Raw genomic sequence first — 55,455 nt, 5'->3', positions numbered from 1 at the left:
GCGGGGCGATATAGGCCCCCGCCACCGCGAGCAGCGATCCCGCCGCCGGCGCCCAGAAGAAGAAGAACAGATAGGTGGCCGCGATCGGCACCCGCTTGTCGAAGCTGGCGACCATCACCAGCAGGAATCCGATCTGGGTCAGCAGCATCGGCGCCGCGCTCACCGCCAGGCAGGCCATCAGCCCGCCGCCGATCACCAGCCGCGCGACATAGCCCTTCTCCCACCGCTGGCGGACGAGCATCGTCGCCGGCAGGGTGGCCAGGCCCAGCAGGACGCAGATCACGACGGCGTTCTTCCAAAGAAACATCGACCACCATCGCCCGAGGAAACGCGCTCCCTCATCTCGTCCTTCGCGCCCCAGGTAAAGAAGGAATGGCTTGATCCGGCCGCCATCTCACCCCAAATGACGCTCATGCTGATCGAAACCGAACCGACCCCCAATCCGGCGACGCTCAAATTCCTGCCCGGCCGCCCGGTGATGACCACGGGGACCCGCGATTTCGTCGATCCGGACGAGGCCTCGGCCTCCCCGCTCGCCGAGGCGCTGTTCTCGCTCGGCGACGTGACCGGCGTCTTCTTCGGCCGCGACTTCGTCTCGGTGACGGCGGCCGAGGGGGTTGAGTGGATCGGGCTCAAGCCGCAGGTGCTCGGCGTCCTGCTCGATCATTTCTCGTCCGAGGCGCCGTTGTTCACGGGCGGCAGCGCCGCCGAGATCGCGATCGACGACAGCGACTTCACCGATGACCCGGCCGACGCCGACATCGTCGCGCAGATCAAGGACCTGATCGATACGCGGGTGCGCCCGGCGGTGGCGCGCGACGGCGGCGACATCGTCTATCGTGGCTTCCAGCGCGGCACCGTCTACCTGTCGATGCAGGGGGCCTGTTCGGGCTGCCCGTCGTCGGCCGCGACGCTCAAGCAGGGCATCGAGACCCTGCTGAAGCATTATGTGCCCGAGGTGACCGAGGTCCGGGCCGCCTGATCGGCGGCGCGGGACAATCTAGAGGGGAATGGAAAGCATGGCCGAACCTTTGTCCGAGCAGGGTATGGACCTGCTCTTCCGTGAGGGGCGCTCGTATAACGGCTATCTCGACAAGCCGGTCGGCGAGGACCAGCTCCGCCGGATCTGGGACCTGATGAAGTTCGGCCCGACCTCCGCCAACCTGTTCCCGGCGCGGATCGTCTGGTGCGTCAGCCAGGAGGCCAAGGACAAGCTGGCCGGGCTCGCCTCGGGCACCAATGCGGCGAAGATCGTCAAGGCGCCGGTGACGGCGATCATCGGCATGGACATGGCCTTCTACGACCATGCCCCCCGCCTCTTCCCGGTGTCCGACGCCCGGTCCTGGTTCATGGACGCGGAGGGCGCGCCCAACGCGCCGCTGGTCCACGCGACGGCGATGCGCAACAGCTCGCTCCAGGGCGCCTATTTCATCTTCGCCGCCCGCGCGCTGGGCCTCGACACCGGCCCGATGTCGGGCTTCGACAATGACGCGGTCGACGCGGCCTTCTTCGCCGGCACCACCGTCAAGTCCAACTTCATCTCGACGATCGGCTATGGCGATCCCGCAACGATCTTCGAACGCCTGCCCCGCCCGGCGTTCGAGGAGTTCACCAGGATCGCCTGACCCGGAATGTCGCGCGCGCTCGTGATCGATACCGCCACCGCCGCCTGTTCGGTGGCGCTGATCGAAGACGGCGCGATCGTCGCCGAGGCGCATGACGTCGTCGGCCGGGGCCATGCCGAACGGCTGATGCCGATGATCGCCGCGCTGCCCGGCGGCGGCCGCGCCGACTCCATCCTGGTCGATTGCGGCCCGGGCAGCTTCACCGGCGTCCGCGTCGGCCTCGCCGCCGCCCGCGCGCTCGCGCTCGGCTGGGGCGTCCCGGTCCACGGCTATTCGTCGATGGCGGCGATCGCCGCGACCGCGGCGGCGGAGGGCGAGGCCGCGATCGGCGTCGCGCTGATCGGCGGCCATGGCGAGCTGTTCGTCCAGCGCTATGCGACCGCGCCGCTCGCGCCGTTGTCCGAGCTCGCCTCGCTCCCGCCCGCCGAGGCCGCCGCCGCGGTGCCCGACGGCCATGTCTTCGGATCGGGCGCCGACCAGCTCGTCGCCGCGCGCGGCAGCGGCGTCGCGCACGACCGGCTGCCGCGCGCGGCCGGGACCATCGCCCTGCCGCCCTCCCTCGCGCAGCTTCCCCCCAGCCCGATCTACGGCCGGGGCGCCGACGCGAAGCCCGCCGCATGAGCGGGCTGGTCATCGAGGAGGTCGGCTTCGACGGGATCGACGCGGTGATGGCCGTGATGAACCGGGCGTTCGATCCCCGCTATGGCGAAGCCTGGACCGAGCCCCAGCTGCTGTCGATGATGGCGCTGCCCGGCACCACGCTGACGCTGGCGCGGATCGGCGACGTCCCCGCCGGCTTCGCACTCAACCGGCTGATCGCCGACGAGGCCGAACTGCTGCTGCTCGCGGTCGCCCCCGAAAGCCGCCGCCTCGGCATCGCCACCGCGCTGATCGGGCGATCGCTGGACTTGTTGCGTCTCCGTAATGGAGTGCGTCTTCACCTTGAAGTCCGCCATAATAATCCGGCAATCGAACTATATAAAAAGGCCGGATTCGAGCCGATCGGCCGCCGTCCCGCTTATTACCGCGCGACAGACGGACAAATGCACGACGCTTTAACCTTATCTTGTCCCGCCTGAACTGGTTTGACCGATCATTTCTGGCAAAACGAGTTGCAATTCGGCCCGAATGGGCGCAGAGCGCCGAAATTGAGTGGGTACAGGGGTACTCAAAGACTAGCTTCGTGATATTTTTGAATAAGGATTGCACCATGTCGGACAATAATGGGCTCACCGAGACGTTGATTGCTTTGACCGCGGACATCGTTTCCGCGCATGTCAGCAACAATAGTGTCGCCGTTTCCGATCTTCCGCTGCTGATCCAGAACGTCCACAACGCCCTGGCGTCGCTCGGCGACGAAGTGGCGGAGCCGGAAGTGAAGCAGGAGCCCGCCGTCTCGATCCGCGCCTCGATCAAGCCCGACTACATCGTCTGCCTCGAAGACGGCAAGAAGCTGAAGATGCTCAAGCGCCACCTGATGACCCATTATCAGATGACCCCCGAGCAGTATCGCGCCAAGTGGAACCTGCCGGCCGACTATCCGATGGTCGCCCCCAACTATGCCGAGCAGCGCCGCTCGCTCGCCAAGAAGATCGGCCTCGGCACCAAGCGCCGGACCCGCTGATCGCGAAAACAGGACCGGGGAGCGGGAAAATCCCTCCCCGGCCGTTTCCGGTCGAACCCGATCTTCGCGGCCCTTGTTTTCGCATGTGCAATACGGCTAACAAGGCGGTCCTATGCCGGGCAAGATCGACATCGAACAGCTCTGCGCGGACAAGGGTCTGCGCATCACCGAACAGCGGCGCGTCATCGCCCGCGTTCTTTCCGACGCCGATGATCATCCCGACGTCGAGCTGCTCCACCAGCGCGCCGCCGCGATCGATCCGGGCATCTCGATCGCGACGGTCTATCGCACCGTCCGCCTGTTCGAGGATGCCGGCATCCTGGAGCGCCATGATTTCGGCGACGGCCGCGCCCGTTACGAGGCGGCGCCCGAAACCCATCACGATCATCTGATCAACGTCGAGACCGGCGAGGTGATCGAGTTCGTCGACGGCGAGCTCGAGGAGCTGCAGCGCCGCATCGCCGAGAAGCTGGGCTTCCGCCTGGTCGACCACCGGCTCGAACTCTACGGCGTTTCGGCCAACCGAACGAAATAATCCGTCGGTGCGCCGTTCGAGAGCGATCGCGCGCGTCGTCGTCGGGCTGTCCGTCCTCGCCTTCTGCCTGGCCGGCTATGCGTTGAGCTGGCCGCTGCGCAAGCGGATCGGCTGGGTCCGCTTCTTCCTGCAATGGTTCGGCGAGGCGATGGGCCTCGACGTGCGGATCGAGGGCCGGCCGCTCGGCCGCGACGTGCTCTACGTCGCCAACCATGTGAGCTGGCTCGACATATTGGCGCTCGGCGGGGCGACGCCGACCTGCTTCGTGTCCAAGGACGACGTCGGCGGCTGGCCGCTGGTCGGGATGCTCGCGCGCATCGGCGGCACGATCTTCATCGACCGCACCAGCCGCCGCGCCGCGCACGGCCAGGTCGACCAGCTCGGCCAGGCACTGCTCGACCACCATCCGGTCGCGCTGTTCCCGGAGGGGACGACCGGCGACGGCCGCTCGCTCTTCCCGTTCCGCCCGGCGCTGTTCGCCTCGGTCGCGCCGCCGCCGCCCGGCATCGCCGTCCAGCCGGTCGCGATCGACTATGACGCGGCGGCGAGCGAGATCTGCTGGACCGGCGACGAGGACCTCGGCCCCAATGCGGCCAAGGTTCTCGGCCGGCCGGGCCGGCTGCGCTGCACGATCCGCTTCCTCGAACCGCTGCCGCCGTCCGACGACCGCAAGGCGCTGGCGGCGCGGGCCCAGGCCGCCGTCGCCGCCGCGCTCGCCCTGCCCCTGAGCTGACGCGCATCTTTCGCATCGGCGCGGCTTCGGCTATGGGCCGCGGCATGTCGCGCCCCGCCCCCAAGAGCTTCCACGTCAAGTCGTTCGGCTGCCAGATGAACGTCTATGACGGCGCGCGCATGGCCGAGCTGCTCGAGGCGCAGGGCATGCACGCCGCCGACAGCGCCGACGCCGCCGACCTGGTCGTGCTCAACACCTGCCACATCCGCGAGAAGGCGGCCGAGAAGGTCTATTCGGACATCGGCCGGATCGTGAAGAAGGCCGCCGACGCCGAGGAGGGCCGGGCGCGGCCGATGATCGCCGTCGCCGGCTGCGTCGCCCAGGCCGAAGGGCCCGAGATTCCACGCCGCGCCCCCGCGGTCGACATCGTCGTCGGGCCGCAGGCCTATCACAACCTGCCCCAGCTCGTCGCCGACGCCGCCGAGGGCCGCCGCGCGCTCGACACCGACATGCCCGCCGCGTCGAAGTTCGACGCGCTGCCGAAGCGCCGCCGCCAGGGGCCGACCGCCTTCCTGACCGTGCAGGAGGGCTGCGACAAATTCTGCACCTATTGCGTCGTCCCCTATACGCGCGGGGCGGAAATCTCGCGGCCGTGGGGCGCGATCGTCGACGAGGCGAAGGCGCTGGTCGACGCCGGCGCGCGCGAGATCACCCTGCTCGGCCAGAACGTCAACGCCTGGACCGGCGAGGACGATCGCGGCCGGACGCAAGGCCTCGACGGGCTGATCCGCGCGCTCGACGCGCTGCCCGGCCTCGCCCGCATCCGCTACACCACCAGCCACCCCAACGACATGAGCGACGGCCTGATCGCCGCGCATGGCGAGGTGGCGAAGCTGATGCCCTTCCTCCATCTGCCGGTGCAGGCGGGATCGGATCGCATCCTCAAGGCGATGAACCGCAGCCACGACGCCGCCGGCTATCTGCGCCTGATCGAGCGGGTCCGCGCGGCGCGGCCCGACATCGCGGTCTCGGGCGACTTCATCGTCGGCTTCCCCGGCGAGACCGACGAGGATTTCGAGGCGACCCTCGCCATCGTCCGCGCGGTCGACCACGCCCAGGCGTTCAGCTTCAAATACAGCCCCCGCCCCGGCACCCCCGCCGCGTCGATGGACGGCCAGGTCGCACCGGCGGTGATGGACGAGCGGCTGCAACGACTCCAGGCGCTGCTCAACGAGCAGCAGCACCGCTTCAACCTGGCGACGGTCGGCAAGCGCTGCGAGGTGCTGATCGAACGCGACGGCAAGAAGCCCGGCCAGCGGATCGGCAAGTCGCCCTGGCTCCAGTCGGTGATCGTCGAGGACGGTCCCGCGATCGGCACGCTGGTCACGGTCGACATCGTCTCGGCCGGGCCCAACAGCCTGAGCGGCGCCCTGGTCGAACAAAAGGCCGCCTGAAAAATCCTCCCTATCGCGCAGCGATGGGGAGGGGGACCATGCGCAGCATGGTGGAGGGGTCACGGCGCGCGATAGCGCCGGCTGCGCCGTCGCCCCCTCCACCGCCTTCGGCGGTCCCCCTCCCCATGCGGAGCATGGGGAGGATCTGAAACAGCGTCACCCAACTGCCACATCGGCGGTGGATAAGTATGCCGGTCCACCGCTTTTGCTCTTCGCATGGGTCGAAATGCGCGTAGGATCGTTGACACCCGACGACACCCCGTCAGGGGGTCGATAAAGGAAAGGAAACCGCCGCTCCTTATGTCGCGCAAGCCCGTTCCCGCGCAGGCCGGAGATCGCGCCCGGCTAGAGATCCTCTTCGACAAACCCCAGCTCCTCGGCCGATTGTTCGGTGAGTTCGACCAGAATCTGGTGGCGATCGAAAACCGGCTGGGGGTCTATATAGCGGCCCGGGGGAACAAGCTGCAGATAGAGGGTGAGGCCGAGGCCGCGGGGCGCGCCCGCGAGGTGCTGACCGGGCTCTACAACCGGATCGTCCAGGGCCAGGACCTCGACACCGGCGCCGTCGAGGCGGTGATCGCGATGTCGGCCGAGCCGACGCTGGAGGGCATCATCCGCAACGACGTCTCCGATCCGCCCAAGGTGATGATCCGGACGCGCAAGAAGACGATCGTCCCGCGCTCCGCCACCCAGATCCGCTACATGGAGGCGCTCAACCGCTCCGACATCATCTTCGCGCTGGGCCCGGCGGGCACGGGCAAGACCTATCTGGCGGTGGCCCAGGCGGTGCAGCAGCTCATCCAGGGCACGGTCGACCGGCTGATCCTGTCGCGCCCGGCGGTCGAGGCGGGCGAGCGGCTCGGCTTCCTGCCCGGCGACATGAAGGAGAAGGTCGATCCCTATCTCCGCCCGCTCTACGACGCGCTCTACGACATGCTGCCGACCGAGCAGGTCGAGCGGCGCATCGCCAGCGGCGAGATCGAGATCGCGCCGATCGCCTTCATGCGCGGCCGCACGCTGAGCGACGCCTTCGTCATCCTCGACGAGGCGCAGAACACCACGCCCGCGCAGATGAAGATGTTCCTCACCCGCTTCGGCCAGAACAGCCGCATGGTGGTGTGCGGCGATCCGCGCCAGATCGACCTTCCCGACATCGGCAAGTCGGGCCTCGCCGACGCGGTCGGCCGGCTCGAAGGGATAGAGGGGATCGCGACGATCCGCTTCGGCGCCGCCGACGTCGTCCGCCACCCGATCGTCGGCCGCATCGTCGAGGCCTATGAAGGGCCCGACAATCCATGATCGAGGTCGCGGTGCAGGCGGAGCCCGACTGGGAGGACGGCACCGACTGGGAAAGGCTGGCGATCGAGGCGGTGACGGCGGCGATGCGGACGACGCCGCACGCCGCGATGCTCGATGCCGCCTATATGGCCGAGGTGTCGATCCGGCTGACCGACGACGACGAGGTCCACGCGCTCAACCGCCAATATCGCCAGAAGGACAAGCCCACCAACGTGCTGAGCTTCCCGATGGTGCAGGACGACCTGATCGAGGGGCTCGACAACAGCGACGACGGCGAGGTGCTGCTCGGCGACATCATCCTCGCGCGCGGGGTCTGCGTGCGCGAGGCGGCCGAGAAGGGTGTGCCGACCGCCGAGCATGCGACCCACCTGATCGTCCACGGCACGCTCCACCTGCTCGGCTACGACCATATCGAGGACGACGAGGCGGAGGCGATGGAGGACCTGGAGCGCGTCGCGCTCGCCACGCTCGGGATCGACGACCCCTACGCCATCACCGAGGACTGAACGCCGCCGCCGCTCAGCCTGCGGCGATGCGCGGCTTCAGCGTGTGGAGCGACGGCACGGGCGCGGCGCGCAGCCGGTCGGCGATCCGGTCGGCGGAGCGCATCGCCAGCGCGACGATCGTCAGCGTCGGGTTGGCCCAGCCCGAGGTCGGGAACAGCGAGCTGCCGGCGACATGGAGATTGTCGACGCCATGGACGCGCCCCTGCCCGTCGGTGACGCCGCGGCGCGGATCGTCGGCCATGCGGGTGGTGCCCATATGGTGATAGCCGCCGATCGGATGGGTGCTGATCAGCGGATCGGTGGTCCAGCGGCGCGGCTCCTCGGCCAGCCAGGCGGCGGGCTCGACCTTGCCGAGGCCGAGCCGCCGCAGCTCGCGGCCGAGCGCGCCGACCAGCCCCCGGACGCTGTCGACGTCGATCGCGCTGGTCCGCCAGTCGAGCTGCGCGCGCGGCATGCCGGTGGCGTCGAGCACGTCGCCCAGCTTCACCCGGCTGTCGGGATTGGGCGCCTGTTCGGCCCGCACCACCAGCGCCAGGTCGGTCAGGCCCAGCTTCTCCAGCGCCCAGGGGCGGGCCGGATCGACGATCTTCTGGAGGCTGTTCACGGTCCGCTTCATCATCTTCCACAGATGGCGGCCGCGCGCCGTCGGGGCGGTGTCGTGCTTGATCCGCTCATAGGCGGCGAGCAGCAGCGCCTGCCGCCCTTCCGCCGGCCGCCGGCCCGCGAGGGTCAGCGAGGTGTTGAGCAGCCCTTCGCGCGCCTGCAGCGCCGGCGCCGCGGCGATCAGCGGCGCGACCGATAGCGCGCCGACCCTGTGCCGGCCGAAGGCGCGCAGCAGCGCCCAGCTCGCGCCGCCGACCACCTTGCCGCCGCGCGCGTGCGGATGCTCCATGAAATAGCGGCCGACCTGGTCGTGGCCGTTGCCGAGCCCGCAGCGCATCACCGATCGCGAGGCGAGCAGCAGGCGCGGATTCTCGATCCCGCCGGCCGCCAGCACATAATGGCGCGCGGTGACGGCCAGCCGCCGGCCCGCCAGGTTGCGGACCAGCAGCCGCTCGACGCCCCGCGCCGAGCTCGCCGCCATGATCTCCCGCACCGTGGCGTGGGTGACGACGGTGCAGCGCGGATGATCGATCAGGTCGCGGCTGTTGGCATGGCTGAACCGGTCGAAGCGCTCGTCGAACAGCCAGGCCGGCGTCGCCAGCTCATGATCGGCGAAGGCGGGCAGCAGCGGATCGAGCGCCTCGGCGAGATCGGGCAGGACGCGCGGCAGGCCGAAGGCAGCGCGCGCCTCGGCATAATAGGGCGCGATCTCCGCATGGCCGAACGGCCAGCCCGAATGGGGAATCCAGGGACGGCGCTCGAAATCGATCGGGTCGAACTCGGCGCAGCGCCCGCCCCAGATCGCGGTGGTGCCGCCGAAGAAGCGCAGCCGCGCATCCTCCAGCGCATAATAGTCCTCGCCGACATTCTCGCCGGCGTTGAGCGCCGAGGGACCCGGCTCGTGATCGAAGCCGCCGCTTTCGAGCAGGATGACCGACAGCCCTTCCGCCAGCAGGCGGCGGCAGATGGTGATGCCGGCGGCGCCGGCGCCGATGACGGCGACGTCCGCGGCCATGCCGTCGGGCCCGCCATGATCGAGATCGATATGCATGGCGTCAGGCCCTTCCCGCCCGTCGACGGCCGGGAAGCGAAGGGAAAAGCACACACAACATCCTGCTAATACGCCCGAGAGGCGATCTTTATTCCTTCGCCCGGCGGGATTTTTTCCCCGGACGCCGCCCTTTCCTCCATATGCAAAGATGGGATTGCCCCCCGGTGCCCATTTCGGTTAGCGAATCAGCGCGAGAGAACGGCGCAAGAAAGACGATGCCCGACGACAGTAGTAGCAGCGCCGCGGACAGCGGCGGACGATGGTGGCGCGGACTGCGCTCGCTCTTTGCACCCGAGCAAGAGCCCAGTCTGCGCGACCAGATCGAGGAAGTCATCGAGGAGCATGAAGGCGATGGCGGCGAAGGGGACGACCTGTCCTCCGCCGAGCGCGAGATGCTCCGCAACATCCTGCATTTCGGCGAACGCACCGTCGGCGACATCGGCGTGCCGCGCGGCGACATCGTCGCGGTGCCCGAGGCGATCGGCTTCGACGAGCTGGTCGCCCGCTTCGCCGAGGCCGAGCACAGCCGCCTGCCCGTCTATGGCGAGGATCTCGACCACGTCACCGGCATGATCCACGTCAAGGACGTGTTCCGGATCATCGCGACCGGCGCGGCGCGGCCCGCGACGATCGCCGGGCTGATCCGCCAGCCGCGCTACGTGCCCTCGTCGATGCGGATCATCGACCTGCTCGCCGAGATGCGCGAGACGCGCACCCATCTGGCGATCGTCCTCAACGAATATAGCGGCACCGACGGGCTGGTGACGATCGAGGACCTGGTCGAGGAGATCGTCGGCGACATCGAGGACGAGCATGACGAGAAGGAAGCCGACCTGCTCGTGCCGCTCGACGACGCGATCTGGTCGGCCGACGCCCGCGCCGAACTGGAGGACGTCGCCCGGTTGATCGACCCCCGGCTCGCCGACATCGACGACGACGTCGAGACGTTGGGCGGCCTCGCCTCCGCGCTGGCGGGGCAGGTGCCGCAGGCGGGGCAGATCGTCGAGCATCCGAGCGGCTGGCGGCTCGAGATCACCGACGCCGACGAGCGCCGGGTGCGGCAGATGCTGCTCCACCCGCCGGCCGAAGCCCATGGTCGGGAAAGCTGAGCGATAATAAGGAACCTTTTCCGAGGCTTCCCGCTCTCACGACATGACGGCGGCCACCCGAATGCGCTATAGCGGCGGAACGAAGCCAGTCGGAGAGGTCCCGTGACGACCAAGAAGAAGCTGCTCATCGCCCTGCCCGTCGTCCTGATCGTCGCGGCGGTGACGGCGCTCTACCTGCTGGCGACGCGCGAGCGGGCCGAGATCGCCTTCGCCAAGGTGACCGGCCCCACGCCCGAGCTCAGCGAGCCCCGCGAGACGCTGCTGCCGACCCTCGCCGTCGCCAAGGCGGTCGGCTGGAAGGCCGGCGAGAAGCCGGTCGCCGCGAAGGGGCTGTCGGTCGCGGCCTTCGCCGAGGGGCTGACCCATCCGCGCTGGATCTACGTCCTGCCCAATGGCGACGTGCTGGTCAGCGAGAGCAACTCGCCGCCGCGCGACGCGGACAACGGCGGCGGCGGGATCACCGGCTTCGTGATGAACCGGGCGATGGCGCGGGCGGGGGCCGGCGTCGCCTCCCCCAACCGCATCATCCTGCTGCGCGACGCCGACGGCGACGGCAAGGCCGAGCTCAAGACGGTGCTGATCGCCGGGCTCAACTCGCCGAGCGGCATGGCCTGGGCCGACGGCCAGCTCTACATCGGCAACACCGACGCGGTCGTCCGCGTGCCCTTCACCCCGGGCCAGACCAGGATCGACGCCAAGCCGGTCGTCGTCGCCCGGCTGCCGGGCGGCTACAATCATTGGGCCCGCAACCTGCTGCTCGCGCCCGATGGCAAGTCGCTCTACGTCGCGGTCGGATCGGCCTCCAACATCGGCGAGCGCGGCATGGACCTGGAGGCGAAGCGCGCCGCGATCCTCCAGGTCGCGCTGCCCTCGGGCAAGGACCGGGTCTTCGCCTATGGCCTGCGCAACCCGAACGGCATGGCCTATGAGCCGACCACCGGCGACCTGTGGACCGTCGTCAACGAACGCGACATGCTCGGGTCGGACATGGTCCCCGACTATCTGACCGAGGTGCAGCTCGGCGGCTTCTACGGCTGGCCCTGGTATTATTGGGGCGGCGCCGTCGACAAGCGCGTGCCGGAGCCGGAGGACGACCTCCAATCCTATGTGATCCGCCCCGATTATGCGCTCGGCCCGCACGTCGCCGCGCTCGGGCTGACCTTCGCCGAGGGCGCGATCCTCGGCCCCGACTATGCCAGCGGCGCCTTCATCGCCGAGCATGGCTCGTGGAACCGCCGCCCGCTCTCGGGCTACAAGCTGGTGTTCGTGCCGTTCGCGCAGGGCAAGCCGATGGGCAAGCCGCGCGACATGCTGACCGGATTCCTCTCCCCGACCGGTGAGGCGCGCGGCCGTCCGGTCGCGGTGGCGATCGGCAAGCGCGGCGGGCTGATGATCACCGACGACGTCGGCGGCAAGGTCTGGCGGGTGACGGCGGCGCCAGCGAAGTAGGAACGCCGGCCCCCGACGAAACCCGGCCGATATCGCCTTTTTCTTCCCGTCATTCCCGCGAAAGCGGGAATCCATGGACGGGGCTGGCTTTCGCCGGCCTCAACCGATCAGATGAGCTGGCCGAGCTTCGACGGCGCGGGGAAGCCGGCGCCGGTTCCTTCGGCCGGGAGCGGCGGCGCCTCGAAGCGGTGCCAGCCGCCCGCCGACAGCCGTTCGAGCGGCTGGAAGCGGGTCTTGTACTGCATCCGCGCCGAGCCCTCGACCCAATAGCCGAGATAGACATAGGGCAGGCCGCCTTCGGCCGCGCGGCGGATATGTTCGAGGATGATGAAGGTGCCGAGGCCGGGGCGCGAATCATCCTCGGTCTCGAAGAAGCTGTAGACCATCGACACCCCATCCGACTGGGTGTCGGTCAGGCAGGCGCCGACCAGCTTGCCCGGCCGGCCGTTCGTCGCGGGCTCGCGATATTCGACGACATGGGTCTTGACCGGGGTCTGCTCGACCATGTCGGCGAAGTCGAGCTCGTCCATCTGCGCCATGCCGCCGCCCGGATGGCGGGCCTTGAGGTAGCGGCGCAGCAGCGCGAACTGTTCCTCGGTGGTCCAGGGCTTGCACACGCTGATGTCGAGATCGGCATGGCGGCGGATCAGCTTGCGCTGGCTGGCATTGGGCCGGAATTCATTGGCGACGACGCGGACCGAAACGCAGGCCTGGCAATCGACGCAGGTCGGGCGATAGGCGACGCCCTGGCTGCGGCGGAAGCCGATCCGGCCGAGCGCGTCGTTGAGCTCGGCGGCGTTGGGACCCGACAATTCGGTGAACACCTTCCGCTCGGTGCGACCCGCCAGATAAGGGCACGGGCCGGGAGTCGTCACGAAGAAGCGCGGAAATCGGAACTGCGCCGTCATTCGAAAGCCTGCCCCATGAAGTTGCCGAACCCACCGGTCCCATGACTATGCCTACGCATGAACGTCATGAAAAGAGCATTAACCTTGAATCTTTTGTCGGCGCCTTGTTTGGCCTCAGGCGCCGGCGCGGACATCCGTCCGCTTGGCTATCCTCGCATAAGCTCGGACGCGCGTTCGCGCTTGCGGAGCCCTGTCGGGCTCCGACGATCAGCTCAGCGTCGGGATACGCCAGCATCCCGCAAGGATCGGAGCCATCCGCGGACTGCCGGGGGCAGTCCGTAGGCGGAGATCGGCTCGCGAAGCGAGCCGTGGCGGCCGCCCGAGCTTATGCGAGGATAGCCAAGGTCGCGGATGCGACCGCCGGCGCTTGAGGCCAAACAAAAAAACCCGGCGCCTGAGGCCAAACAAACAAACCGTGGAAGCCGGCTTCAGCCGGCTTCCACGGTCTTCACTTCATAGCCTTCGTGGTTCAGCGCCTTGAGCAGCCGTTCGAGATGCGCGGCGTCGCGGGTCTCGCATTCGATCTCGGCGATCAGGCCCTTGGCGGGCAGCGTCGTGAACACGCGCTGGTGATAGACCTCGACGATGTTGACCTGCTGCTCGTCGAACACGCGGGCGACGTGGAACAGCGCGCCCGGCCGGTCCTGCAACCGGATGCTGAGGCGGGCGAGCCGGCCCGAGCGGGCGAGGTCGCGCAACAGCACGTTGGCGAGCAGCCGGGTGTCGATGTTGCCGCCGGTCAGGATGATGCCGACATTGCGGCCACGCACCAGCTTGGGATGGGCGAGCAGCGCGGCGAGGCCCGCGGCGCCGGCGCCCTCGACCACGGTCTTCTCGATCTGGAGCAGCGTCGAGACCGCGGTCTCCAGCTCGCGCTCGGCGACCAGCACGATGTCGTCGACCAGCGAGCGGACGATCCCCGAGGTGACCGTCCCCGGCTGCTTGACCGCGATGCCCTCCGCCAGCGTGTCGCCGTCGCAGGGCAGGATCAGCCCCTTCATCTTGGCGTACATCGACGGATAGAGCTCGGCCTGGACGCCGATCACGCGCTTGGGGCTCGCCGCCGCGCGCGCGACCACCGCCGATCCCGAGATCAGCCCGCCGCCGCCGATCGGCACGACCAGCGTATCGATCTCCGGCGCGTCCTCGAGCATTTCGAGCGCGACCGTGCCCTGGCCCGCGATCACGTCGGGATCGTCGAACGGATGGACGAAGGTCAGCCCCTCGCGCTGTTCGAGCTGCCGGGCGGTTTCATAGGCGTCGTCGAAGCGCTCGCCCGCCATGATGACGCGGGCGCCATGGCCCTCGGTCTGCTGGACCTTCACCGTCGGGGTCGGCTTCGGCATGACGATGGTGACCGGGATGCCGAGCCGCGCGCCATGATAGGCGAGGCCCTGCGCATGGTTGCCGGCCGACGCGGCGATCACGCCGCGCTCCTTCTGCTCGTCGGTGAGCTGGAGCAGCTTGTTGAGCGCGCCGCGCTCCTTGTACGCGGCGGTGAACTGGAGATTCTCGAACTTCAGCCAGACATTGGCGCCGGTAATGTTGCTGAGCGTGCGGCTCTTCAGGACGGGGGTACGCACGATCGACGAGGAAATCCGCGCATGGGCCGCACGGACATCATCGATCGTCACGGGGACGCCATCGGCGTCGTTCTGGATCTGCACGCTTGCCATAGTGGGCGCGCCATAGCCGATTCATCGGCAGACTCCTAGCGTCCCGGGAAATTCCATCTTATGCGGTGGCCATGGCAAAGGTGACCTTTCTGGGGCTGGGCGCGATGGGCGCCCCCATCGCACGACATCTGGCCGAAGCCGGCCACGACGTCACCGTCTACAACCGCACCCGCGCGAAGGCGGAGGCCTGGGTCGAGCGGCACGGCGGGCGCTGGGCGCCGACCCCCGCCGCCGCCGCCGAGGACGCCGATGCGGTGCTGAGCTGCGTCGGCGCCGACGGCGACCTGGAGGCGGTGACGCTGCGCAAGGACGGCTGCTTCGCGGCGATGAAGAAGGGCGCGCTCTACGTCGACCACACCACCGCTTCCGCCAAGATCGCCCGCCAGCTCGCGGTCGAGGGGCGCGATCGCGGCCTGCTGGTCGTCGACGCGCCGGTCTCGGGCGGCCAGTCGGGCGCCGAGGCGGGGACGCTGTCGATCATGTGCGGCGGCTCCGACAAGGCGATGGAGGCCGCGACCCCGCTGATGCAGGCCTATTCGTCGCGGATCGTCCATATCGGCGGCCCCGGCGCGGGGCAGACCACCAAGATGGTCAACCAGATCTGCATCGCCGGCGCGATGCAGAGCGCGGCCGAGGCGCTGCGCTTCGCCCAGAACGCCGACCTCGACCTCGACCGGGTGTTCGAGGCGGTGTCGGGCGGCGCGGCGGCGAGCTGGTATCTGCTCAACCGCTGGAAGACGATGGCGGAGGACAGCTTCGACTTCGGCTTCGCGGTCGACTGGATGCGCAAGGACCTCGGCATCGCGATCGAGGAGGCCCGCGCCAACGGCGCCGCGCTCCCCTTCGCGGCGCTCGCCGACCAGTTCTACGCCGACGCCCAGGCGCTCGGCTGCGGCCGCGAGGACATCTCCTCGGTGGTGAAGCGGCTGCCCAAGGGATGATCCGCCGCCTCTCGCCCATGGCTTTTCGTCATGCTGAACTTGATTCAGCATCCAGAGCCGCAACGACGCGCCCCTTGCTCCGACGTTGCGTTTCTGGATCCCGGATCAAGTCCGGGATGACGATGCCGTCATGACGAGCGGTCTCGTTTCTCGAACCAGGCGGGTCAGAAGTTTCGCCCTCGCGCTCGCCCTCCTCGCCTCGCCCGCCCTCGCCGACGGCCTGATCGACAACGCCAACGGCTACACTTTCGACGGCAAGGGCCAGCTCGTCCGCTTCAACGGCCTGCTGATCGACGACCAGGGCAAGGTCGCCAGGCTGCTCGACCGCGACGACAAGCGGCCCGAGAAGCTCGACTTCCGGCTCGACGCCAAGGGCCGCACCGTCGTCCCCGGCCTGATCGACGCGCACGGCCATGTCATGGCGCTGGGCGAGGCGGCGCTGTCGCTCGACCTGTCGGGGACGAACAGCCTCGCCGAGGCGCAGGCGGCGCTGCGCGCCTATGCCGCCGACCGCCCGACCCCGCCCTGGATTCGCGGGCGCGGCTGGAACCAGGAGCGCTGGGGGCTGGGCCGCTTCCCGACCGCGGCGGACATCGACGCGATCACGCCGGGCCGGCCGGTGGTCCTCGACCGGGTCGACGGCCATGCGCTGCTCGCCAACAGCGCCGCAATGGCGGCGGCCGGGATCACCGCCGCGACCAAGGACCCGGCCGGCGGGCGGATCGAGCGCGACGCGAAGGGCAAGCCGACCGGCGTGTTCGTCGACGCCGCGCAGGACCTGATCCGCAAGGCGGTGCCGCCGATGCTGCCGCGCGACCGCGACGCCGCGCTCGCCAAGGCGCAGGAGATATTGCTCGGCTTCGGCATCACCGCGATCGCCGACATGGGCACGTCGGGCGACGACTGGCTGGTGATGCGCCGCGCCGGCGACGCCGGGCGGCTGCGGGTGCGGATCATCTCCTATGCCGGGGGCATCCCGACGCTGCTCGCCGTCGCCGGCACCGGGCCGACGCCGTGGCTCTATGACGGCCGGCTGCGGATGATCGGGGTCAAGCTCTACGACGACGGCGCGCTCGGCTCGCGCGGGGCGTGGCTGAAGGCGCCCTATGCCGACGCGCCCGGCCAGACCGGCCTGAGCTTCCTCGACGACACCAAGCTCCGCAACCTGATGAGCCGCGCCGCGATGGACGGCTTCCAGACCGCCGTGCATGCGATCGGCGACGCCGCCAACGCGCAGCTGCTCGACGCGATCGACGAGCTCGCCGCGACCTACAAGGGCGACCGGCGCTGGCGGATCGAGCATGCCCAGATCGTCGACCCGGCCGACCTGCCGCGCTTCGCCAAGCATGGCATCGTCGCCTCGATGCAGCCCGTCCACCAGACCTCGGACCGGCTGATGGCCGAGGCGCGGCTGGGCCCGGCGCGGCTCGGCGGCGCCTATGCCTGGAAGGCGATGCTCGACAACAAGGTGCCGCTCGCCTTCGGTTCCGACACGCCGGTCGAGAGCCCCAACCCCTTCCCCGCGCTCGCGGCGGCGGTGAGCCGGCAGGACGCGGCGGGGCAGCCGCCCGGCGGCTGGCAACCGCAGCAGATCGTCAGCCTGGCCGAGGCGTTCCGCGCCTTCACCGCGACCGCCGCCTATGCCGGCTTCGCCGAGGACCGGATCGGCTCGCTGGCGCCGGGGCACATGGCCGATTTCCTGATCCTCGACCGCGACATCTTCACCGCCGGGATCGCCGACCTGCGCGCCGCCCGGCCGCTCGAGACCTGGATCGGCGGCAAGCGCGCCTGGACCGCCCCGCATGGCGGACAGACATCATCAAACTGACATGGAGCACGGGCAACCCGCTTGTCCGACCGCTGCCTGTGTGGAACGATCGAATCAACGGATGACCATGAAGACGCTTTTCCTCGCCGCCGCCCTGCTTGCCGCTCCCGCCGCCGCGCAGGCGGCGCCGCCGCCCAAGCCGAAGCTGATCCTCGCCATCTCGGTCGACCAGTTCTCCAGCGAGGTCTTCAACCGCTACCGCTCCAGCTACCGGGCGGGCCTCGCCACCCTGTCGCGCGGGATCGCCTATCCGGTCGCCTATCACAGCCATGCCTCGACCGAGACCTGCCCCGGCCATTCGGTGATCCTGACCGGCCGCTTCCCCGCCGGCACCGGCATCGTCGCCAATAGCTGGATCGACCGGAAGACGGGCAAGTCGGTCTATTGCGTCTCGGTCCCCGGCCAGTCCAACCCCAAGGCGCGCGGGCCGCAGAACATCCGCGTCACCACGCTGGGCGACTGGATCAAGGCCGCCGAGCCCGGCGCGCGCAGCTTCGCCGTGTCGGGCAAGGACCGCGCCGCGATCGCCATGGCGGGCAAGACCGCCGACGCCGTCTACTGGTGGAACGACGGCGAGGGCTTCGGCACGTCCGCCTTCGCCGGTCCCGCGACCCCGGCGGTCACCGAGCCGGCCGCCGCGTTCGACGCGCCGCTGCTGAGCGGATGGAAGACGGCGCGGCCGACGCTGTGGCCGGCCCTGCCCAAGCGCTGCGCCGCGCTGCGCAAGCCGCACCGCTTCGGCCAGCTCGACGTCTCGGGCAATGTCCCGCCCGAGGCCGAGATCGAAGCGATGAAAGGCGACGACTATCTCGACGGCCGCGCCTTCCAGGCCGCGCTGCGCGCCTCGCCGCTGTTCGATTCGCTGACCGTCGATTTCGCGACGCAACTGATCGCGCGCGAGAAGCTCGGCCACGGCCCCGCCACCGACGTGCTGGCGGTCAGCCTGTCGGCGACCGACTATGTCGGCCATCGCTTCGGCAATGGCGGCGCCGAGATGTGCGCGCAGCAGGCCGCGCTCGACGCGACGATCGGCCGGCTGATCAAGGCGGTCGAAGCCCAGAAGGTCCCGTTCGTCGTCGTCCTCACCGCCGACCATGGATCGACCGACGCCGCCGAGCGCCAGCACGAGCATGACGGCAAGGCGAGCCGGCTCGACGGCCGAGGCTTCGTCAAGCGGCTCAACGCCGCGGTGAAGACCGAGCTGGGCCTCGGCGCGGGCGACGACCCGCTGATCGGCGACGCCGACCAGCTCTATGTCCGCGCTGGCGACGATGCCGCGCTGGCGGAGCGCATCCGCCTCGCGGCGCTCGCCTGGATCAAGCAGCAGCCCGAGGTGGTCGCGGCCTTCACCCAGGCCGATATCCAGGCGGCGACGGTGCCCGCCGGTACCCCGCCGGAGATGCTGACCCTGCCGCAGCGGATGCGGCTGAGCTTCGATCCCGAACGGTCGGGCGACATCCTGACGGTGTTCGCGGAGCGGACCAGCTTCGGCATGCCGACCAAGCCGGGCGACAGCGTCGCCGGCCACGGCACGCCCTGGAACCACGACCGGCAGGTCCCGATCCTGTTCTGGTGGCCGGGCGCCCCCGCCGCGTCGCGCGACCAGCCCGCGCAGGTCGTCGACATCGCCCCGACCCTGGCGGCGGTGGCGGGGATCAGGCCGCCGGTGCCGGTCGACGGCCGCTGCCTCGATCTCGGCGGCAACTGCCCGGCGCCGTGACGGTCAGCCGGCCAACCAATCCCTGAAGCGAATCGCATAGCCGTACAGCCGGCGCTTCACCCGCGCGGTGAAGGAGGGCGTCTCGGGCTTGATCGCCAGATAGGGATCGATCCGCCCGCCCAGCATATTGCCCTCGACGGCCTTGGGCGATCCGCTCCAGTCGGCGATCAGGCTGGTCGGCCAGGCGGCGCTCGACACCTGCTGCGCGCGGTTGCGCACCACCTCCAGCCCGGCCGAGGGATTGCGGCGGCTTTCGGCCGCGACCGCGATCAGCGCAGCGTGGTTGTCCTTGTCGGCGCCCTGGACGAAGATGTTGCGCTCGATCCGCCCGACCGCGCCCTCGGGCAGGTCGATCATATAGTTGGTGGCGCGTCCCTGGCTGTCGTCGAAGCTGCAATCGGCGATCAGGATGCGCGGCGACCGGCTCTTCACATAATGGCCGCCCTGCCCCTGCTCGAAGCGGCTGCGGCGGACCGTCACCGAACGGAAGGCGCTGAGGTAGATCGAGTGCGCGCAGGCCAGGCCGCGGTCGCAGCGGCCGAGGCCGATGAAGGTCGACCGGTCGATGACGATGTCGCTGGCGGGATCGTCGCCGCCGCCGAGGATGCCCTCCTCCGAATCGCGGAACAGGCTGTTGGCGACCGACAGCGGTCCCCGCTCGATGCGGATGCCGGCGCCGTTGCCGTCGGCGACGCGCAGGTTGCGGAACACCAGCCCGTCGACCACCGCGCCCCGCCCGCGCAGCACCAGCACCGCCTTGCCCTCGCAGATGCCCCCGTCGAAGATCGCGGTCAGCGGCCGTTCGGCGCGATAGGTGATCCGCCCCGCTATCTGCACCACGCAGTCGCCATAGCGGCCCGGCGCGATGCGGATCGTCGCGGTGCGATCACCGACCGCCGCGACCGCCCCGGCGAGGGTCGCGAACCCGGCGCCCGTCTCCTCGACGGTGAACGGCGCGGCCGGGAGCGGGGAGGCCAGGGCCAGCAGGAACGGGACGGCGAAACGCATCCGTCACCATAGACACGAAAAGCTGATGAAATCCCTATCGTCCGGAGACTTCGCCTAATCCAGGTTCGGCCGCAGCCAGCGCTCCGCCGTGGCGAGGTCGATCGCGCGGCGCGCGGCATAGTCCTCGAGCTGGTCGCGGCCGATCCGCGCGACGCCGAAATAGCTCGCCTCGGGATGGCCGAAATAGAAGCCCGACACCGCCGCCGTCGGCAGCATCGCGAAGCTCTCGGTCAGGGTGATGCCGGTCGCGTCGCCCGCCTTCAGCAGGTCGAACAGGATCGGCTTCTGGCTGTGGTCGGGGCAGGCCGGATAGCCGGGCGCCGGGCGGATGCCGCGATACTGCTCCTTGATCAGCGCCTCGTTGGTGAGCTGCTCGCCCTCGGCATAGCCCCACAGGGTGGTGCGGACATGGAGGTGGAGCCGCTCGGCGAAGGCCTCGGCGAGGCGGTCGGCGAGCGCCTTGAGCAGGATGTCGCGATAGTCGTCATGGTCGGCCTTGAACCGCGCGATGTGCGGATCGATGCCGTGGATGCCGACCGCGAAGCCGCCCATCCAGTCGTCGGCCGGCGCGACGAAGTCGGCCAGGCACATGTTCGCCCGCCCCTCGCGCTTCCTGATCTGCTGGCGCAGGAAGGGCAGGCGGACCTCGCCGCTATCGGCCCGGACGATCACGTCGTCGCCATCGGCATGCGCCGGCCACAGCGCCGCGACGCCCTTCGCGGTCAGCCATTTCTCGGCGATGATCTGGTCGAGCATCTTCTGCGCGTCGGCGAACAGGCCGCGCGCGCTCTCGCCCACCACCGCGTCGTCGAGGATCGCGGGATAGTTGCCGGCCAGCTCCCAGGCGCGGAAGAAGGGGGTCCAGTCGATGATCTCGCGCAGGTCCTCGAGCGGCCAGTCGGTGAAGACATGGGTGCCGGGCTGCTTCGGGGCGTCGGGCTTGAGCGCGAAATCGGCGACGAAGGCGTTGGCGCGCGCCTCCTCGATCGTCGCCAGCTCGTTCTGCCCCTTGCCTTCGCGCGCCTTGCGCACCGCTTCGTAGTCGGCCGCCGTCTTCGCCACGAAATCGTCGCGCTGCGTGTCCGACAACAGGGTCGAGGCGACGCCGACCGCGCGGCTGGCGTCGAGGACGTGGATGACCGGCCCGGCATAGGCCGGCGCGATCCGCAGCGCGGTGTGGACCTTCGAGGTGGTGGCGCCGCCGATCATCAGCGGAAGCTGCATCTTCGCGCGGTCCATCTCGGTCGCGACGGTCACCATCTCGTCGAGCGAGGGGGTGATCAGCCCCGACAGGCCGATGATGTCGGCGTCGTTCTCGTTCGCGGCCCTGAGGATGTCGGTCCACGGCACCATCACGCCGAGGTCGATGACCTCATAGCCGTTGCACTGGAGCACCACGCCGACGATGTTCTTGCCGATGTCGTGGACGTCGCCCTTGACGGTGGCCATGACGATCCTGCCCTTGGACCGCTCGCCCTGCACCTTCCCGGCCTCGATATAGGGCAGCAGATAGGCGACCGCCTTCTTCATCACCCGGGCGGACTTGACCACCTGCGGCAGGAACATCTTGCCCGATCCGAACAGGTCGCCGACGACGTTCATCCCGTCCATCAGCGGCCCTTCGATCACCTCGATCGGCCGGGCGAAATGCTGGCGGGCCTCCTCGGTATCGTCGACGACATGCGCGTCGATGCCCTTGACCAGCGCATGTTCGAGCCGCTTGGCGACGTCCCAGCCGCGCCATTCCTCGGCCGCCTTCTCGGCAGCGGCGTCCTTGCCCTTGAAGCTTTCGGCGAGCTCGATCAGCCGCTCGGTCGCGTCGCCTCCGTTCTTTGGCCGCCGGTCCCAGATCACGTCCTCGCACGCCTCGCGCAGCACCGGATCGATCGCGTCGTAGACGTCGAGCTGGCCGGCGTTGACGATGCCCATGTCCATCCCCGCCTGGATCGCGTGGTAGAGGAACACGCTGTGCATCGCGCGGCGCACCGGCTCGTTGCCGCGGAAGGAGAAGCTGAGGTTCGATACGCCGCCCGAGATGTGGCAGTGCGGGCAGCGCTTCTTGATCTCGGCGGTCGCCTCGATGAAGTCGATCGCGTAGCGGCGATGCTCGTCGATCCCGGTCGCGACCGCGAAGATGTTCGGATCGAAGATGATGTCCTCGGGCGCGAAGCCGTCGCCGACCAGCAGCTTGTAGGCGCGCTCGCAGATATCGACCTTGCGCTGCCTGGTGTCGGCCTGCCCGACCTCGTCGAACGCCATCACCACGACGGCGGCGCCATAGGCCCGGCACTTGCGCGCCTGCGCCAGGAAGGCCTCCTCGCCCTCCTTCATGCTGATCGAGTTGACGATCGGCTTGCCCGATACGCATTTCAGCCCGGCTTCGATCACCGACCATTTCGAGCTGTCGATCATCACCGGCACCCGCGCGATGTCGGGCTCGGCGGCGATCAGCTTGAGGAAGGTCGTCATCGCCAGCTCGGCGTCGAGCAGGCCTTCGTCCATGTTGACGTCGACGATCTGCGCGCCGTTCTCGACCTGCTGCCGCGCGACCTCGACCGCCTTGGCATAGTCGCCGCCCATGATCAGCTTCTTGAAGGCGGCCGACCCGGTGACGTTGGTGCGCTCGCCGATGTTGACGAACTGGGCGGTGGAGGCGGTGGTCATCGTCTTGCCTTTGTTCCCCCCTCCCGCTTGCGGGAGGGGCCGGGGGTGGGCCGCCCGGCCTTTTCTAGCGTTGTCGTTCGAGGTGGGCGCGGAGCCCACCCCCTTACCCCTCCCGCAAGCGGGAGGGGAGAAATCGTCAGGCCGCCATGATCATCGGATCGAGGCCGGCGAGGCGGGTTCGGTGGTCGTGGGCGTGCAGAGCGCGCGCGGGCTTGCCGGCGACGGCGTCGGCCATCGCCGCGATATGCGCGGGGGTCGATCCGCAGCAGCCGCCGACGATGTTGACCAGCCCCTGATCGGCCCAGTCGCGGATGAAGCCGCCGGTGGTCGCCGGCTGCTCGTCATATTGGCCGAGGTCGTTGGGCAGGCCGGCGTTCGGATAGATCATCACCAGCGCATCGGCGAGGCCCGACAGCACCTGGACATGCGGGCGCAGCAGGTCCGCCCCGAAGGCGCAGTTGAGGCCGATCGTCAGCGGATGGGCATGGCGCACCGCGTGCCAGAAGGCCTCGACCGAATGGCCCGACAGGTTGCGGCCCGACATGTCGGTGATCGTCATCGAGATCATCATCGGGATCTCGACCCCGCGCTTCGCCTGCTCGTCGAGCACCGCCATGATCGCGGCCTTGGCGTTGAGCGTGTCGAAGATCGTCTCGATCAGGATGAAGTCGCAACCGCCGTCGAGCAGCGCCGCCGCCTGGTCCTGGTAGACGTCGCGCATCGTGTCGAAATCGACCGCGCGATAGCCGGGATCGTTGACGTCGGGCGACAGCGACAGCGTCTTGTTGGTCGGGCCGATCGCCCCGGCGACGAAGCGCGGGCGCCCATCCCGGGCCGCATAGTCGTCCGCCGCCGTGCGGGCGATACGCGCCGCGGCGAGGTTGATCTCGCGGACCAGGTGGACCGCGTCATAGTCCTCCTGGCTGATGATGTTGGCGTTGAAGGTGTTGGTCGACACGATGTCCGACCCGGCGTCCAGATATTGCCGCGTGATCGCGTCGATCACGTCGGGCCGGGTCAGCACCAGCAGGTCGTTGTTGCCCTTCTGGTCGCTCGGCAGCTCATAGGAGCCGCGATAGTCGGCCTCCTGCAGCTTGTAGCTCTGGATCATCGTGCCGAACGCGCCGTCGGTCAGCAGGATGCGCTGCTTCGCCTGGTCGCGGAAGATGGCGGCGGCTTCGCTACGATGGAGGGTCATGCGGCATTCTCCAGCCGGTCGGCCTTCGCGCGCAGCCCCAGCAGGTGGCAGATCGCGTAGGACAGCTCGGCGCGGTTGAGCGTGTAGAAATGGAACTGGCGGACGCCGCCGGCATAGAGGCGGCGGCACATCTCGGCGGCGATCGTCGCGGCGACGAGCTGGCGGGCGGCGGGATGGTCGTCCAGTCCCTCGAACAGCCGGTCCATCCAGGCCGGGATCGCGGCGCCGCACAGCCCGGCGAACTTGCGGGTCTGGGCGACGTTCGACACGGGCAGGATGCCGGGGACGATCTCCCCCTCGATCCCCGCCGCGCGCGCCTTGTCGCAGAAGCGGAAATAGGCCTCGGGCGAGAAGAAGAACTGGGTGATCGCGCGAGTCGCGCCGGCATCGAACTTCGCCTTGAGGTTGGCGATGTCGCTGTCGAAGCTCACCGCCTCGGGATGGCATTCGGGATAGGCCGCGACCGATATCTCGAACGGATGGATCGCCTTCAGCCCGGCGACCAGCTCGGCGGCGTTGCGATAGCCGTCGGGATGGGGGGCGAAGCGCGTGCCCTCGGTCGGCGGATCGCCGCGCAGCGCGACGATGTGGCGGACGCCGGCCGCCCAATATTCGCGGGCGATCTCCTCGATCTCGGCCTTGCTCGCCTCGACGCAGGTCAGGTGCGCGGCGGCCGGGATCGCCGTCTCCCCGGCGATGCGGGCGACGGTGTGGTGGGTGCGCTCGCGGGTCGAGCCGCCCGCGCCGTAGGTGACCGAGACGAAACGCGGACGCAGCGGACCGAGCGTCTGGATCGCGCTCCACAGCGTCTCCTCCATCTTCTCCGTCTTGGGCGGGAAGAATTCGAACGAGACCGCGGCGTCGCCGGCCAGATCGGCGAACAACGGGGTGTCGAGCGCGCGGCGCGCCTCTTCGAGCTGGCTCAGGGAAACGCTTGTCATGATACCGCCTTCAACTGCGCGCGCCGTCCGCGCACGCCCAACCATAATTTGACCGTCAGCGCATCGCCGACGAGTTCCTCGACCCGGTCCAGGCCGAGCCCGGCCGCCTGGAACCAGCCCTCGATCTGGTGATCGGCGAAGCCGAGCCGGACATGCGCGTCGCGGGTGCGCAGGTCCTCCAGATCATGGCTGGCGAAGTCGACGATCAGCAGCCGCCCGCCCGCCTCCAGCAACCGCGCCGCCTCGGCGATCGCCGCCGCCGGCTGCTGGGCGAAGTGGAGCACCTGGTGGAGGATGACGAGATCGGCCGACCCGTCGCTGAGCGGCAGCGCATACATGTCGCCCTGGCGCAGCTCGGCATGGTCGAGCCCGGCCTCGGCGATCTTAACCCGGGCGAGGCGGAGCATCTCGGGGCTGCGGTCGATGCCGAGCGCCGAGGCCGCCTGCGAACCGACCAGCTCGATCATCCGGCCGGTGCCGGTGCCGATGTCGACCATCCGGCCGACCGGGCCGTCCGACAGCATCGCCAGGATGCGCTGCTCGACCGCGCTTTCGGGGACGTGGAGCGACCGGATCGCGTCCCATTCCTCGGCATGGTCGGCGAAATAGCGGGCGGCGGCGGCGGCGCGGTCGGCGCGCACGGCGGCGAGCCGGGCGCGGTCGGCCACCGCCCAGGCGTCGTCGCCGCCCCGGCCCCAGTCGTCCATCGCGGCGAACAGCGGCGCGACGCATTCGTCCTTGCCGAGGCCGAGGAACACCCAGCTTCCTTCCTTGCGCCGCTCGGCCAGGCCGGCGTCGGCGAGGATCTTCACATGCCGCGACACGCGCGGCTGGCTCTGCCCCAGCACCTGGGCGAGCTCGCCGATCGACAGCTCCATCGCGCGCAACAGGTGGAAGATGCGCAACCGCGTCGGATCGGCCAGGGCACGGAAGATGGCGAGCGCGTCGGAGGGCATATATGCAGACATAAAGAAATCTTTATATGTGGTCAAGGCGCTTGCCGATGCCGACGGTGCGGGGCATGCGGTTGCGGCGCGGACTTCCGCGGCGTTTCAGGAGTAGACCGTTGGCGGCTCCATCCGTCCGAAAGGGGACATCGACAATGCATGCTTCGCGGCCAGCCCTGGCCAGGATGATCGGCGTCGTCGCGCTCGGCCTGACCCTGTCGGCCTGCACCACGACGCGGGTGGGCACCGACCGGCTGGCCGAGAAGGACCCGCTCGAAGGCTTCAACCGCGCCGTCTGGGCGGTCAATCGCGGCGCCGACACGGTCGTCGTCAAGCCCGTCACCCAGGTCTACCGGGCGGTCACGCCCCGGCCCGCGCGCGACGGCGTCCGCAACTTCTTCGCCAATGTCGGAGAGCCCTTCTCGCTCATCAACAACGTGCTGCAGGGCAAGGGCGACCGCGCCGTCCGCAACCTCGGCCGTTTCCTGATCAACACCACGATCGGCATCGGCGGCCTGTTCGACCAGGCGACCCGCATGGGCGTGCGGCCGGCGACCGAGGATTTCGGCCAGACGCTCGCCGCCTGGGGCGCCAATGGCGGCCCCTATCTGGTGCTGCCGCTGCTCGGGCCGTCGACGCTGCGCGACGGCGTCGGCACCGGCGTGTCGCAGCTCGCCGATCCCTATCGGGTCTGCCTGCGCGAGTGTGGCCTGCCCAAGGGCGTGCCGACCGGCATGAACGTGCTGGAGATCATCAGCGTCCGCGACGGCCTGATCGCCACCGGCGCCGACAGCTTCCTGGAGTCCGCGCTCGATCCCTATGCCGCGGCGCGGTCGGCCTTCCTGCAGCGCCGGCGCGCCGAGATCCTCGACCAGGACAGCGACGATGCGGCGGCGGAAGCAGCGGCCGCCGCCGACGCGGCCGCGAATCCGATCGGCGACGACGGCCTCGGCGCGGCCGACACGGATGCCGGAATTCCGGGAACCGATACGGCTCCGTCCCCCGACGGGCCGGCCGCCGACGCCCCCTCCCCGAACGGGTCCGAAACGGCCGTAGAGCCTGATGTTCCCGACACTTCCGGGCAGCCGAAACGGCCGAATTAACTACCGGAACAAGAGACATTGCATCGCACTGCGCAAAACTGTAAGAAGTCCGAGCCTGTTTCGGGGGGAAACAAGCCTGAACGTGATTGGAATCGTTCGAGCCACTCTCTTTTTTAATTCACTTCCGGAGAATTCGATCATGAAGAAGATCGTTGCCCTTTCGCTTATCGCCGCTGCTTCGCTGACCGTTGCGGCCTGCAAGCCCAAGGCTGAAGCCCCCGCCGAGAACAACACCGCTGTTGTCGACAACGCCGCTGACGCGATGGCCGACACCAACGCCGCCCTGGCGGACTCGAACGCGGCTGCTCCGGCGGACAACGCTTCGAACGCGCTCTGATCCGGCGGGCGACCGCCTGGCCCTTGAGGCTTTAGGCGGCCGCCACATGCGATTCGGAAGGCCGCGCCCCACCGGGCGCGGCCTTTTTCGTTGTCCTCACATGCTCGGAAATCAGCGAAAAATCGGCTGGGTGACGAGCAGTTCCTCGGCCGAACAGGCCTGTACCGAAGCCGCGTCGTCACGCTTCGGCAACGTAGCGAGCTCGGCGCGCGCCGCCGTCACCATGTCGGCATAGGCGCGCTCGGTGCGCACCACCGCCAGCGTCGAGGAGGCGACCATCCGGCCCGCCTCGACCGCGCTCATATTATGGACGCCGCAGACGATCCGGCTCTCGCCATAGGCGCGGGCACGCGCCAGGATCGGCCCGGCCCGCTCGTGCAGCACCTCCGCCAGGACGAGGCCCCAGGTCCAGCCCCGCGTCGCATGGCCCGACGGATAGTCGTAGCTCTGCGCCAGCTCGTCGGTCTGCGGCTCGCAGGTCTCCCCCGAATCGATCAGGAAGGGGCGCTTCTTCTTGTAGAAGGCCTTGAGCCTGTTGGTCTCGCCCCGCGCATCGCGCGACGCCTGCTCGAGCAGCGCCGCCGTCTTCGGCGCGTTGACGGGGGTCATGGCGATCCGGGTGGCGCAACCGAAGTCGCGCATCATCGACGCGGTGTCGCCGGGCACGTCGGCGACGGCCATGTCCCAGCGCGGCGTCCCCTTCAGCGCGCGGGTGAGCTTGAACACCTCGCGGTCGGCGACGCCGCGCGGCTCCTGCGGGATCGGCGCGGGCAGGATGACGTCGGCGAGGTCGAGATAGCCGGGATCGAGGAAGGTCGTCGCCTGCGGCGCCGCCGCGATCGCGATGCCGGCCGTCCCGGCGAGCGCGGCCAGCGTCCAGGCCGCGGCAATCCGCTTCATCCCCATTCTCCCCCGTCACGATCCGCGCCCGGGGCAGCGGATCAATCGTTGTAATAGCCCCCATAGCGCTTGGCCTGGCCATAGCCATAGCCATAGTCGTCGGCGGCAAAGCCGGCGCTGTAGCGGTTGAGGACGGTGCCGATGCACGGTGCCGGCGTGAGCAGCCGGAAGCTGTCGCGGACCTGCTTGCGGGTGGTGACGCCATCCTCGACCACCATCAGATAGGCGTCGATCTTCTGGCTGACGATGACCGCGTCGTCATTGGCGAAGACCGGCGGCAGATCGCACAGGCACAGGCTGTTCTCGGGGAGCTGGCGCATCGCCGCGATCAGCGAATCCATCCGGGTCGACGCCATCAGCTCGTCCGACGCGGCGGCATTGCGATAGCTGGGGAAGATGGTGAGCTGCTCGCCCGGGATCGTGCGCGCCACCTGCCGCAGGTCGTTGATCGTCCCGTCGAGATAGTGCGAGACGCCGACCTCGCCCTTCAGCCCGAAATTGCCGGCGATGGTCGAGCGGCGCAGGTCGAAGTCGAACAGATAGGTGTGGAGGTCCGGCGTCCGGGCGAGCGCCGCGGCGAGGTTGGACGCGACGAAGCTCTTGCCCACCTTCGGCGTCGGCGAGGTGATGCCGATGATCCGCCAGCCGCGCGCCCGCGCGATGCGGAGGAGCTGCGCGCGCAGCAGGGTGAAGGGGCGCGAGCGCACGTCGCGGCTGTCGAAGCCGTAGATGCCGGTCTCGCGCAGCTTCTCGAAGCCGGTCACGCGATCGGCGTCGCCGGGCACGGGCGCCGCCGGCTCGACAGGCTCGGGCGGGACATAGCTCATGTCCGGGCCGCCCGGCGGCGCCACAGGAAGCCGCCCTTGCGCCGGCGGGCCTTGCCGCGCTGCTTCGACTTGAGGGTCGGGATCACCACCAGCGGGCCGACCCCGAGCAGCGACTGCAGCGCGCCCGCGCCGCGAATCGGGCGGCGCAGCAGCTCGACGAGCAGCGCCAGGGCGAGGCCGACGGTGATGCCGACCGCGAAGCCGCCGATGATCAGCAGCCCGCGATTGGGCGAATTGGGCTCGTCGGGCAGGGTCGGCGGATCGACCAGCACCAGCCGCTCGCCGCGCTGCTCGGCCGCCATCTTCTGCGCCGCCTCGGCCGCCAGAAGATTGCCCGACAGGCGATCGTAGTTCGACCGCAGGCCGTCGGCCTTGGCCTCGAGCTGGCGGATGCTCTCCTCGATCACCGGCGCGGCGCTCTGCGCCGAGACGGCGGCGCTGGCCCGCGACATGTCGGCCGACTTGGCGCTGTTGAGCGAGGCGATGGTGCGGTTGTTCGCGGCGATCTGCGCCATGACCGCCGGGTTGTTGCGTGGGCCGGTATTGGCCTTGGCCGCCGCGCGCGCCTCGGTCAGTCGCTGCCGCGCGGCGATCACGTCGGGATGGTTGTCCGAATAGAGCGCCTGGGCGGAGGCGAGCCCCGCCTCGGCCTGCGACACGCGCTCGTCGGCGTTGGTGCTGCCGCTGTTGAGCCGCGCCTGCAGCTCGCCATTCTCGCGCTGGAGCTGCGATATCTGCACGTCGTAATTGGCGGTCGACGGGATGAAGCCGCCGATCCGCGACAGCGCCAGCCCGTTGCGCGCCTTGATCTCGCCGATCTTGCCCTCGATCTCGCCGATCTGGCTCTGGATCTGGCCGGCCTGGTCGCGCAGGAAGCCGACGGTGGCGTCGGCCTGCGCCGCGAGCTGGGTGCTGTCGAGCTTGAGCAGCCTTTCGGTGAACTGCTGCGTCACCGCCTGCGCCTTGGCCGGGTCCGAATAGGTGAAGGCGACCGAGAAGGCGATCGTGTTCGACGTGCCGCGCCGTTCGGCGAGCTTGTCGATGCCCGCCGTCACCGGCGTGATCGCGGTCGCGTCGCGCATCATGTCGATGATCGCGGAGAGCGAGCTGGAGCGGCGCTGCGACCGGTAGAGGTCGTTCTGCTGGATCAACTCGATCAGGCCCGGGCGGCTCAATATCTGCTGCTTGATGCGGGCGATCCGCTGGTCGATCAGGTCGTTGACCGTCGCGGCGGCGATCGCCTCGGGCAGTTCCTTCGATTCGACGACGACGGTGGCGGAGGACTGGTAATGCGCGGGCAGGCCGTAGGCGAGGCCGATGCCCGTCCCCGCGCAGACGATGAACGGGATCAGCACGAGCCAGCGGCGCTGGACGAGTATCTGCGGCAGATAGGCCAGCAGGCCGTCCGCGAGCTCGACGTCGCCGATCGGATCGACCGGATCGTTCATCAGCGGCCCGTCAGCTGCAGCCGGGCGAAGACTTCTCCGCCGATGTCGGCCTTGATCGGGAGACCAGCGCCATAGACGTCGCGATAGCGGCCCTGGGCCCCGACGGTGAGGCTGCGGAACACCCGCCAGTCGACGCCGGCGACGCCGGTGACGAACTGCCGCGTGCCGCCGAGCAGCGTCGACTGCGACTTGCTGCGCACATAGCTGCCGGTCCAGCTCACGCCGACCCGCTCGGTCATCTGGCGGCGATAGTTGACGCCGAGCTGGGTCTGCTCGACCGTGCCGCCCGCGCCCGAGGCGCTGACCGACCGGTCGCCGAAGAAGCAGAACTGGTCCTTCACGCCGGCATGGCAAAGCTGGAGCGAGCCCGACAGGCCGGTGGTCGACGCGCTGCGCGACGCGCCCGGCACGGTGAAGGGCAGCGACAGGTCGCTGAACGACACGCCCAGCGAGGCGTCGACCGTCCAGGTCGGGCTGAGCTGCGACGAGAAGGTCACCGACGGCTGCATGATCAGCGTGCTCAGGCCCGGCGTGTCATAGTCGATCTTGTAGATCGATCCGCTGATGCCGATCTTCGACCGCGAGCTGATCGCATGTTTCCAGCCGACGCGCCCGCCATAATTGTCCGAATCGTTGCCGGGCGGGCCGTTGCGGTAGCGGGTCGCGGTGTAGCCGCCGTCGACCGAGATCGAATCCTTGGGGCCGACCTGATATTCGAATCCGCCGCTGGCGCTGAAGATGTCGGCGCGGCGGCGCAGGCCGATCAGGTTGACGTCGGGATTGTCGATCGGATTGCCGGTGACGCCGTCGTCGCCCTGGCCGATGATCGAACTGTCGTAGCGCAGCGCCGCGAAGGCGTTGAGCTTGGGCGACAGCCGCTGCTGCATCTCCAGCTCGGCACCGTAGCTGTCGGCCTTGCCATAATGTTCGAGATAGCCGGTCCGGTCGAAATGGCCCGACAGCGCGACCTGTCCCTTCTCCGACTGGCGGACCAGCTTCGGGGCGATGCTGGTTTCGATATAGGTGGCCGAAAGGTCGCTCCCCGCCGACAGGAAGGGATTGGTGTCGTAGCCCAGCCGATAGTCGGTCTCGAGCGTGAAGCGGGTCGTCGCCGACTGCGCCGGCGCGCTTGCGACGGCGGCGGCGACGCCGGCCAGGATCGACAAAGACCAGCGCATCCCCCGATGCCCCCCGTTGTTCATGGCACCACCACGGTGTCGCCGCTCTGCAGCTCGACGATCGCGCCGCGCAGGTCGGCGGCGGACGGCGATCCCTTCATCGCCGTGTCGAGCCGGACGTCGATCACCTGGATCTGCGAGCCCTGCTTGCGATAGATCTTCACCCGGCTGAGGTCGGCGAACTCGGTCGGCCCGCCGGCGACGCTGATCGCCTCCAGCACGTTGACGTAATGGCCCGGGGTGAAGGCGCCAGGCGCGCGCACCTTGCCGGCGACCGAGAAGCTGAGGCCGCTCGGATTCTTCACCGACACGGTCACCCGCGGGACGGTGTTGCGATACTGGTCGGCCAGCCCGGCGGCGATCACCCCCTCCAGGTCGGTGGGCAGCTTGTTGAGCGCGTCGATCCGACCGACCAGCGGGAAGGAGACGCTGCCGTCGGGCAGAACCTTGAGCACGCGCTGGAGGCGTTCGTCGCCCCACACATAGATCTCGATCTCGTCGCCCGGATTGATCCGGTAGGGCTTGAGCGGCGCCGGCGCCACGGGTGCGGGCGCCGCGACCGGCGCCGGTGGCGCGGCGGCGAACGCCGGCACGGACCCGAGCAGCGTCCCCGCGATGACCGATGCAACCCCCTTCACCATGCCCCCTTTACGCATCACAGCCCCATCAATTCCCGCCAAGGCGGTTCCGGACGGGCGACCCGGCGCCCGGGCTTTTGCGACAATTGCCCCAAAAGCCCGGCGGGTGAAACAGAAAAAGCCCATGCAAACCACGACTTTGCACATGCTAACAATTGCCGATGGTTCGACCAAAGTCGAAGCTGCACGCCTGAAGCAGCGCCTGAAGCAACGGTGGTGCGGGCGGGGGGAATCGAACCCCCACAGGTCTCGCGACCTTACGGATTTTCGTACCACTTCGGCTTTCGCCGCCGGTCCGGGCCGCGCGGGCCGGTGCCGTTCGTGGTCTGGACTATCCCTTCGCCCTATCCGCCGCCTTCAGAAGGAGGGGGCGGACGTAGGCGCTGCCCGTCTAGTCTCTACACCTTCCGCGGTCGCTGAGGACCGGCGGCTTGGCTCGGGATCACCAGGAAACAGGCTTCCCCGAATTTGAGCAGTTCTGCACCGTCGGTTTCCCGACGGGCACTCGACATAGGTTCAAGTCCGTTGCGTCTACCAGTTTCGCCACGCCCGCAGCGTCGCAGCGGGGTGCATAACCAGCCCCGGAGGGTGCGCCAAGCGCGAATCGGTGCGTTCGCGGGTCAGACGTTCAGGCGGACCCGCATTTCCTTTCCGGGCTTGAAATAAGGCACGCGCTTGGCGGAAACCGGCACGGTATCGCCAGTCCTCGGATTTCGTCCGATCCGGGCATCGCGCGCCCGCGTAGAAAAAGCGCCAAAACCGCGAAGCTCCACGCGCCCGCCTTCAGCCAGTCGTTTTGTGATCGCATCGAACAAGGTCGACACGATCTTCTCCACTTCTTTGGGAGAAAGGTCAGGATTGTCCTGCGACAGCAATTGTACCAGTTCTGATCTGATCACAAAGCGACCCCCTTCGACGTCATGGTCAAACCGGCAAATGCTCATCGGGTACGAATAGCCGCCGTCGCCGACGAAACCTGCCCCATTCAGGCCCGTTCCGATTCCATCTAGCTATAAAAACGCGATCAAATCAATCGGAGTCGCGGAAGCGCGGAGACGACGCAGGACCACCGTTCAGCCTTGCGACAGGCGAGCGCCCGCAATAGAGGGTCCAGCGCCGCGAGCGGCCATTGGCGGTCGCCCGGGCTGGAAAGGGTCTTCAATGCTCAAGCGCCTTGCACTTGCCTCGATTGTCGCCGCTTCCCTGGGGGCGCCCGCGCTGGCCGCGCCGCTGCCCAAGCCGCCGGTCTTCGGCGTGTGCGGCACCTGCCACAAGGTGGACAAGGGCGCGCCCAACGGAATCGGCCCCAACCTGTTCGGCATCGCCAACACCAAGGCCGGCGAAGTGCCCAACTTCGCCTTCTCGCCCGCGATGAAGAAGTCGACGATCAAGTGGACCCGCGCCAACCTGGTCGCCTTCATCCAGGAGCCGCAGAAGACGGTCCCCGGCAACCGCATGCCGTTCGGCGGCCTCAAGAATCCGGATTCGGCGGCGCAGGTCGCCGACTATATCCTGTCGCTGAAATAAGGGTTCAGCGCCCGCCCGCTGCGATCAGGCGATCGAACAGCGGGCGGGCCGCCGCCTCGATCGGGGCTCCGGTGTAATCGAACAGCGGGTTGGTCGACAGCGGGAAGAAATTCATCGTCGCGTTCGCCTCGAACAGCAGCGCCCGGCCGTCGGGCAGCAGCGCGAAGTCGATCCCGAAAAAGTCGAGCGGCATCCGCGCCCGGATCGCGCGCATCGCCGACCGCGCCGGTTCGGGCAGGCCCTCCATCCCCCGGGCGAGCAGGTCGCGCTCGACGTCGATCCAGTGCGGCTGGCCCGGCATGAAGCGTTCGCGGTCGGGCCCGTGGACGTTCCATCGATCGGACACCAGCCGGTGGCGCATCAGCGGCGCCTCTCCGAACCAGTAGAGCCGGAGCTTGTTGTAGAGCGGCTCGCCCCCGCGCGCGTCGACGAAGCTGGTCAGCAGATAGGTCTCCGCCGGATCGAGCCGTGCCTCCAGCTCCTCGGGCCCGGACAGCAGCGCGACGACCTCGCCATTATGGGTGCCGGGCAGGCGCAGGATCGCGGGGAAGGTGACCCCGGCCCGCTCGATCGCCGCCTGGGCGAGGTGCGGCCGCCCCTTGAAGCGGGCGACCGGCGGGACGATCAGCCCCTCGATCCCGGCGAGCAGCCGGCTGACCCGGTCGCGCCCGCTCGCCAGCACCGCGGCGGGCGTGTTGATCACCCGGCCGGGAAAGCCGCGCAGGAAGCGGTCCGCCGCCTCCAGCACCTTCGGGTTGAGCTCGGGATCGGTGACGAGGTTGAGGATCGTCGCGATATTGTCGAGCCTCGGCCGCACCCGGACGCGGTTGAAATTGCCCGGTATATGGAGGCGCACGAAATCGTCGGGATCGGACCGCAGCCGCCAGACGTCGGTGCTGCCCCGGTTGAGGACATCGCCGCCGGACCTGCGGACGAGGCCGCTCTGCACGTCATTGCCGAAGAGATAGGCGACACGGGTCCGTTCGATCTGGATCGGCGATGGCATGGCAGGGTGAGGTCCCGAAGGGGAGGATTGCGTCCCCATGGCCCGGCAACCCCCTCGATGTAAAATGGAATTCGCCGGGTCCGCGCGGGTCAGAGGCGGGTCTTGCGGACCGGGATCGCGGTCGTCTGCTTGATCTCCGACAGCGTCACGGTCGACTGGACGTCCTGCACGCCGGGCAGCTTCAGGATCACCCGGAAGATGAACTTCTGATACCAGTCGAGCGATTCAGCGATGATCTTGAGCAGCACGTCGCGCTCGCCGAAGATCGTGTGGCATTCCATGATCTCGGGCGTGTTCTCGATCTTACGGTTGAACTCGGCGCGCTGCTCGTCGCTCAGCGTCACCATCTTGAGCGTCGCGAAGATGTAGAGGCTCTCGCCGAACTTCCTGCGGTCGAGCACCGCGACCTGGCCGACGATATAGCCTTCCTCGCGCAGCCGCTGGAGCCGGCGCCAGCAGGGCGATTGCGACAGGCCGACCCGCTCGGCCAGCTCGGTCGTCGACAGCGCGGCGTCCTTCTGCACCTGTTCCAATATCTTGATGTCGATCGGCGTCAGCGTTTCGGTCATGGCCCCTCGTCCCGTTGCGGACATGTGCCGAGGGAGACGGGTCGAGCGCAACATAAATTTGCCGGGCAGGCCGCGATTGACGGCGAACATTATCCGGGGAGCGGCGGCACCGCTGAGCGCCGTCGCCCCATCTCCTCGGAGAAAATTCTATGCAGCGGCGCGGCGCGCGGCGCGAATCTTCGCATAACCATTTCACGACGCCGCCCATAGACTGGCCGCAGGGAGGGCCCGCCGCCAATGAGAATGAAAGCCGCTTTCACCCCGTTCGCCTTCGGGCTCGCGATCATCCTCGCCGCCCCCGTCGCCGCGCAGCAGGCCGGGCCGGTTGCGGTCGTCGATCAGGTCGACCACCCCGCCGTCGTCACCAGGCACAAGGGCCGGTTCGGCGGACAGGCGATCGCCTATACCGCGACGGTCGAGGGCATCGCCGTGTCGACCGGCGCCGACGAAGGCGCCCGCATCGTCAGCTTCGCCTATACCCGCGACAAGACCGATCCCGCGACGCGGCCGGTGATGTTCCTGTTCAACGGCGGGCCGATCGTCGCCGCGCAATATCTCCACATCGGCGGGATCGGGCCGAAGCGGGTCGCCTATCCCGACGACGTCACGGCCGACCCGTCGAGCTTCGCGCTGGTCGACAATGGCTATTCCCCGCTCGACGCGGTCGACATGATATTCGTCGACCCCGCCTCGACCGGCTTCAGCCGGGTCGCGCCGGGCACCGATCCCAGGGCCTATTTCTCGGTGAAGGCCGATGCGCGCCAGTTCGCGGCGTTCATCCGCGCCTGGCTGAGGCAACACAGCCGCGAGCGGTCGCCCGTCTACCTGACCGGCGAAAGCTACGGCACCAACCGCGCCGCCGAGATCGCCGGGCAACTCGCCGACGGCCCCGATCCGCTGCCGCTCGCCGGCATCTTCCTCTACGGGCAGGCCGCCAACATCATCGAATATTCGCAGCGGCCGGCCAACATCACCAGCTATGTCGCCTCGCTGCCGACGATCGCGGCGATCGGCTGGTATCATGGCCGCGCCGACCGCAAGGGCCGCTCGCTCGACGCCTTCCTCGCCGAGGCGCGCGCCTTCGCCAAGGGCGACTATCTGACCGTCCTCTACCAGGGCAGCGCCGCGTCCGACGCCGACCAGCGACGGATCGCCGATCGGCTGGCCGAGTTTAGCGGCATCCCCGCCGACTGGTATCTCGCCAACGGCCTCAGGATCACCAAGGAGCGCTACCGGGTCGAGCTGCTCAAGGAGCGGGGCCTGCTGCTCGGCCGCGCCGACGCGCGCTACACCGCGCCGATCACCGACAAGGGCGGCGCCCCCGATCCGTCGGACGTGCTGATGCAGGGGGTGCAGAAATTCTTCCCCCTCTACCTGCGCGACGATCTGAAGGTCGACTGGAAGGCCCCCTATGTCCCGGCGGTCGGCATCACCAGCCTCGAGGACTGGAGCTGGGGCGACAGCGCCAGCCCGTTTGGCGACTGGCCCTATTACAAGGGCATCAGCAAGATGATGGCGCTCAACCCGCGCTTCCGCCTGCTCGTCGGCAACGGCATCTACGATACCCAGACGACGATGGGCGCGGCCGAGCTGCTCGCCACCCAGTCGGGCTGGGACCCGGCCCGCGTCACGCTGCGCTATTATGATGGCGGCCATACCGGCTATTCCGTCGCGGCGACGGCCAGGGCGATCGGAGACGATATCCGCGCCCTGGTCCGCTGAACAGGGAAAGGGCCATCATGAACATCGCCTATTATGACGCGGAGCAGGTCGAACGGCTGCTCGACTATCCGGGCTGCATCGCGGCGGTGCGCCGGGCGATGCGGAGCCTGTCGGAAAGCGGCAAGGCGCAGCCGCTGCGCCAGATCGTCCGGATCGCCGACAAGACGATGTTCGGGGTGATGCCGGGCGACCTGGCGGCGATCGGCAGCTTCGGCGCCAAGCTGGTCAGCGTCGCCGAGGACCCCGCCCGCCCCGGCCGCGCGCGCCATCGCGGCGTGGTCGTCGCCTATGCCGCCGACAGCGCCGAGGTCGAGGCGATCGCCGACGCCGAGGCGGTAACCGCGATCCGCACCGCCTGCGCCACCGCCGCCGCGACCGACGCGCTGGCGCGGCCCGATGCGCGCGTGCTGGCGATCTTCGGCGCGGGCACCCAGGCGGAGACGCACATCCGCGCGCTGCGCCACGTCCGCGACTTCGACCGCATCCTGCTGTGGGGCCGGTCGGCCGACAGCATAGCGGCGCTCGCGGCGCGCCTCTCGCGGGACCTGGGGATCGCCGTCGAGGCGACCACCGACGGCCAGCGCGCCGCTGGCGCGGCCGACGTCATCTGCACGGTCAGCGGCTCGGCCGAGCCGATCCTGTTCGGCGCCTGGGTCCGCGAAGGGACCCATGTCAACCTGGTCGGGTCGAGCATGCTCGGGCCGGTCGAGGTCGATAGCGCCCTCGTCGCCGCCGGCCGCTACATCGCCGACTATCGACCCGGCGCGCTCGCCCAGGCGTCCGAGCTGGCGGTCGCGCGCGACGCCGGCCTCGTCACCGACGACCATGTCGTCGGCGAGATCGGCGAGGTCTTCGCCGGCACCCTCGCGGGCCGCGAGAGCCCCGGCCAGATCACCCTCTACAAGTCGCTCGGCCATGTCGTGCAGGACCTCGCCGCCACGGCCTATTTGCACCGACGCGCCCTTTCGGAAGGCATCACCCCGTGAACCGACTGCTCCTCAAGACCCTGCTTCCCACCCTGCTGCTCGGCGCGTCGGCGACCGCCTTCGCCGCCACCGAACGGCTGTCGATCGTCTCCAACGGCGAGACGGTCGGATCGATCGTCGTCGAGGGCGAGGGCGATCGGGCGACCGTCGACTACCGGGTCGACAATAACGGCCGTGGCCCCAAGCATCACGAGGAGCTGACCTTCGGCGCGGGCGGCATCCCCACCGCCTGGACGATCAAGGGCAGCTCGCTGATGGGCGGCACCGTCGACGAGAGCTATCGCTGGTCCGCCGGCCGCGCGCAGTGGAGCAGCCAGGCCGACGCCGGCAGCGCCAAGGCGAAGCAGCCGCCGCTCTACGTCGTCAACGACGACAGCCCCTATGCGATCTGGGTCTACGCCCGCGCCGCATTGGCCCAACCCGATCACAGCATCGCCGTGCTGCCCTCGGGACGCATTTCGCTCGAGCAGCTCAAGACACTGACGGTCGGCGAAGGCGACGCCGCGACCGAGGTGACGGCGTGGCGGCTGACCGGGGTGCAGCTCAACCCCAGCTATCTGCTGCTCGACAAGGACCAGAAGCTGTTCGCGCTGTTCGGCCCCGGCGCCGACGGCACGACGATCCGCGCCGGCCATGAGGCGGCGGTGCCGATGCTCGGCAAGCTCGGCGCCGAGCTGGAGACCGAGCGCGCCTTCCAGCTCCAGCAGAAGCTGGCCCACCGCTTCGACGCGCCGGTCCGCATCCGCAACGTCCGCCTGTTCGATCCCGCCGGCGGCGCGCTGTCGCCGCTCTCGACCGTCGTCGTCATGCGCGACACGATCACCCAGGTGATCGCCGACGACCGGCTGCCGTCGCCCGAGGACGAGGTGGTGATCGACGGCGAGGGCGGCACCCTCTACCCCGGCCTGCACGACATGCATTCGCACGCGACGCTGCCGTCGGGGCTGATGTACCTGGCCGCCGGGGTCACCGCGACCCGCGACATGGGCAACGACAACGGCTTCCTGCAGGACCTGCTGTCGAAGATCGACGCCGGGCAGGTCGCGTGGCCGCGCATCGTCCCCAACGGCTTCATCGAGGGGCGCAGCCCCTATTCGGCGCGCTTCGGCTTCATCCCCGCCTCGATCGACGAGGCGCTGAAGGACGTGCGCTGGTACGCCGATCGCGGCTATGCCGAGATCAAGATCTACAATTCGATGAACCCCGACTGGGTCAGGCCGATCGCCGCCGAAGCGCACCGGCTGGGGCTGCGCGTCACCGGCCATGTCCCCGCCTTCGACACGCCCGACCGGGTGATCGCGGACGGCTATGATTCGATCGCGCATCTCAACCAGCTCATGCTCGGCTGGATATTGCGGCCCGAGGAGGACAGCCGCACGCCGCTGCGCCTGACCGCGATGGCGCGCGCGGGATCGCTCGACCTCGCCTCCGACAAGGTCCAGGCCACCGTGCGGCTGATGCAGCAGCGCGGCATCGCGCTCGACACCACCGCCGTGATCCTCGAACAGCTGATGATGAGCCGGGCGCGGCAGGTGCCGATGGGGCAGGAGGATTTCCTCTCGCACATGCCGATCGGCTTCCAGCGCTATCGCAAGCGCTCCTTCGTCACGATCGCCGACAAGGCCGAGGCCGACGCCTATCAGGCGGGCTACGACAAGATGCTCGCGACGATCGCGATGCTCCACAGGGCGGGCATCCGCCTGCTGCCCGGCACCGACGACGCGACCGGCTTCTCGGTCCAGCGTGAGGTCGAACTCTATGTGAAGGCGGGACTGACCCCGGCCGAGGCGCTGCGCGCGGCGACGCTGGGGGCGGAGGAATTCCTCGGCCGGACCGACCGGCTCGGCAGCATCGCCCGCGGCAAGCTCGCCGACCTCGTGCTCGTGCCCGGCGATCCGACCAAGGACATCAGCGCGATCCGCCGGCCGCGCATGGTGATGAAGGGCGGAGTGATCTACTTCCCGACCGAGATCTACACCGCGCTCGGCATCGCCCCCTTCACCACCGCGCCCGCGATCCGGCCGGCGACGAAGGTCGCCGCGCGCGCGGACGAGGGCGGGGACGCCGTCGGCTTCGGCTATGGGGAGCATGTCCATGCGGATTGATCGCACGCTGATCGCACTGGCCCTCGCGTTCGCCGCGCTTCCGGCCAACGCCGCGCCCGCTCCGGCCCCCGCCGCCGAGGCGACGCAGCCGCGCATCTTCCGATCGGAAGGACAGGGCAGCTTTGGCGGCGTCCGCCTGCGCTATGCGGCGGCGGTCGAGGAAGTGCTGCTGCCCGGCGCCAGCATCTTCGTCACCTCCTATGTCCGCAGCGACGTCAGGGACGCGGTCAGCCGCCCGGTGATCTTCGCGTTCAACGGCGGGCCGGGATCGGCGTCGCTCTGGCTGCACCTGGGGGTGATGGGCCCGCGCCGGGTCGATTTCGACGATCCGACCCGGCCGCGCACCGTCGCGCCCTTCGCCACGGTCGCCAATCCGGACAGCCCGCTCGACGTCGCCGACATCGTCCTGATCGATCCGCCGGGCACCGGCTACAGCCGCATCCTGCCGGGCGGCAAGCCCGAGCAGTTCTACGGCGTCGAGCAGGACGCGCGGGCGATGGTCCAGGTCGTCGAGCAATGGCTCCGCCGCCACGGCCGCCTCAATTCGCCCAAATATCTCGTCTCGGAAAGCTACGGCACGGTCCGCGCCGCCGTGATGGCGCGGCTGATGGCCGGCGGCCCGACCCAGACCGGATCGATGGACGGGCTGACGCTCAACGGCGTCGTCCTGCTCGGCCAGGCGATGGACATGGCGCGCGGCGCCGAGGGCGACGACCGCGCCTATCTCGCCATCCTGCCCTCGCTGGCCGCGACCGCCTGCCACTTCGGCAAGGCCGCGCCCGGCTGCACGCCCGAGGGGCAGGTCGCGGCGGCCAGGCGCTTCATCGAGACGAGCTATCTCGCCGCGCTCCACGCCGGCTCCCACCTGCCCGCCGACCGCAAGGCAGCGGTCGCGCGCGAGATGGCGGCGCTGATCGGCCTGCCAGAGAAGGATATCCTCGCCGCCGACCTGCGCATCTCGGGCGCGGCCTTCGCGAGGCTGCTGCTCGCCGGCGAGGGCCGGCGCATCGGCCTGTACGACGCGCGCTTCGTGCTGCCGTCGCAGGGCGCGGGCGGCGATCCGGTCGCCGACGATCCGGCGATGGGCCAATATGTGCCGGGCTTCGTCGGCGCGTGGAGCGACTATGCGGCGAAGACGCTCAAGGTCGATCTCGACATCCCCTATGAGCCGATCGCCTTCCGCGACGTCAACGGCCGCTGGGATTATGGTTTCGGCGCCGGCGTCCCGGTGGGGAAGAATTATGCGGTCGACCTCGCCGTGGCGATGAGCCGCAACCCGGCGATGCGGCTGATGGTCGGCACCGGCTATTACGACCTCGTCACCCCGCTGGGCAGCGCCGACTATGTGGTCGCCCATGCCGGCATCCCGCTCGCCCGGACCAGCTTCCACGGCTATCCGTCGGGCCACGGCCCCTATCTGGGGGTCGAGGCGCGCACCGCGCTGGCCCGCGACCTCCGCGCCTTCGTGAGCGCGCCCAAGTGACCGCTCCGATCGAGCGCCCGAGCCTGCGCAAGAGCGTCGGGCTGGTCGGCGTCGTCACCTTCGGGGCGGGCACCGCGATCGGCGTATCGATCTTCTCGATCCTCCAGCCGACCGCGCAGGTGGCGGGATCGGGGCTGCTCGCGGCGATCGGCGTCGCGGCGCTGCCGATGCTCGTCTTCGCGGTCGCCTATGCCTATCTCGGCTCGGCGCTGCCGGTGTCGGGGGCGTCCTACGAATGGCCGACCCGCTTCATCCATCCCGGCGTCGGCTTCATCATCGCCTGGCTGCGCATCGTCTCCAACGTCGGCGCGCTGACGATCCTGTCGCAGGTGATGATCAGCTATCTCGGCATGGTCTTCCCGGTGCCGCTCAAGCCCGCCATGGCACTGGCCATCACCGCGGTGTTCGCGCTCAACTATGTCGGCGTGTCGATGGCGGCGAAGGTGCAGGCGCAGCTCATGGCGCTGCTGCTGATCATCCTCGCCATCTTCGTCGCGACCGGCCTGCCGCATTTCGATCCGGTGCTGGTCGGCAACCCGCTCGACACGCCGCCGCTCGCGATCCTCGCCGTCGTGCCGCTGATGATCACCCTGTTCCTGGGAATCGAATCGGCGGTCGAGATCGGCGAGGAGGTGCGCGACGCGCGGCGCAACGTGCCGATCGGCATCGCGCTGGCGATCGGGCTGACCGCCCTGGTCTACGGCCTCGTCGCGCTCACCGCGCTCGGCCTGGTCGGCCCCGCGACGCTCGCCGCCAGCCAGGCGCCGCTGCTCGACGCGGCGAAGGTGGTGCTGGGCGACCTGGCGGTGCCGCTGATCGTCGGCGCCGCCTGCTTCTCGATCGTCAAGTCGATGAACGCGGCGACCCTCACCTTCTCGCGCAGCCTGTTCGCGATGGGCCGCAACGGTGCTCTGCCGCGCGCGATCGGGACGATCCACCCGCGCTTCGGCACGCCGCACCGGGCGATCCTGCTCGGCTATGCCTGCGCGATGTCGGGGCTGCTGCTGCCGCCGAGCCTCATCTTCCTGCTGCTCGCGGTCAACGTGCCGACGATGCTCAAATATATGGCCTGCTCCTATTCGGCGACCGTCGTCGCCCGCCGCCATCCCGAGCTCCACCAGCGCTCGCAGCTCCGCCTGTCGCGCCCGGCGGTGGTGGCGGTCGGCTATGCCGGCGTGGTCTGCGCGCTGCTCGTCGGCGTGTTCGGGGTCGAGGCCGATCCGCGCCCCTATCTGCTGGTCGGCGGCTGGCTGCTCGTCGGGCTCGCCTACTGGTTCCTCAAGGGCCGCCGCGACTGCGCCGACCAAGCCATGCGCGCTTTGGCCGAATAAGCGATCAAATTATGCGCAAGGACGGCTCCCGTCTCCGAGATAGAATAATTAGTGCCCGCGGGCGCCGGTAGAGAGACGCCATGTCCAACGAAGAACATCTGCCGGCGGCACGACCGTCGACCCCCGAGGGGGAAAGCTATGCGCAATGGGTCCGCGGCGCGCTCGCCATGGCCCGCGCGCGCGACGGGCAGGCGGTCAGCCTGTTCGAAAGCTCGATCCCCGAGCCGCGCGAGATGCTGCGCAACACCGTGCTCGACGCGGTCGATCCGGCCTTCTCGCCTTATTATGTCAGCGCGTTCGGCGACGGGAACCCGTTCGTCCGCGACATGCTGGCCGCGCGCTACGGCGTCGACCGCGACCGGATCTTGTGCACCACCGGCGCGACCGGCGGCCTGTCGCTGATCTACCGCACCTTCGTCCGCCCGGGCGACCATGTCCTGATCGAGACCCCCGGCTTCGACCTGTTCGGCTATCTGGCCGAGGCATCGGGCGCGACGATCGGCCGTTTCCGCCGCCATGGCGAGCGCTTCGCGATCGACGTCGCCGAGGTCGAGGCGATGCTGCGCCCCGAGACCCGGCTGGTGGTGCTGTCGGACCTGCACAATCCCTCGGGCATGCCGGTTCCGCAGGAGGTGCTGCGCAAGCTCGCGGCGCTGGCCGAGCGGCGCGGCTTCCTGCTCGTCGTCGACGAGGTCTATGGCGACTATGCGTCGAAGGAGACGCGCCCCGCCGCCGCCGCGACGCTGTCGCCCGCCGTGATCAGCCTGTCGAGCCTGACCAAGATCTACGGGCTGGCGGTGCTGCGCTGCGGCTGGATCGTCGGCGCGGACGCGGTGGTCGAGCAGCTCCGCCGGCTCAACGGCCGGATCGAGTTCGGCATCTCCACCCTGTCGCACGCCATCGCCGCGCACGTCCTGTCCGACGCCGCGCCGTTCGAGGCGAATGCGCGCCGCTATGTCGCGCGCTGCCGCCCCCGCTTCGAGGCCTGGTTCGACGCGATGGTCGCCGAGGGGCTGATGGGCGGCGCGCTGCCCGACGACGGCTGCATCTGCTTCCCGTCGCTGCCCGGCGTCGCCGACAGCCGCGCCTTTTCCGAATGGCTGATCGAGCGCTCCGGCGTGATCGTCGCGCCCGGCGAATATTTCGGCGCGCCCGGCCATGTCCGGATCGGCTTCTGCCAGGAGGACGACAAGCTCGACGCCGGGCTGCGCGGGCTGGAGGAAGGGCTGCGCGCCTATGCCCGCCGGCCGCAGCCGGCGCTCGGCCGCTGACGGCCGGGAGGCCCCGCAATCTCTTGCTCGGCGATGGCCATGATCGGCGAAAGTTTATGCGCGAACCGGTTCGCGGGGCTCGAATCAGAATAAATATGGCGCCGGTGCGCCGGTAACCTGATCCGGCCTCGAAAAAGGGGGCTCGACGGGGAGCACCCCCTGGGCCGGAGGAAGAGGTCAAACCGGATGGACCGCCCGCGCGGGCGGAGCGGACATCCGACAGGTTCAGTGGAGACCAGAAGAATGAAGACTCTCAAGCTTGTCATCTCGGTGTCGACCGCGGCCGTCGCGCTCGCGGCGTCGATGCCGGCCATGGCGCAGGACGCCCAGGGCGCCGAGGACGGCGCCTCCGCGGGCGAGATCATCGTCACCGCGCAGAAGCGCGCCGAGCGTCTGATCGACGTGCCGGTCGCGATCAGCGCGATCTCGGCCGACGCGCTGACCACCCAGAACATCAACCGCCTGTCGGAATATTTCGACCGGGTCCCCGGCCTGCAATATTCGAACCAGCGCGTCTCGGGCCTGGCGCTGCGCGGCGTCACCACCGGCGGCGCGACCTCGCCGACCGTCGCGCTGCTCGTCGACGACGTCCAGTTCGGCGGCACCACCGGCACCGGCCAGCCGCCGCTGCCCGATTTCGACGCCAGCGCGGTCAGCCGGGTCGAGGTGCTGCGCGGCCCGCAGGGCACGCTCTACGGCGCGTCGAGCCTCGGCGGCCTGATCAAGTACGTTCTCAAGGAACCGGACACCAAGGAATTCTCGGGCCGCATCGAGCTGGGCGGCACCGCCGTCTCGCACGGCGACACCGGCTATGCGGTGCGCGGCTCGGTCAACATCCCGATCAACGACTGGCTGGCGGTGCTGGGCAGCGGCTTCAAGCGCGAGGACGCGGCCTATCTCAACAACGCCAACCCGGCCGCGCTGAAGGCGAAGGACGTCAACAGCCGCGACGTCTGGGGCTTCCGCGGCGCGGCACTGATCAAGCCGGCCGACAATTTCCGCGTCGTCCTCTCGGCGCTGCGCCAGAAGACCGACGCGATGAACAGCGACCTGGCGATCACCGCCGGCGGCGTTCCGGTCTGCGCGGCCTGCACGCTTCCCACCTCTCCGAACGCGGCGACGGCGGTCACCACCTTCGAGCCGGTCTATGGCGACCTGACGATCAACTCGCTCGATTCGATCAACAAGGCGAAGTTCCAGCTCTATTCGGCGCGCGCCGAGCTCGAGCTGGGCGGGGTCACCATCACCTCGATCAGCGCCTGGAGCCGCGCCGACAACGTCATCACCAGCGACGTGTCCAAGGTGTTCGGCGGCCTGCTGAAGGCGGTCTACGGCCTGCCGACGGCGCCGACCGTGCAGATCGCCAATGCCGACCGCACCCATAAATTCTCGCAGGAACTGCGCCTCGGCGGCGACATCGGCACCAGCTTCACCTGGCTGGCCGGCGGCTTCTACACCGTCGAGCATGCCGCGACCGACCAGACGCTGATCGCCTCGGGCAGCCTGACCGCGACGCCCTATATCGGCACCGGCCCCGGCAGCTATCGCGAATATGCCGGCTTCGCCGACCTCACCTGGCACGCGACCGACAAGCTCGATATCCAGGTCGGCGGCCGCTACGCGCACAACAAGCAGCACAACGAGTCGACCCTGAACACCTCGCCGCAGACCGCGCCGGTGTTCGGTTCGGGCACCACCATCGCCGATTCGAGCGACAGCGCCTTCACCTGGCTGATCTCGCCAAGCTATCATTTCTCGCGCGACATCATCGCCTATGCCCGCGTCGCCACCGGCTATCGCCCGGGCGGCCCGAACATCGCCGCCCCGCCGTCGGTGGCGAAGTCGTACAGCTCGGACAAGGTGATCAACTATGAGCTGGGCTTCAAGGGCAAGGTCGTCCCCGGCCTGCTGACGCTCGACGCCTCGCTGTTCCAGATCGACTGGAAGGACATCCAGCTCCAGGGCACCGATTCGATCAGCTCGCTGACCTTCCTGACCAACGGCGGCAAGGCGCGCAGCCGCGGCCTCGAATTCGCCGCCAGCCTGACGCCGTGGCAGGGCATGAGCATCGACGCCAGCCTGACCTTCACCGACGCGACGCTGACCGAGGACCTCCCGACCATCGTCAACGCGACCGGCCTTGCCGGCCTGAACGGCGATCGCCTGCCCTTCTCGGCCAAGGTGGCGGCCAACGTCACGGCTCAGCAGGTCTTCCCGCTGACCGACCGGCTGGAAGGCAATGTCGGTCTCACCGTCGTCTATGTCGGCGACCGCGCGGGCACCTTCGTCACCGATGCCGCGAACGCGACCCGTCCGCGCATGCTGCTGCCCGAATATACCACGGTCGACATCCGCGGCGGCCTGACCTTCGACGAGGTGTGGAGCGCGAACCTCTATGTCCGCAACCTGTTCGACAAGCGCGGCGTCGCCGCCGCCGACAACCGCAACGGCGTCAACGTGCCGACCGCGCTGTTCATCCAGCCGCGCACCTTCGGCGTGACCCTGGCGCGGTCCTTCTGATGGTGGCAGGCGATCGTCGCCTGCCCTGAACTGCGAGATGCGCAGGGCCCCACGCCCTGCGCATCTTTTGTATGGACATTATCGAGGTGAGAGCGATGGCACGGAGATCGATCAGGATCGAGCGGAAGGGCTTCGGACTGGCGGGCTTCGGAACGGCACTCGCCCTCGCCACCGCCTCCATGGCGGGTGCGGCGGGATCGAACGGTTCCCTTGCCGTGACGCTGGCGCCTGTCGCCGCACCCGCCGCCCCGACCACGGTCGGCACCGTCGACGTCACCCTGCGCTTCGACGGCATCGCCGCGAACAAGGGCGAGCCGCTGCTCCGCCTGCCGATGGTCAGCAGCAACGTCGACACGGTCGCGACCGTCATCGCCGGGATCAGCGCGCGCGACGCCAGGGGACCGCTCCGCCTCGCCAGCCGCGACGTCGACCTGCCCGAAACCGGGATGCGCGACGCGGTCGGCGGCGGGCCGTCGCGCGAATGGCTCGCCGACCGCGCGACGGAGGGAGCCGTCACCGTCCGCTACAGCGTCCCCGCCGAGGCGAGCCTGCCGCCGCGCGGGCCGGCGCCGCCCTTCGCCTTCTCGGCCGACGGCGGCGGCGTGTCGGCGGCGGGCCATGTCTTCCTGCTGCTGCCCCCCGGCGACCACCGTTACCGCACCACCTATGGCTGGGACCTCGCCCGCGCACCCAAAGGCAGCCGCGGGGTCAGCTCGCTCGGCGAGGGGACCGTCACCGCCGCCGAGCCGCTCGACGGCGCGCAGCTGCGCATGAGCTTCTTCATGGCGGGGCGGATCGGCACCTACCCCCCGAAGCTGCCCTCGGGCGGCTTCTTCGGCGCCTGGCAGGGCGATCCCGGCTTCGACGCCGCCGCGCTGCTCGCCTGGACCGGCACGCTCTACGATCACTATGCCCGCTTCTTCGGCCAGAAGGAGTCGCCGCCCTATGGCGTCTTCCTGCGCTACAACCCGATCAACGCGGGCGGCGGCGTCGGCCTCTACCATGCGTTCGTCACCACCTTCGGCAAGGGGCGCGGATCGGACGTCGGCAAGATCCGGCTGACCCTGGCGCACGAGATGTTCCACACCTTCCAGCCGTTCATCGCCACCCCGGCGGGGCTCGAATCCTCCTGGTTCGGGGAGGGGCTGGCGACCTTCTACCAGGCGCGGCTGCCCTTGCGCTTCGGCATGATCTCGCCCGAGGCCTATCTCGCCGACGTCAACTGGACCGCCGCGCGCTACTATACCAGCGCGATGGCGACCGTGCCCAATAGCGAGGTGCCCAGGCGCTTCTGGGCCGACACCCGCGTGCGGACGCTGCCCTATGATCGCGGCATGCTCTATTTCGCCACGGTCGACGACGCGATGCGCAAGGCGTCGGGCGGCCGGCAATCGCTCGACGACCTGATGCTGGCCATGCTGGCGCTTGAGAAAGGGGGCGAGAAAGGGGGCAAGACGACCGGCAACGCCGACTGGGAAACGTTGCTCGCCCGGCATCTCGGCCCCAAGGCGGTCGAGGATTTTCGCGCCTTCCTCGGCGGCGCCATGCCGCTGCCCGCCTCCGACGCCTTCGGCCCCTGCTTCCGGCGAACGACCCGCACGCTGCGCCGCTACGAGCTGGGCTTCGCGACCGACGTGCTGGCGCAGCCGAAGCGGATCGTCCGCGGCCTCGTGCCCGGATCGGCCGCCGCGCTCGCCGGCCTGCGCGACGGCGACGAGATCGTCGACCCGGTGCCGCAGGACGGCATCCAGGGCGAGCAGGCGGAACTGATCCGCCTGCGCATCCGACGCGGGGACAAGGTCTTTCCGGTAGTCTACCTGCCGCGCGGCGAGACGGTCGACGCCTGGCAGTGGGAGAGCGCGCCCGGCAGCGAGGACCGGAGCTGCGCGCTCTGACCCTTCCGGTCTACCGGACCGTGTTGCGCTGGACCAGGTTGACGATCGCGAGCAGGACGACGGCGCCAACGAAGGCGATCAGCAGGCCGGTCAGCGAGAAGTGCTGGACGCTGCCCCGGATGCCCAGCAGCGGGCCGGCCAGCGCGTTGCCGATCACCGATCCGATGCAGCCGACGACGATGTTCCAGAAGATTCCCATCGACGCGTTGCGGTTCATGACGATGCTGGCGAGCCAGCCCGCGACGCCGCCGACGATGAGCGCGATGATCCAACCCATGGCACTTCTCCCTCCTTGATTCGATGCCCCAACGATCGAAACGGCAAATCGAGCCACGGCCGCCGATCGGAAATTCGCGGGCTCGGTCCATCCCCTCCCCGGCTCGGGCTGTCGACCAATCGTTGCGACCGGCGTCCCCGGCACCCATCGTCACCTGACATGCAGGGAGGGCAGCATGATCACCGATGTCTCGAATGCCATCGGCACCCTCGTCGTCGCCGGCGAGCGCTATGCCGATATGCGCCTCAGGGAAGCCGTCACGCTCTGGAACCAGCTCGACGCCCGCGCCCGGCTGCGCGCCTATTTCCGCAGCGATCGACTGTTGAGCGTACCGATGTTCGGCCCACCGCGGCGCGCCTTCTCGGGCTATGACTTCGAACGCCTGGCGGAGTTGCTGGGGGTGAGGACGGCGACGGCCTAGAAGGCATGTAATGCGTCGCTTGACATACCAGACGTAAACCATTACCTTACATCCATGGAGATCGACAGCATCAGCCACAAGGCGTTGCGGCGATTTGTCGAGACGGGAAAGCCAAAGGGCCTTCCCGGTGATCTGGTCGACCGACTTTTCAGGATGGTCAACTTCATCATCGATGCGGAAGCGCTGGAGGAGCTGGCTACGCCTCCGAACTACGGGCTGCATCCTCTGACCGGGGACCGGGCCGGAACATGGGCGATGACCGTCACCCGCAACTGGCGGATGACCTTCAAGGTCACCGCAGCGGGGGCGATCGCAGAACTCGATCTGGAGGACTATCACTGATGGCCATCAAGGTTCACCCGTCCTTCGCCATCCATGCCGGCGAATGGCTCAAGACCGAGATCGTCGAGGCGCATGGCGTGTCGATCAACAGGCTGGCCGAGACGTTCGGCGTCAGCCGGCAGGCGATCAGCGCGCTTCTCAACGGCCGGGCCGCTCTTAGCGCGGATATGGCGATCCGATTCGAATATGCCTTCGGCGTGAAGGCGGAGACACTGATGCGGATGCAGGCGCGACATGAACTGGCCAAGGCGCGCGAGCATGAGAATATGCTGGCGGTGGAACGCCTCGTCGCGGCCTGATCGGAGCCCGACGCCGGCAGCGCCGCCTGCGCCGTTCAATGCTGCAATGTCGGGATGGTGGAAGGGGCTTCATCGCAACCTTTTCACCACGCTATTGCACACCGCCCCAATATGAGCCTCAATTACGGGCGTTTGGCGATATCGCCTGTTGCACAAAATCTCACTTTGTTCCACTGTAACCCAAGCAGAGTGTGGGAACTCTCGTGGGAGCCAGAATGGGCAAATTGACGACATTGAAGGTCAAGAATGCACCGACAGGCCGCCATTCGGACGGAGACGGCCTGCTGCTTCTCGTGAAGGACTCGGGTGCGAGATCGTGGGTGCTGCGGATCCAGGCCAACGGCGTCCGCCGTGATTTCGGTCTGGGCTCGGTCGACCTGTCAACACGATCGCCGGCAGCTGCGGCCGAAGCAGAGCGCATACCCATTCTCCAACGAAAGATGCTGAACCTCGCCGAGGCGCGAGAGAAGGCCGAAGCGTACCGGCGAATCGCGAAGGCAGGCCTGGATCCTATCGAGGAACGGCGCAAGGCAATGGTCCGCGTCCCGACCTTCGAAAAGGCCGCAAAAGAGTGTCACGAGGCCCTCAAGAAGGGCTGGCGTAACAAGCGCCACACCGACAGTTGGCTTGCCTGCCTGGACGCCTATGCCTTTCCCGCGATCGGCGCCAAATCTGTCGACGTCGTGGAAGGCCCGCAGGTTCGAGATTTGCTCGCCCCTATCTGGATCGCCAAACCCGAAACCGCGCGCCGCGTCCTGCAGCGAATCGGTGCCGTGCTGGACTTCGCCCACGTCCAGGGTTGGCGGACATCTGAGACGTCTCTGAAATCCGTCCGGAAGGGCCTCCCCCGCCAGCCCAAGGTCGAGCGGCATTTTCCGGCGATGCCCTACGCGGATGTGCCCGACTTCGTGACCGAACTGCGAGGCCAGCCGGAGACCGTCGGCCGCATGGCCCTGTTGTTCCTGATCGCAACGGCGGCGCGCTCTGGCGAGGTGCGCAATGCGCGCTGGTCGCACATCGATCGAGAGGCCAAGCTCTGGCACCGGCCGGCTCCATTGATGAAAGCGGGCGTCGCCCACACTGTCACCCTCAACCAGCTCGCTCTGGACATTCTCGACCGCGCCAAAGACCTGCGCGGCGATGAGAAGGATCCCCTGCTGTTCCCTGGTGTCCGGAACCGCGCGTTGTCCGACATGACCTTGCTGAAGATCCTCCGCGACGCGGACCAGCCCTACACACCCCACGGTTTTCGGTCGTCGTTCCGCGATTTTGCAGCGGAGAAGATGCCGACAATCCCCGACCCCGTCGCCGAGGCCGCACTGGCACATGCGGTGCCCGACAAGACAATCGCGGCCTACAAGCGGACCCAGTTCCTCGAGCTTCGTCGCAAGCTTCTCGATGGATGGGGGAATTTTCTAATGAGAGCCGGCAAGGTCGTGAAATTGGCCGTGTCGGCATGAGCGCCCCTCCAACCGGTGAAATAACGGACTGGCCTGAAGAGTGGCTGAATGCGAACACCGAAGTGTTCCTAGCTCTCCGGGGAGCTAGGGAAAATCCCGCCCATATTATTGCGCAGTTTCTTCGGTCTCTGACACCAATCCATCCGCTGCTTCGCGATGCATTAGCGGAGGCGTTCGAACACGAGCAGCCAAAAGGCGGCCTGTACTTCGAAGTGCGCGGGCTGCGCCAGGGACCGGACACGGCTGGCGGCCGACGACGTCTCCGGCGAGATATGGAAATTGCCGAGTTTGTTGAATCTCGTCGGTCTACGGGATCGAGTCGCGCCGACGCCGAAGCGGCGGCAGCTAACCACTTTGGTACCAGCGTCGATCAGGCCCATAAGTCGGTGACGGAAGCTCGGAAAGCTGAAAAATGGCTGGAGCAGAATTGGACCAATCATGCCCCGCTGAGAGGAGGGGAGGATCTCTCCACACTTTGGCGGAATATTGGCCTAGACAAATATCTTCAGCATCGCGCCGAACGAACAAGGGATTGATCTGATTTCGGTTATTTCCGCTCACGCTTTTACCGGTATTTCTCCTCGCGCAATTATCTAGATGATGCCGACTTCTCGGCTCAATTTCCCTCCTGTTCCCAAGCTGGTGCAGCCCGCCCCAGCTCTGCCAGGAGGTCCATATGGAACGCATTACGATCACGGTACCTGAAGGGGTCCAGATCAGCGGCCTGAGCCGCAACACCATCTATCGGCAGATCGCAGCCGGCCGGATCGAGACGGTCCGCATCGGTGGCCGCCGACTCATTAAGGCAGATAGTCTGCGCCGTTTTCTGTCGGCAGACCAGCCGGCCGCGGCGTGATCGGTCATGTCCAAAAAGCGAAACGCCCCCGCCCGTGAGGGCGAGAGCGTCGAGTGTCGTTTTGCCGGCGACGTCGATGCTCTTAGCACAGCCGCAATCAGGGTCCAACATGTTGCGACCAGGCTGAACCTTAACCTTCACCGCGCAGCCGTAATTGCCCCGTTCGCCTTTGGAGGCGTGCATGGCTGAGCGTGCCGGCCACCCGCGCCAGATTGGCGAGATCCTCGCACCCGTCATCGCCCACACGATGGTCCTGGCATGGTTCCAAGCGCAGATCGATCGCCAGCCCACGTCGATGGCGAGGAAGCATTTGGTGATGCTCTACCGCGAATGCGGCGCGATCGACGACGGCGAAGCTCTGATCCTCGTCGAAGCGAACATGCTGGAGACAGCGTGATGGCCGAAGGTGGCTACGTTCTGATCTATCGGCGCGTCCTCGAGGACGGCGATTTTCGTTCGCCAGCAGAGGCGCTGGCGTTCGTCTATCTGATCCTCAAGGCAGCGTGGAAGCCCGTGGTCGTGACCTACAAGCGCCACGCGTTCGACCTGGACCGAGGTCAGCTTACCATCTCGCTACGCGATATGGCGGCAGATTTGGAATGGTCGAAAAGCCGCGCAGACCGCTTCATCGCGCTTCTCGAACGGGCCGGAAAAATCGCCATTTCGAGCCCAAAAATGCGGGACAGTCGCGAGACACCACCCGGGACACCTGTGGCGCAATCCGTGGGACACCTGCCGCCAGTCATAACTATCTGTAAGTACGACGAATATCAGTCGCCCTCCAACAAGGGTGAGACACCTCAGGGCAGCACCTTGGGACAGCGGCGAGACACCACCCGGGACACAGAACAAATAAACAATACAGGGAAAGAAGAAAAAGAAGATGGTGGCGCGGCCGAAGCCGCCAGCCGTCGGTATACGTTCGCTGGCCGAACGATCCGCCTCAATCAGCGCGACTTCGACACATGGCGACGGACCTATCATGCTATCCCCGATCTGGCGGCGGAGCTGATGTCGTTGGACAACTGGTTTGAAGGTCCTGCCGGCAGCAAGAAGCGCAGGGACTGGTTTCAAACCACGTCCGGTGCGCTCAACCGCAAGCACCAGGAAATCCTCCGCGCCAATGCGAACCCCGGGGAAGCGTGGGCGTCGCCATGCTGAGCAGCTGGGACCCGAAGCGCGCCGGTAAGATGCGCTGCCCTAAGTGTTCGGATCAGCGGCGCAACAAGATGGATCGATGCCTGAGCGTCTCGCCGGTCGACGGCGGATTTGTCTGGCTCTGCCACAACTGCGGATTTCGAGGAATTAGCGATGCTGCACGAGAAACACAGGGCATGGATAGAAGCCCGCATGATCGACCCCGCGCTGGCCGACAAGTTCGGCCTCGCGTCAGTCCAGGACCGCGAGGGCTATTGGCTGACCGTGCCGTATACGGAGCGCGGCGAGACGATAAATCACAAATGGCGACTGACCTCCGAAAAGCGCCACCGCATGGACCAAGGGGCGCCCTTGCTGCTGTGGAACGCGGATGCACTTCGCCATCCCGAGGTATTGGCGGGCGCGCCGGTCGTGATCACGGAGGGCGAATGGGATGCTCTGGCGGCGATGACGGCCGGAGTGCCCCACGTCGTGTCGATCCCCAACGGCGCCCCCTCCGGCGTGACCGCTGAGCCCGAAAATGCGAAACGCTATGCTTGGGTCTATCGCCATTTAGCCGACCTGGACCGGGTCAAGCAGTTCATCATTGCGGCCGACGGTGACGAGGCCGGCGCCAATCTTGCGCACGATCTCGTGTCCCTCCTTGGCGCGGAACGGTGTCGCTGGGTGAAATACCCCGAGCTGTGCAAGGATCTGAACGATATTGCGTTGACCTACGGTCATGCCGCTGTGGCCGATGCGGTGATGCGCGCCAAGCCCTACCCCATCAAAGGCTTGTTCCGGGTCGAAGACTTTCCGCCCCGGGGCCCGCTGCAGACCTTCCCGCTGGGCGTAAAGCCGCTGATGTCGATGCTATCGATCGTACCTGGCACGCTCACCGTTCTGACCGGTTATGCGAACATCGGCAAATCGACCGTCCTCAACAGCGTCGTCGGTGAGTTGCTCAAGAGCGGCATCGGCGTGTGCATGGCGCCGTTCGAGACCGACATTCCGATCCTGATCGAAGGGCTCCGGCGATCGATCCTGAAATCGCATGAGCGCGATGCGAGTGCTGAGGCGATCGGCGCAGCAGATAAGCTGATCGCCGACAACCTGGCCATCGTCCACCAGGCCGTCGACGAGGATGACGAGATGGACCTCGAATGGTTTCTCGATCGATGTAGGGCGGCGGTGATCCAGTATGGTGTTCGCGTCGTCGTGCTGGATCCGTGGAATGAGCTCGAGCACCAGCGCCGGCCTGGCGAGACGGAAACCGAATATACCGGCCGCGCGCTTCGCGCGATCAAGCGCTTTGCTCGGAAGTTCAATGTGGCGTTCTGGGTCGTGGCTCACCCGGCAAAGCCGATGGAAGGCGCCCGCGGCGTACCGAAGCTCTACCAGATCAGCGGATCGGCTCATTGGGCGAACAAGGCCGACTATGGCCTGACCTATCATCGGCGCGACGCGACCAAGAACGCTGCAGAACTCCATGTCAGCAAGGTTCGTATGGGCCTGCCCGGCGCGAAGGGTAAGGTCGCGGTGACGCTCGACTTTCGGACGTGGGAGTTCGTCGAGGACGAAGGAGCTGGGCAAAATGACTGAGGATCAGGTGACGAAAATCGCTGAGCGGATCGAGCGGATCTATGTTCGGGTCCGGCAGCTTGAGCGGGAGAGCGCCGATCCTCATGGAGGGCTGCGCCTCATTCCCGGCGAGGAGTGGCTTAACACGCCCCTTCGCTCACGCCTCGCCGCCGTCGATGACGCCCTGAGCGGTCTCAGATACGCAGCATGGTGCATCGGCGAGACGCTGATCGTCATGGGCGGGACTGCGGCTCTGGATGCGGTGCTCCGGCGCGTTGAGCGCGGCGAGCATGGATTCAAAATCGCATCCTGGCTCGATCATCGATGGGACGGCGTGACCGACGGGCGGCAAGGATGGCACGCGTGATGGTCAACCTAACCAAGCAAAACCGCCGGCCGAAGAAGCAATCTGACGATGCCGGGCGTAGAGCATCCAAGCGGCTCATCAACAAGATTGCCAATCCAGCCGATGGGAAG

The 55,455-nt window shown here is 68.3% G+C and carries 55 protein-coding genes (2 of these 55 only partly in view); 37 read left to right on the top strand and 18 right to left on the bottom strand.

Going from position 1 to position 55,455, the window contains the following annotated elements; translation table 11 throughout:
• Positions 1–307, bottom strand: the 5' portion of a protein-coding gene (locus HRJ34_RS21470) for a hypothetical protein (RefSeq protein ID WP_208632355.1). The gene continues 1,199 nt to the left of window position 1, outside the view; 307 of the gene's 1,506 nt are visible here — the first part of the coding sequence; the start codon lies at positions 305–307; its stop codon lies beyond the left edge, outside the window.
• A 105-nt stretch (positions 308–412) separates the two neighbouring features.
• On the opposite strand from HRJ34_RS21470, the gene HRJ34_RS21465 reads away from it, so the two are divergent.
• The 10 genes from HRJ34_RS21465 to ybeY all read left to right on the top strand — a co-directional run bounded on the left by HRJ34_RS21465 (position 413) and on the right by ybeY (position 7,716).
• On the top strand, positions 413–982 hold the full coding sequence (locus HRJ34_RS21465; protein WP_208632354.1) for a NifU family protein: 570 nt from the start codon (positions 413–415) through the stop codon (positions 980–982).
• 37 nt (positions 983–1,019) lie between these two features.
• Entirely contained in the window at positions 1,020–1,625 is a 606-nt protein-coding gene (locus HRJ34_RS21460; protein ID WP_012048597.1) for a malonic semialdehyde reductase, read from the top strand.
• 6 nt (positions 1,626–1,631) lie between these two features.
• Entirely contained in the window at positions 1,632–2,246 is a 615-nt protein-coding gene (gene tsaB, locus HRJ34_RS21455; RefSeq protein ID WP_208632353.1) for a tRNA (adenosine(37)-N6)-threonylcarbamoyltransferase complex dimerization subunit type 1 TsaB, read from the top strand.
• Positions 2,243–2,704, top strand: coding sequence for a GNAT family N-acetyltransferase (locus HRJ34_RS21450; RefSeq protein WP_012048599.1), 462 nt, complete (start codon positions 2,243–2,245; stop codon positions 2,702–2,704). The genes tsaB and HRJ34_RS21450 overlap by 4 nt, the downstream gene beginning before the upstream one ends.
• Positions 2,705–2,835: 131 nt before the next feature.
• Positions 2,836–3,249: a MucR family transcriptional regulator gene (locus HRJ34_RS21445; RefSeq protein ID WP_012048600.1), complete on the top strand. Its 414-nt coding sequence runs from the start codon at positions 2,836–2,838 to the stop codon at positions 3,247–3,249.
• A gap of 112 nt (positions 3,250–3,361) precedes the next feature.
• Positions 3,362–3,784: a Fur family transcriptional regulator gene (locus tag HRJ34_RS21440; RefSeq protein ID WP_012048601.1), complete on the top strand. Its 423-nt coding sequence runs from the start codon at positions 3,362–3,364 to the stop codon at positions 3,782–3,784.
• 7 nt (positions 3,785–3,791) lie between these two features.
• Complete coding sequence (locus tag HRJ34_RS21435) at positions 3,792–4,517, top strand: lysophospholipid acyltransferase family protein (protein ID WP_016744672.1); 726 nt, start codon at positions 3,792–3,794, stop codon at positions 4,515–4,517.
• Positions 4,518–4,549: 32 nt separating this feature from the next.
• Positions 4,550–5,911, top strand: coding sequence for a tRNA (N6-isopentenyl adenosine(37)-C2)-methylthiotransferase MiaB (gene miaB, locus HRJ34_RS21430; RefSeq protein WP_208632352.1), 1,362 nt, complete (start codon positions 4,550–4,552; stop codon positions 5,909–5,911).
• A gap of 300 nt (positions 5,912–6,211) precedes the next feature.
• On the top strand, positions 6,212–7,210 hold the full coding sequence (locus tag HRJ34_RS21425; protein WP_020372083.1) for a PhoH family protein: 999 nt from the start codon (positions 6,212–6,214) through the stop codon (positions 7,208–7,210).
• The gene (gene ybeY / locus HRJ34_RS21420; RefSeq protein ID WP_016744669.1) at positions 7,207–7,716 is read left to right on the top strand and encodes an rRNA maturation RNase YbeY; all 510 of its coding nucleotides are present in this window, start codon (positions 7,207–7,209) and stop codon (positions 7,714–7,716) included. The genes HRJ34_RS21425 and ybeY overlap by 4 nt, the downstream gene beginning before the upstream one ends.
• A gap of 13 nt (positions 7,717–7,729) precedes the next feature.
• On the opposite strand, the gene HRJ34_RS21415 is transcribed toward ybeY, so the two are convergent.
• Positions 7,730–9,370 (bottom strand): FAD-dependent oxidoreductase, encoded by a 1,641-nt coding sequence (locus HRJ34_RS21415; protein ID WP_208632351.1) that lies wholly within the window; start codon positions 9,368–9,370, stop codon positions 7,730–7,732.
• Positions 9,371–9,510: 140 nt separating this feature from the next.
• Here HRJ34_RS21415 and HRJ34_RS21410 point away from each other — a divergent pair, with 140 nt between their 5' ends.
• Both HRJ34_RS21410 and HRJ34_RS21405 read left to right on the top strand, forming a co-directional pair.
• Positions 9,511–10,479, top strand: coding sequence for a hemolysin family protein (locus HRJ34_RS21410; RefSeq protein ID WP_208632350.1), 969 nt, complete (start codon positions 9,511–9,513; stop codon positions 10,477–10,479).
• 102 nt (positions 10,480–10,581) lie between these two features.
• Positions 10,582–11,928 (top strand): PQQ-dependent sugar dehydrogenase, encoded by a 1,347-nt coding sequence (locus HRJ34_RS21405; protein ID WP_016744666.1) that lies wholly within the window; start codon positions 10,582–10,584, stop codon positions 11,926–11,928.
• A gap of 107 nt (positions 11,929–12,035) precedes the next feature.
• Here the strand turns inward: HRJ34_RS21405 and HRJ34_RS21400 are convergent, their stop codons facing one another.
• Together HRJ34_RS21400 and HRJ34_RS21395 are read right to left on the bottom strand one after the other, a co-directional pair.
• Positions 12,036–12,836, bottom strand: coding sequence for an arginyltransferase (locus HRJ34_RS21400; protein WP_012048609.1), 801 nt, complete (start codon positions 12,834–12,836; stop codon positions 12,036–12,038).
• A 428-nt stretch (positions 12,837–13,264) separates the two neighbouring features.
• Positions 13,265–14,512, bottom strand: a complete 1,248-nt coding sequence (locus HRJ34_RS21395) for a threonine ammonia-lyase (protein WP_012048610.1) — start codon at positions 14,510–14,512, stop codon at positions 13,265–13,267.
• Between the two features lie 50 nt (positions 14,513–14,562).
• Here HRJ34_RS21395 and HRJ34_RS21390 point away from each other — a divergent pair, with 50 nt between their 5' ends.
• From HRJ34_RS21390 to HRJ34_RS21380, 3 genes are all read left to right on the top strand, one after another.
• Positions 14,563–15,453 (top strand): NAD(P)-dependent oxidoreductase, encoded by an 891-nt coding sequence (locus tag HRJ34_RS21390; protein ID WP_226952269.1) that lies wholly within the window; start codon positions 14,563–14,565, stop codon positions 15,451–15,453.
• A 130-nt stretch (positions 15,454–15,583) separates the two neighbouring features.
• Positions 15,584–17,281 carry an amidohydrolase gene (locus HRJ34_RS21385; RefSeq protein ID WP_208632349.1) on the top strand — a complete coding sequence of 566 codons (1,698 nt, stop codon included), beginning with the start codon at positions 15,584–15,586 and terminating at the stop codon, positions 17,279–17,281.
• A gap of 67 nt (positions 17,282–17,348) precedes the next feature.
• Positions 17,349–19,001, top strand: coding sequence for an alkaline phosphatase family protein (locus HRJ34_RS21380; protein ID WP_226948883.1), 1,653 nt, complete (start codon positions 17,349–17,351; stop codon positions 18,999–19,001).
• A 3-nt stretch (positions 19,002–19,004) separates the two neighbouring features.
• On the opposite strand, the gene HRJ34_RS21375 is transcribed toward HRJ34_RS21380, so the two are convergent.
• From HRJ34_RS21375 to HRJ34_RS21355, 5 genes are all read right to left on the bottom strand, one after another.
• Positions 19,005–20,009: a right-handed parallel beta-helix repeat-containing protein gene (locus HRJ34_RS21375; protein ID WP_208632347.1), complete on the bottom strand. Its 1,005-nt coding sequence runs from the start codon at positions 20,007–20,009 to the stop codon at positions 19,005–19,007.
• Positions 20,010–20,063: 54 nt separating this feature from the next.
• Positions 20,064–22,673 carry a methionine synthase gene (metH, locus tag HRJ34_RS21370; RefSeq protein ID WP_208632346.1) on the bottom strand — a complete coding sequence of 870 codons (2,610 nt, stop codon included), beginning with the start codon at positions 22,671–22,673 and terminating at the stop codon, positions 20,064–20,066.
• 136 nt (positions 22,674–22,809) lie between these two features.
• Entirely contained in the window at positions 22,810–23,871 is a 1,062-nt protein-coding gene (locus tag HRJ34_RS21365; protein ID WP_208632345.1) for a homocysteine S-methyltransferase family protein, read from the bottom strand.
• Positions 23,868–24,812, bottom strand: a complete 945-nt coding sequence (gene metF / locus HRJ34_RS21360; protein WP_029993709.1) for a methylenetetrahydrofolate reductase [NAD(P)H] — start codon at positions 24,810–24,812, stop codon at positions 23,868–23,870. Before metF ends, HRJ34_RS21365 begins: the two co-directional genes overlap by 4 nt.
• A complete protein-coding gene (locus tag HRJ34_RS21355) occupies positions 24,809–25,780 on the bottom strand; it encodes an ArsR/SmtB family transcription factor (RefSeq protein WP_208632344.1) in 972 nt (323 codons plus the stop codon). Before HRJ34_RS21355 ends, metF begins: the two co-directional genes overlap by 4 nt.
• 164 nt (positions 25,781–25,944) lie before the next feature.
• On the opposite strand from HRJ34_RS21355, the gene HRJ34_RS21350 reads away from it, so the two are divergent.
• Together HRJ34_RS21350 and HRJ34_RS21345 are read left to right on the top strand one after the other, a co-directional pair.
• Positions 25,945–26,862: an MlaA family lipoprotein gene (locus tag HRJ34_RS21350; RefSeq protein WP_226948882.1), complete on the top strand. Its 918-nt coding sequence runs from the start codon at positions 25,945–25,947 to the stop codon at positions 26,860–26,862.
• 139 nt (positions 26,863–27,001) lie between these two features.
• Complete coding sequence (locus HRJ34_RS21345; protein ID WP_012048620.1) at positions 27,002–27,199, top strand: hypothetical protein; 198 nt, start codon at positions 27,002–27,004, stop codon at positions 27,197–27,199.
• Between the two features lie 111 nt (positions 27,200–27,310).
• Here HRJ34_RS21345 and HRJ34_RS21340 read toward each other — a convergent pair whose 3' ends face one another.
• The 6 genes from HRJ34_RS21340 to HRJ34_RS21320 all read right to left on the bottom strand — a co-directional run bounded on the left by HRJ34_RS21340 (position 27,311) and on the right by HRJ34_RS21320 (position 33,089).
• A complete protein-coding gene (locus tag HRJ34_RS21340; RefSeq protein ID WP_016747068.1) occupies positions 27,311–28,099 on the bottom strand; it encodes an acid phosphatase in 789 nt (262 codons plus the stop codon).
• A gap of 41 nt (positions 28,100–28,140) precedes the next feature.
• Positions 28,141–28,926: a CpsD/CapB family tyrosine-protein kinase gene (locus tag HRJ34_RS21335; protein WP_012048622.1), complete on the bottom strand. Its 786-nt coding sequence runs from the start codon at positions 28,924–28,926 to the stop codon at positions 28,141–28,143.
• Positions 28,923–30,374, bottom strand: a complete 1,452-nt coding sequence (locus tag HRJ34_RS21330) for a GumC family protein (RefSeq protein WP_016747066.1) — start codon at positions 30,372–30,374, stop codon at positions 28,923–28,925. Before HRJ34_RS21330 ends, HRJ34_RS21335 begins: the two co-directional genes overlap by 4 nt.
• Complete coding sequence (locus HRJ34_RS29290; protein WP_226948881.1) at positions 30,374–31,540, bottom strand: hypothetical protein; 1,167 nt, start codon at positions 31,538–31,540, stop codon at positions 30,374–30,376. The genes HRJ34_RS21330 and HRJ34_RS29290 overlap by 1 nt, the downstream gene beginning before the upstream one ends.
• A 32-nt stretch (positions 31,541–31,572) precedes the next feature.
• Positions 31,573–32,208, bottom strand: a complete 636-nt coding sequence (locus HRJ34_RS21325) for a polysaccharide biosynthesis/export family protein (protein WP_012048624.1) — start codon at positions 32,206–32,208, stop codon at positions 31,573–31,575.
• Positions 32,209–32,810: 602 nt separating this feature from the next.
• On the bottom strand, positions 32,811–33,089 hold the full coding sequence (locus tag HRJ34_RS21320; protein ID WP_012048625.1) for an integration host factor subunit beta: 279 nt from the start codon (positions 33,087–33,089) through the stop codon (positions 32,811–32,813).
• 262 nt (positions 33,090–33,351) lie between these two features.
• Here HRJ34_RS21320 and HRJ34_RS21315 point away from each other — a divergent pair, with 262 nt between their 5' ends.
• A complete protein-coding gene (locus HRJ34_RS21315; RefSeq protein WP_012048626.1) occupies positions 33,352–33,717 on the top strand; it encodes a c-type cytochrome in 366 nt (121 codons plus the stop codon).
• A gap of 4 nt (positions 33,718–33,721) precedes the next feature.
• On the opposite strand, the gene HRJ34_RS21310 is transcribed toward HRJ34_RS21315, so the two are convergent.
• Positions 33,722–34,723, bottom strand: a complete 1,002-nt coding sequence (locus HRJ34_RS21310) for an ATP-grasp domain-containing protein (protein WP_012048627.1) — start codon at positions 34,721–34,723, stop codon at positions 33,722–33,724.
• A gap of 89 nt (positions 34,724–34,812) precedes the next feature.
• Complete coding sequence (locus HRJ34_RS21305; protein WP_012048628.1) at positions 34,813–35,292, bottom strand: Lrp/AsnC family transcriptional regulator; 480 nt, start codon at positions 35,290–35,292, stop codon at positions 34,813–34,815.
• Between the two features lie 243 nt (positions 35,293–35,535).
• Here HRJ34_RS21305 and HRJ34_RS21300 point away from each other — a divergent pair, with 243 nt between their 5' ends.
• From HRJ34_RS21300 to HRJ34_RS21265, 8 genes are all read left to right on the top strand, one after another.
• Positions 35,536–37,014, top strand: a complete 1,479-nt coding sequence (locus tag HRJ34_RS21300; RefSeq protein WP_226948880.1) for a S10 family peptidase — start codon at positions 35,536–35,538, stop codon at positions 37,012–37,014.
• A gap of 17 nt (positions 37,015–37,031) precedes the next feature.
• A complete protein-coding gene (locus HRJ34_RS21295) occupies positions 37,032–38,000 on the top strand; it encodes an ornithine cyclodeaminase family protein (RefSeq protein WP_208632340.1) in 969 nt (322 codons plus the stop codon).
• Entirely contained in the window at positions 37,997–40,105 is a 2,109-nt protein-coding gene (locus HRJ34_RS21290) for an amidohydrolase family protein (protein ID WP_208632339.1), read from the top strand. The genes HRJ34_RS21295 and HRJ34_RS21290 overlap by 4 nt, the downstream gene beginning before the upstream one ends.
• The gene (locus tag HRJ34_RS21285) at positions 40,095–41,588 is read left to right on the top strand and encodes a S10 family peptidase (RefSeq protein WP_208632338.1); all 1,494 of its coding nucleotides are present in this window, start codon (positions 40,095–40,097) and stop codon (positions 41,586–41,588) included. Before HRJ34_RS21290 ends, HRJ34_RS21285 begins: the two co-directional genes overlap by 11 nt.
• Entirely contained in the window at positions 41,585–42,919 is a 1,335-nt protein-coding gene (locus tag HRJ34_RS21280; protein ID WP_030090815.1) for an APC family permease, read from the top strand. The genes HRJ34_RS21285 and HRJ34_RS21280 overlap by 4 nt, the downstream gene beginning before the upstream one ends.
• A gap of 80 nt (positions 42,920–42,999) precedes the next feature.
• Positions 43,000–44,190: a pyridoxal phosphate-dependent aminotransferase gene (locus tag HRJ34_RS21275; RefSeq protein WP_016747057.1), complete on the top strand. Its 1,191-nt coding sequence runs from the start codon at positions 43,000–43,002 to the stop codon at positions 44,188–44,190.
• Positions 44,191–44,433: 243 nt separating this feature from the next.
• Positions 44,434–46,710: a TonB-dependent receptor gene (locus HRJ34_RS21270; RefSeq protein WP_016747056.1), complete on the top strand. Its 2,277-nt coding sequence runs from the start codon at positions 44,434–44,436 to the stop codon at positions 46,708–46,710.
• Positions 46,711–46,805: 95 nt separating this feature from the next.
• A complete protein-coding gene (locus tag HRJ34_RS21265; RefSeq protein WP_208632337.1) occupies positions 46,806–48,605 on the top strand; it encodes a M61 metallopeptidase family protein in 1,800 nt (599 codons plus the stop codon).
• 10 nt (positions 48,606–48,615) lie between these two features.
• Here HRJ34_RS21265 and HRJ34_RS21260 read toward each other — a convergent pair whose 3' ends face one another.
• Positions 48,616–48,882: a GlsB/YeaQ/YmgE family stress response membrane protein gene (locus HRJ34_RS21260; protein WP_012048637.1), complete on the bottom strand. Its 267-nt coding sequence runs from the start codon at positions 48,880–48,882 to the stop codon at positions 48,616–48,618.
• A 175-nt stretch (positions 48,883–49,057) separates the two neighbouring features.
• Here HRJ34_RS21260 and HRJ34_RS21255 point away from each other — a divergent pair, with 175 nt between their 5' ends.
• The 11 genes from HRJ34_RS21255 to HRJ34_RS21205 all read left to right on the top strand — a co-directional run.
• Positions 49,058–49,303: a hypothetical protein gene (locus HRJ34_RS21255; RefSeq protein ID WP_208632336.1), complete on the top strand. Its 246-nt coding sequence runs from the start codon at positions 49,058–49,060 to the stop codon at positions 49,301–49,303.
• Between the two features lie 54 nt (positions 49,304–49,357).
• Positions 49,358–49,645, top strand: coding sequence for a type II toxin-antitoxin system RelE/ParE family toxin (locus HRJ34_RS21250; protein WP_012048639.1), 288 nt, complete (start codon positions 49,358–49,360; stop codon positions 49,643–49,645).
• Positions 49,645–49,944, top strand: a complete 300-nt coding sequence (locus HRJ34_RS21245) for a HigA family addiction module antitoxin (RefSeq protein ID WP_012048640.1) — start codon at positions 49,645–49,647, stop codon at positions 49,942–49,944. The genes HRJ34_RS21250 and HRJ34_RS21245 overlap by 1 nt, the downstream gene beginning before the upstream one ends.
• 215 nt (positions 49,945–50,159) lie before the next feature.
• Positions 50,160–51,404, top strand: a complete 1,245-nt coding sequence (locus tag HRJ34_RS21240) for a tyrosine-type recombinase/integrase (RefSeq protein ID WP_208632335.1) — start codon at positions 50,160–50,162, stop codon at positions 51,402–51,404.
• A complete protein-coding gene (locus HRJ34_RS21235; protein ID WP_208632334.1) occupies positions 51,401–51,940 on the top strand; it encodes a hypothetical protein in 540 nt (179 codons plus the stop codon). The genes HRJ34_RS21240 and HRJ34_RS21235 overlap by 4 nt, the downstream gene beginning before the upstream one ends.
• A gap of 140 nt (positions 51,941–52,080) precedes the next feature.
• Positions 52,081–52,260 carry a helix-turn-helix domain-containing protein gene (locus tag HRJ34_RS21230; protein WP_208632333.1) on the top strand — a complete coding sequence of 60 codons (180 nt, stop codon included), beginning with the start codon at positions 52,081–52,083 and terminating at the stop codon, positions 52,258–52,260.
• Positions 52,261–52,441: 181 nt separating this feature from the next.
• Positions 52,442–52,657 carry a hypothetical protein gene (locus HRJ34_RS21225; RefSeq protein WP_208632332.1) on the top strand — a complete coding sequence of 72 codons (216 nt, stop codon included), beginning with the start codon at positions 52,442–52,444 and terminating at the stop codon, positions 52,655–52,657.
• The gene (locus HRJ34_RS21220) at positions 52,657–53,421 is read left to right on the top strand and encodes a hypothetical protein (protein WP_208632331.1); all 765 of its coding nucleotides are present in this window, start codon (positions 52,657–52,659) and stop codon (positions 53,419–53,421) included. The genes HRJ34_RS21225 and HRJ34_RS21220 overlap by 1 nt, the downstream gene beginning before the upstream one ends.
• A 150-nt stretch (positions 53,422–53,571) precedes the next feature.
• Positions 53,572–54,999: an AAA family ATPase gene (locus HRJ34_RS21215; RefSeq protein WP_208632330.1), complete on the top strand. Its 1,428-nt coding sequence runs from the start codon at positions 53,572–53,574 to the stop codon at positions 54,997–54,999.
• Positions 54,992–55,345 carry a hypothetical protein gene (locus tag HRJ34_RS21210; RefSeq protein ID WP_208632329.1) on the top strand — a complete coding sequence of 118 codons (354 nt, stop codon included), beginning with the start codon at positions 54,992–54,994 and terminating at the stop codon, positions 55,343–55,345. The genes HRJ34_RS21215 and HRJ34_RS21210 overlap by 8 nt, the downstream gene beginning before the upstream one ends.
• A protein-coding gene (locus tag HRJ34_RS21205; RefSeq protein WP_208632328.1) for a hypothetical protein crosses the window boundary here: on the top strand, positions 55,333–55,455 show its start. Its footprint extends 729 nt past the window's final position; 123 of the gene's 852 nt are visible here — the first part of the coding sequence; it begins with the start codon at positions 55,333–55,335; its stop codon lies off the right edge, out of view. The genes HRJ34_RS21210 and HRJ34_RS21205 overlap by 13 nt, the downstream gene beginning before the upstream one ends.

It is taken from the genome of Rhizorhabdus wittichii, from assembly GCF_017607425.1.
GTDB lineage: Bacteria > Pseudomonadota > Alphaproteobacteria > Sphingomonadales > Sphingomonadaceae > Rhizorhabdus > Rhizorhabdus wittichii.
The sequence above is the reverse complement of the archived record's forward strand: the minus strand, read 5'-3'. Positions and strand labels throughout refer to the sequence as shown.

What these genes read in the sequence shown, in the direction of transcription:
- HRJ34_RS21465 (WP_208632354.1), top strand. Translation starts at nt 413, where the DNA reads ATGCTGATCGAAACCGAACCGACCCCCAATCCGGCGACGCTCAAATTC.
- HRJ34_RS21460 (WP_012048597.1), top strand. Translation starts at nt 1,020, where the DNA reads ATGGCCGAACCTTTGTCCGAGCAGGGTATGGACCTGCTCTTCCGTGAG.
- tsaB (WP_208632353.1), top strand. Translation starts at nt 1,632, where the DNA reads ATGTCGCGCGCGCTCGTGATCGATACCGCCACCGCCGCCTGTTCGGTG.
- HRJ34_RS21450 (WP_012048599.1), top strand. Translation starts at nt 2,243, where the DNA reads ATGAGCGGGCTGGTCATCGAGGAGGTCGGCTTCGACGGGATCGACGCG.
- HRJ34_RS21445 (WP_012048600.1), top strand. Translation starts at nt 2,836, where the DNA reads ATGTCGGACAATAATGGGCTCACCGAGACGTTGATTGCTTTGACCGCG.
- HRJ34_RS21440 (WP_012048601.1), top strand. Translation starts at nt 3,362, where the DNA reads ATGCCGGGCAAGATCGACATCGAACAGCTCTGCGCGGACAAGGGTCTG.
- miaB (WP_208632352.1), top strand. Translation starts at nt 4,550, where the DNA reads ATGGGCCGCGGCATGTCGCGCCCCGCCCCCAAGAGCTTCCACGTCAAG.
- HRJ34_RS21425 (WP_020372083.1), top strand. Translation starts at nt 6,212, where the DNA reads ATGTCGCGCAAGCCCGTTCCCGCGCAGGCCGGAGATCGCGCCCGGCTA.
- ybeY (WP_016744669.1), top strand. Translation starts at nt 7,207, where the DNA reads ATGATCGAGGTCGCGGTGCAGGCGGAGCCCGACTGGGAGGACGGCACC.
- HRJ34_RS21415 (WP_208632351.1), bottom strand. Translation starts at nt 9,370, where the DNA reads ATGCATATCGATCTCGATCATGGCGGGCCCGACGGCATGGCCGCGGAC.
- HRJ34_RS21410 (WP_208632350.1), top strand. Translation starts at nt 9,511, where the DNA reads ATGCAAAGATGGGATTGCCCCCCGGTGCCCATTTCGGTTAGCGAATCA.
- HRJ34_RS21400 (WP_012048609.1), bottom strand. Translation starts at nt 12,836, where the DNA reads ATGACGGCGCAGTTCCGATTTCCGCGCTTCTTCGTGACGACTCCCGGC.
- HRJ34_RS21395 (WP_012048610.1), bottom strand. Translation starts at nt 14,512, where the DNA reads ATGGCAAGCGTGCAGATCCAGAACGACGCCGATGGCGTCCCCGTGACG.
- HRJ34_RS21385 (WP_208632349.1), top strand. Translation starts at nt 15,584, where the DNA reads ATGACGAGCGGTCTCGTTTCTCGAACCAGGCGGGTCAGAAGTTTCGCC.
- HRJ34_RS21380 (WP_226948883.1), top strand. Translation starts at nt 17,349, where the DNA reads ATGAAGACGCTTTTCCTCGCCGCCGCCCTGCTTGCCGCTCCCGCCGCC.
- HRJ34_RS21375 (WP_208632347.1), bottom strand. Translation starts at nt 20,009, where the DNA reads ATGCGTTTCGCCGTCCCGTTCCTGCTGGCCCTGGCCTCCCCGCTCCCG.
- metH (WP_208632346.1), bottom strand. Translation starts at nt 22,673, where the DNA reads ATGACCACCGCCTCCACCGCCCAGTTCGTCAACATCGGCGAGCGCACC.
- HRJ34_RS21365 (WP_208632345.1), bottom strand. Translation starts at nt 23,871, where the DNA reads ATGACCCTCCATCGTAGCGAAGCCGCCGCCATCTTCCGCGACCAGGCG.
- metF (WP_029993709.1), bottom strand. Translation starts at nt 24,812, where the DNA reads ATGACAAGCGTTTCCCTGAGCCAGCTCGAAGAGGCGCGCCGCGCGCTC.
- HRJ34_RS21355 (WP_208632344.1), bottom strand. Translation starts at nt 25,780, where the DNA reads ATGTCTGCATATATGCCCTCCGACGCGCTCGCCATCTTCCGTGCCCTG.
- HRJ34_RS21350 (WP_226948882.1), top strand. Translation starts at nt 25,945, where the DNA reads ATGATCGGCGTCGTCGCGCTCGGCCTGACCCTGTCGGCCTGCACCACG.
- HRJ34_RS21345 (WP_012048620.1), top strand. Translation starts at nt 27,002, where the DNA reads ATGAAGAAGATCGTTGCCCTTTCGCTTATCGCCGCTGCTTCGCTGACC.
- HRJ34_RS21340 (WP_016747068.1), bottom strand. Translation starts at nt 28,099, where the DNA reads ATGAAGCGGATTGCCGCGGCCTGGACGCTGGCCGCGCTCGCCGGGACG.
- HRJ34_RS21335 (WP_012048622.1), bottom strand. Translation starts at nt 28,926, where the DNA reads ATGAGCTATGTCCCGCCCGAGCCTGTCGAGCCGGCGGCGCCCGTGCCC.
- HRJ34_RS21330 (WP_016747066.1), bottom strand. Translation starts at nt 30,374, where the DNA reads ATGAACGATCCGGTCGATCCGATCGGCGACGTCGAGCTCGCGGACGGC.
- HRJ34_RS21325 (WP_012048624.1), bottom strand. Translation starts at nt 32,208, where the DNA reads ATGCGTAAAGGGGGCATGGTGAAGGGGGTTGCATCGGTCATCGCGGGG.
- HRJ34_RS21315 (WP_012048626.1), top strand. Translation starts at nt 33,352, where the DNA reads ATGCTCAAGCGCCTTGCACTTGCCTCGATTGTCGCCGCTTCCCTGGGG.
- HRJ34_RS21310 (WP_012048627.1), bottom strand. Translation starts at nt 34,723, where the DNA reads ATGCCATCGCCGATCCAGATCGAACGGACCCGTGTCGCCTATCTCTTC.
- HRJ34_RS21305 (WP_012048628.1), bottom strand. Translation starts at nt 35,292, where the DNA reads ATGACCGAAACGCTGACGCCGATCGACATCAAGATATTGGAACAGGTG.
- HRJ34_RS21300 (WP_226948880.1), top strand. Translation starts at nt 35,536, where the DNA reads ATGAAAGCCGCTTTCACCCCGTTCGCCTTCGGGCTCGCGATCATCCTC.
- HRJ34_RS21295 (WP_208632340.1), top strand. Translation starts at nt 37,032, where the DNA reads ATGAACATCGCCTATTATGACGCGGAGCAGGTCGAACGGCTGCTCGAC.
- HRJ34_RS21285 (WP_208632338.1), top strand. Translation starts at nt 40,095, where the DNA reads ATGCGGATTGATCGCACGCTGATCGCACTGGCCCTCGCGTTCGCCGCG.
- HRJ34_RS21275 (WP_016747057.1), top strand. Translation starts at nt 43,000, where the DNA reads ATGTCCAACGAAGAACATCTGCCGGCGGCACGACCGTCGACCCCCGAG.
- HRJ34_RS21270 (WP_016747056.1), top strand. Translation starts at nt 44,434, where the DNA reads ATGAAGACTCTCAAGCTTGTCATCTCGGTGTCGACCGCGGCCGTCGCG.
- HRJ34_RS21265 (WP_208632337.1), top strand. Translation starts at nt 46,806, where the DNA reads ATGGCACGGAGATCGATCAGGATCGAGCGGAAGGGCTTCGGACTGGCG.
- HRJ34_RS21260 (WP_012048637.1), bottom strand. Translation starts at nt 48,882, where the DNA reads ATGGGTTGGATCATCGCGCTCATCGTCGGCGGCGTCGCGGGCTGGCTC.
- HRJ34_RS21255 (WP_208632336.1), top strand. Translation starts at nt 49,058, where the DNA reads ATGATCACCGATGTCTCGAATGCCATCGGCACCCTCGTCGTCGCCGGC.
- HRJ34_RS21250 (WP_012048639.1), top strand. Translation starts at nt 49,358, where the DNA reads ATGGAGATCGACAGCATCAGCCACAAGGCGTTGCGGCGATTTGTCGAG.
- HRJ34_RS21245 (WP_012048640.1), top strand. Translation starts at nt 49,645, where the DNA reads ATGGCCATCAAGGTTCACCCGTCCTTCGCCATCCATGCCGGCGAATGG.
- HRJ34_RS21240 (WP_208632335.1), top strand. Translation starts at nt 50,160, where the DNA reads ATGGGCAAATTGACGACATTGAAGGTCAAGAATGCACCGACAGGCCGC.
- HRJ34_RS21235 (WP_208632334.1), top strand. Translation starts at nt 51,401, where the DNA reads ATGAGCGCCCCTCCAACCGGTGAAATAACGGACTGGCCTGAAGAGTGG.
- HRJ34_RS21230 (WP_208632333.1), top strand. Translation starts at nt 52,081, where the DNA reads ATGGAACGCATTACGATCACGGTACCTGAAGGGGTCCAGATCAGCGGC.
- HRJ34_RS21225 (WP_208632332.1), top strand. Translation starts at nt 52,442, where the DNA reads ATGGCTGAGCGTGCCGGCCACCCGCGCCAGATTGGCGAGATCCTCGCA.
- HRJ34_RS21220 (WP_208632331.1), top strand. Translation starts at nt 52,657, where the DNA reads ATGGCCGAAGGTGGCTACGTTCTGATCTATCGGCGCGTCCTCGAGGAC.
- HRJ34_RS21215 (WP_208632330.1), top strand. Translation starts at nt 53,572, where the DNA reads ATGCTGCACGAGAAACACAGGGCATGGATAGAAGCCCGCATGATCGAC.
- HRJ34_RS21210 (WP_208632329.1), top strand. Translation starts at nt 54,992, where the DNA reads ATGACTGAGGATCAGGTGACGAAAATCGCTGAGCGGATCGAGCGGATC.